The organism is Micromonospora sp. M61 (assembly GCF_018070245.1).
GTDB classification, from domain to species: Bacteria; Actinomycetota; Actinomycetes; order Mycobacteriales; family Micromonosporaceae; genus Micromonospora; species Micromonospora zamorensis.
Genome location: NZ_JAGPYA010000033.1, coordinates 1 through 56,970, shown reverse-complemented (window position 1 = coordinate 56,970; position 56,970 = coordinate 1). Strand labels below are relative to the sequence as shown.

Below are 56,970 nucleotides of genomic sequence, written 5' to 3'. Positions count from 1 at the left end.
GGCTCGACCGACTCCACGACGCCGGGACGCAGGACGCTGACGCCGGGGCGCAGCTGCCAGTACCCGTCGGTGAACTTCACTTCTCGGCTCCTGCCGTGATGCCGCGCGCCAGGGTGCGCTGGAAGATGAGGAAGAAGAGGATGGCCGGCACGAGGCTGATCAGCGCGCCGGCGTTGGTGGTCGGAGCGTCCATCAGCCGGTCGCCCTGCAACGACGCGAGCGCGACCGGGATGGTCTGCGTCTGGTTGTCGATCAGCATGACCAGCGGGATGAGGAACTCGTTCCAGGTCCAGATGAAGAAGAAGATGAGCAGCACCGCGAGGGTGGGCCGCAGGTTGGGGAAGACCACCCGCCACAGCACCGTCCACTTGCCGGCGCCGTCCAGCGCGGCGGCCTCCAGCAGTGAGCGCGGGAACGTGCCCATCACCGAGGCGAGCAGGTAGGTGCCGAACGCGCTCTGGATGACGGTGAAGATGATGATCACCGCGAGTCGGGTGTTGTAGAGCCCGACCTCCTTGGCCACGTAGTACAGCGGGTAGATCAGGGCCTCCTGCGGCAGCATGTTGGCCAGTAGGAACAACCCGACGATCCAGAGCCGACCGCGGACCCGACCGATGCCCAGGGCGTACGCGTTGAGCAGTGACACGGCGACGCCGAGCACCGCCACCGAACCGGCGATGAGCGCCGAGTTCCAGAGCTTGAGCGGGAAGTTCACCTCGGTCCAGTACGTGCGCAGACCCTTGGTGTAGAACTCGCTCGGCCAGCTCAGCGGCCCGCCCGACGAGTAGTCACCGGGCGACTTGAACGCGTTGAGCAGCATGAACGCGAACGGCACCAGCATGACCAGCGCGCCGAGGATGACCAGGGTGAGCACCACCCAGCGGCTGACGCCCCGGTGGTGGCGGTCGGGTACGGGCCGGCGGACCGGCGCGGCGGCTCCAGTGATCGTCACGGCCATCTCAGAACCCCCGGTCCCGGCGCTCGCTGCGGGCCTGCATCCAGATGAAGACCACGGCCACCACAACGATGATCAGCGTCAGCACCGTGGAGATCGCGGAGCCGTAGCCGACCTGCAGTTTCTTGAAGAACGTGTAGTAGGCGAAGTACGACGGGACGTTGGTGGCGTTGTCCGGACCACCCCGGGTCAGGGCGAAGATCGGCCCGAACACCTTCAGCGCGGCGATGGTGCAGGTCAGGGCCACCACGAAGGTTTCCGGCCGGATCTGCGGGAGGGTGATCGCCCGGAACCGGTGCAGCCAGTTCGCGCCGTCGACCTCGGCCGCCTCGTACAACTCGGGGTCGACCCGTTGAAGTGCCGCCATGAAGACGACCACCGGGTAGCCGATCTGCACCCAGATCATCACCGCCATCACGGCCGGCAGGGCCGTGCCCGGGTCGCCGAGCCAGTCGTGGCGGAGCGCGCCGAGACCCACCGCGTCGAGCAGGCTGTTGAACGCGCCGTCGGGGCGGAGGATCCAGCCCCAGACGATGCCGGCCACCACGACGGGCAGCACCTGCGGAAGGTAGAAGGCGGCCCGCAGCGCGGCGGCGGTGCGGGGCTTGAACCGCCGGCCGATGACGTCGAAGAGCACCGCGGCGAGCAGCAGCCCGAGCACTGTGGGCACCACCACCATCGCGACGATCATCCAGACGGTGTTGCGGAACGACGCCCAGAACACGTCGTCGTGCAGCAGTTGCTGGTAGTTGTCCAGGCCGACCCAGCGGGGGTCGCCGATGCCGGACCACTTGGTCAGCGACAGGTAGAGCGTGCCGACCAGCGGTGCACCGATGACCAGGAGGAAGAGCACCGCTCCGGGGAGCAGGTAGAGCCAGTACGCCGCGTTGCGGCCGCGGCGCATGCGGCCGGGTGGCGGTGGGGTCGGGGCCGCCGCCGGTTGGGTGGTGGCGAGGGTCTCGGAGACTGCCATGGAAGATCCTTCCCGGCGGGGCGGGCGGGCGCGTCGGTTGTGCCGGTCGCGCCCGCCGCTCGCCGTGTCACTTGCCGGTGATCTCCTTGACGCCATCGGCGTACGGCTTGGCGATCGTGTCGAGGACCTGGTCGGGCGACTTCGAGCCGTTGATCAGGCCCTGAAAGCCGGAGACCAGGACGTCGTAGTAGCCGGGGACCGGCCAGTCCGGGTAGAACGCGAGCCCGTCGGACTTGCTGACCGTGTTGAAGTCCTCGATCAGCTTGCGGTCCTTCGGGTCGGTGATCTTCGACGCGTCGGCGGCGACGGGAACACCACCGTTGTTGCCGATCAGGTCCTGGATCTCCGGACGCAGGGTGATGTCGATGAAGTCGTACGCCAGGCTCTTGGCCTTGCTGTTCTCCGGGACCACCCAGAGGTTGCCGGAGGAGCCGGCCTGAAGGGTGTTGCCGGGAAAGAGGAAGGTGTCCCAGTTGGCCTTCATCTCGGCCTTGAACCGGCCGTACCACCAGCTACCCGACACGATCATCGGAACCTTGCCGCCGATGAAGGCGGTGCCCATGTCCTCGGCCTTGAGGCTGGCCGAGTTCTTCGCGACGTAGCCCTTGCGCACCCAGTCGGCGAAGGTGTCCGCGCCGTACTTGAGCGGGTCGGCCTTGAAGTCGACCGGGTTCTTGTAGAGCTGGTAGTTGTCGACGAACTGCCGGTCGCCCTTGGACAGGGCGAGCTGGTAGAAGAGCTGCCCGGCCGGGTATTCGGCGCCGGCCATGCCCAGCGGGGTGACGCCCTTGCCGACGAAGGTGTCCATCGCGGCGGTCATCTCGGCCATGCTGGTCGGCACCTTGACGCCGTTGCTCTCGAACAGGTCCTTGTTGTAGTAGACCGTGACGTACTCGCCGTAGTTCGGCACGCCGAACCACTTGCCCGACCCCATCACGCCTTTGTCGCTGTAGCGGGCGGTGGTCTGCAGGCTGGGGCTGAGCTTGCCGGCCCAGCCGCGCTTGTCGGCCTCGGTGCTCAGATCGGTGAGCAGGCCCTGCGAGGAGAGCAGGCCGGCGGTCGCGTTGCCCTTGTTGTACTCCATGATGTCCGGGCCTTCGGACGAATTGATGATCATGCCCGCGTTCTGCTGGATCTGCTCGAACGCCTTGCGCTCGAAGCGCACCTCGACGCCCGGGTGCTCGGCCTTGAACAGCTCGATGGCCCGGTTCCAGCCGACCCCCATGGCGCTGTTCTCGCTCTCGTAGTGCCAGAGCTTGAGGGTCTTGGCGTCGCTGTCGTCCCCGTTGTCGTCACCGCCGCAGGCGGCCATGGCGGTCGTCGCGGTCGCCGCTATGGCGATCGCGGCGACGAGCCGGCGGAATCGCTGCATTACGATCCTCCTCGTCGAGTATCTAGCCGGTACTTCACTGGGCCCGTCGTCGCGTTGCAGCGCGGCGGCGGGCTGTTCCTACTGGTCAGCCCCCATGGGTTGGCGGCTTCGTGGTGCGGCGGTCGAGCCCCGGATCTCCAACGCGCACGGCAGCAGTTGCTGGTGACGGTGGTCGCCGGGGTCATCCAGGTGGCGCGTCAGCGCCTCGATCGCGATCCGACCGATCGCCGAGCCGGGTGAGGTCATCGCCGTCAGCGCCGGGGTGGCCAACTCGGCGACCTGCGGCGAGGTGACCATCGAGACGACGGAGACGTCGTCGGGCACCGACAGTCCGCGGCCGCTCAGCTCACCGAGGATGCCGAAGATCGCGGTCTCGTTCATGGCCAGCACGGCGGTCAGCTCCGGGGCCCGCGCGAACGCGGCGGCCAGGGCCGCGCGCCCGCCGGCGGCGCTGTCCTCGGCCGCGATCATGACCGGCTCCAGGCCGTGCCCGGTCATGGCCGCGGCAAAGGCGTCACGGGTACGCAGCGCGGGCCCGTAGCCGCTGGCCAGCGTCGCGGCCGAGTGGTTGACGTAGACGATCTGCCGGTGCCCGAGACCGACCAGGTGCGCGACGGCATCCCGGACGGTCTGGTCGAAGTCGATGTCGACGTACGAGAGCGTGCTGGTGTCACCGGTGCGGCCGATCAACACCAGTGGCACGCCGGCCTCCTGGAGCACTGTGACCCGCTCGTCGGCCAGCTGGACCTCCATCAGCACGACGCCGTCGAGCATCCGCTGGCTGGCCAGTCGTCGCAGGTCGCCGGGGTCACCCCCGCCGACCGGCGAGAGGACCAGGTGATAGCCGGCGGCGCTGGCCGCCGCGGCGGCACCGGTGACGAAGGCCGTTTCGGTGGCGCCGAGCCCGCGTTCGTCCATCGGCATCAGCAGGCCGAGGATCCGGCTGCGCCGGCTGGCCAGACCGCGGGCCATCGCGTTGGGCTGGTAGTCGAGCTCGGCCATCGCCGCGAGCACCTTGTTGCGGGTGGCCTGTGAGATCGGCCGGGTGCCGGTGAGCACGTACGAGACGGTGCTGACCGAGACCTGCGCGAGGCGGGCGACGTCGTGCATGGTGGCCATCGCGTTACCTCCTCCGGCCGGGGGTTGGGATCGCTCCCAATTCACCGTCGAAACGCTTCGACTAAGCGGTTCGACAGGACGCTAGGCCACCTGTTACGGCGACGTCAATAGCCGATGTCGAAAAGAAGTCAGGTGCCGCCCGGGGTGCCCGCAGCCGGCCGCGCGTCGCGCGATCCGGTGCGCAAGATCCGAGCAACATCAGGGATGTTGCTGCCTCGCGGGAGCCGCAGGCAGCTACATCCGGGAAGTTGCGCGGATCTTGGTGCGGGGTGCGGGGTGCGGGGTGCGGGGTTCGGGGTGCGGGGGGTGCGGTGCGGCGGCGGGGACGGCGCGGCGGGTCAGGTCAGGTCGTACATCGCGGCCGCGTTGTTCCAGCAGACCGCGCGCAACCAGTCGTCGCCCAGGTCGAGCCGGGCCAACCCGGTGAGCTGGTCGGCGTACGGGTAGGGGATGTTGGGGAAGTCGCTGCCCAGCAGCACCTTGCCGGACAGTCCCAACTCGCGCAGCCGGGGCAGCTCGTCGTCCGGGAAGGGGACGAACTGGTCGAAGAAGGGCGTGAAGGCCATCGTGGTGTCCAGCCGGACCCGCTCGTACGCCTCCGCGAGATCCAGGAACGCCCGATAGTCCGGGGCGCCGAGGTGTGCCACCACGGCGGTCAGCCGAGGATGGCGGGCCAGCAGCTCGCCGAACTGCTCCGGGCCGGTGTGCGCGGTGCCCACGGGTGCGTGCCCGGCGTGCACCACCACCGGCACACCCGCGTCGGACAGCATCCCCCACACCTGGTCCAGCGCCGGATCCGTCGGCGAGAAGCCGCCGACCTGGACGTGCACCTTGAACACGCGGGCCCCGTCGGCCAGCGCCGCCTCGACGTAACCGGGCGCGTCCGGTTCGGGGAAGAAGGTGGCCGAGGGCAGGCAGCCCGGGGTGACCCGGGCGAAGTCCAGCGACCACCGGTTGAGGTCCGCGGCCATGCCCGGCCGGTGGGCGTACGCCAGGGCGCTGAACGCCCGCACGCCCAGACGGTGCAGGTACGCGACCCGCTCGGCGTCGCTCCACCGGTACCGGATCGGCCACTCGGTGCCGACCAGTGGGCCGGCCGCGTCGAAGTACGCCCAGATCCTGCGCAGCAGGCGCGGCGGTAGGAAGTGCACGTGCACGTCGGCCAGGCCGGGCAGGCCCAGTCCGCGCCAGAATGCCGGCACCCGCGTGTCGGCGGCTGGCGGCGGCTCCGGCGCCGGATGGGTCATATCTCGATGTCGAACCGGCTCAGCACGGAGGGCGCGATCAGGCCGACGGTCGCGAGCGCCGAGACGGCGGTCAGGGCGATGCGCATCCCGACCACCTCGGCCTTGCTGCCGACCCGCAGGGCGATGCTGTTCGGCAGGCCGATCATCATCCACATCCGCCGTTTGATTGGGATCGGCCAGAGGATCGGCACGCCGGCTCGGGTGATCATGTCGCCGAGGATGTGCACGAAGCAGCCCACCCCCAGGGCCGTGCCGATCAGCGGATAGCCGCGACCGCCCGGCAGGTTGGCGAAGGTGAACCAGGCCGCCCCGGCCGACGCGAGGGTGATGATCACCCAGCCGGCGCGTTCCGCCCACTCGTCGAACAGCCCGCGCAGCGCCAGGCCGAACATGAAGAACAGGATGGTGATGACCGCCCACTTGCCGTACGCGGCGCAGAGCGCTGTGGTGCCCCAGCCGACCAGCACGGTGAACGGCAGGGTGTGGGTCAGCGTCCGGTGCCCGTTGTTGCGACGCGGGTCCCTGCTGAGCTTCGTGGCGTAGTAGACCCCGAGCGAGATCTTCTCCATCACCTCGGCGGCGAAGAGCGAGAAGACCCCGAAGGTGCGGGCCACGGTGGCCCCACCCTGGTTCCTGGTCACCTTGCCCGACATGTCGAGATCGGGAAAGAGCGCGCCGCCGGCACACACCGCGGTGCCCACCGCCAACGCGAGCGGCGACTGGTGGTAGTCGGCGAAATGGTCCAGTGCCCAGGACCCCGCCAACCACACCGCCGCGCCGGACAGCGCGTGCTGTGGTCCCATCATCTCGGCTCACCCTCCCCAGGGATCTTGAGCGCCCAAAACTACGCCACTGTAGTCAGCCTCGGCGTCGCAGGGGCATCACCCGGAAGGTCCACATCGGACGCTGTCAGAGAGCGGGGGTGAAGCTCTGCCGGATCATCGGCAAGTATGCCGCGTTGACCTGCCAGTCGAACTCTTTTGTCAACCACGAGACGGTGTAGGAACGCTCGGCCGAGGTGTTGGCCAGCAACCGGAAACTGTGCACCTGTTCGCCTGCGGCGTTCTCCCAGCCGCACTCCCAGACGGCGCCACCCTCGAAGATGTCCATCGCGGAGATGTCCACCTTGCGATAGCCGGGGAGCAGCCCGTCACCGGTGGTGAGTCGCGCCTCCTCGGCCTTCCAGTGCGCCACCGGGTCGGCCCGCACCGGCCCGGACTCGACGCTGAGCACCCGCGCCCCGCCCGTCTCCCGGAAGCAGGTCACCGACCCCTCCGTCCAGCGCGCCCAGCCCACCGGCGCGGCGATCCGGAAGCCGGTCGGGTCGTCGTGCCAGGTCCAGCCGTCGAGTAGCCGGTACCGTGCCTCGGTCGGCGGCGCGACCGACGCCACCGGAGTGGACGTCGGCGGCGGTGGCGGTGGTGTCGCGCAGGCGAACGCGGCCGGCCGGGCGCTCGACGCGCCCCCACCGGCACCGGACGGCGGCGTCCGCTCGTCGTTGCGGTAGACCAGACCCACGGTGACGCCGCCGGCGACGAGGAGAGCGGTGGCCGCGCCGCCGAGAGCGATCAGGCGTCGTCGGCGTCTGCGGGGGCGGCTCGCCGGCCGACCGGCCGACGTCGGCGGGTGGTCGGGCGCCCCGACCGTGTCCACCGGAGCCGGCGACCTGGTACGGCCCGCGTTCCGCAACGCCGCCACCGCCGAGGACATCGGCGGCGCGGCCGGCTGGTCGGGCTCCGCGGCCGCCTGCCGCAGCAGCGGCTCCGCCTCCGCGACGGTCAACCGCCGCCAGGGGTCGCGTTGCAGCAGGCCGAGGAGCACGGGGCGCAACGGCCCGGCCCGCCGCATCGGGTCCGGCGGCTCGGTGGCCAGCGCGCTGAGCGTCGCCATCGCGCTCGACCGGGCGTACGGGGACTGGCCCTCGACCGTCGCGTAGAGCGTCGCGCCCAGCGACCACAGGTCGGTGCGTGGATCCGACACCCCTTCGCGGGCCCGCTCGGGGGCGACGAACTGCGGTGAGCCGAGCACGGTGCCCGGACCGGTCATCGCACCCTCACCACCGTCAAAGGTGGCCAGCCCGAAGTCGGTGAGCACCACCCGGCCGTCGTCGGCCACCAGCACGTTGTGCGGCTTCACGTCGCGGTGCAGCACCCCGGCAGTGTGCGCGGCCCGCAACGCGGCCAGCACCGCCAACCCGACAAGAGCGGTGCGCTGCGGGCTCAGCGGCCCCTCGGCGCTGATGATCTGCTGCACCGACCGGGACTGCACGTACTCCATCACGATCCAGGGGCTCTCCCGGTCGTGCACGACGTCGTAGATGCGGACCACGTTGGGGTGGTTGAGCCGCGCGGCGGTGCGAGCCTCGCGCAGTGTCCGCAGTCGCAGCTCCTCGCGCTCGGCCTCGGCCAGCCAGGACGGCGGCACGACCTCCTTCACCGCCACGTCGCGATGCAGCATCTCATCGCGAGCAAGCCACACCCGGCCCATCCCGCCGGTGCCGACCAGGTCGAGCAGCCGGTACCGACCCGCGATCAGCAACTGCTGCACGGTCGCTCCCCCTTGGTCACCCCGGGTTACACGATAGCTACCGCGCCCGCTCTTTTCATCCGCTGAGCGGCCTCGATCCACGCCGGACGGTAGTCCGGATCATGACTATACGGTGCAGGTCAGGGGGGTGGTCGGAAACTGTTTCGCACTGCCGTCCAGTCCGCGCCGGCCCTGGTCCAGTCCCTGTCGTCGGTGATCCAGGCCAGCGTCCACCGGCCCGCGCCGACCACCTGCTGCCGGGCGTGCAGCCAGGCGCCGTACGGGGCCTGCCAGCGGCACTCCCACTCCGCCCCTCCGTCGGCAGCGGCGAGCCGGATCTCGTCGTACCCCGGCAGGGCACCGGCCTGGGCAGCCACGTCGCGGACCGTGCGGAGTCGGACCAGCGGGTCGCTGTCGTCGCCGCTGGCGACGCTGAAGGCCCGGCCGGACCTGGGGTCCTGGAAGCAGGCCACCGCGCCGTCGCGGGAGTAGTACCAGGTCGCCGGCACCGCAACCCGGAACCCGGTGGTGTCGGCGTGCCAGACCCAGCCGGGTGGCGGGCGGAACCGTTCGCCCGCTGCGGGGGCGCCGGCCAGCACGGGCGCACCGGCCGCCTTCGGACGGACACATGGGAAGGGTGGCGGAGGAATGCCCGGGCCTCCCGGCGGTGGGCCGGGGCGGTCGGGGTCGTAACCCGGGCCCGGCCCGCCCGGGCCGCCACCACCGTCCGGCGGCCGTGCGGTGGGCCGGCCGGCGGTGTCCCTGGGCTCGTCACCGGTGACGGCCATCGCGGTGCCCACGCCGGCGGCGGCGGCCACCACCAGAGCCACGGCGATCAACGCCGCCCGGCGGATGGTGCGCTGCCGGGCTGGCGGGCGGGAAGCCGGTGGGGCGGAGGCCGGTGGTGTGTCAGCCGGCGCGTTCAGGGCCCGGTCGCCCGGGTTCGCCGGCGGGTCGGGCTCGGGCAACGGGATCGTGAGGTCCTGGTCGTCCGGGTCATGCGCCTCGGGCCGGTCGCCCGAACCTGTCGACCCTTCGGCGGTCGGTTCGGTGCGCCCGGTCGCCGCGGCGGTGAGCAGCCGATGGGCCGCGTCGTGGTCGAGGCGGTCGCGCGGGCAGCGGCGCAGCAACCCGGCGAGGACCGGCGCGAGCTGCCCGGCGTGCGGAGCCGGGTCCGGCGGTCCGGCGGCCAGTGCGCTCAGGGTGGCCATGGCGGTGCTGCGGGCGTACGGGGAGCGGCCCTCCACCGCCGCGTGCAGGGTCGCACCGAGCGACCACAGGTCGGCAGCCACCGTGGACACTCCCTCGGCGGCTCGCTCCGGGGCAACGTACTGCGGGGAGCCGAGGACCATGCCGGGGCGGGTCATCGCACCGTCGCCGCCGTCGAAGGTGGCCAGCCCGAAGTCGGTGAGCATCACCCGCCCGTCGTGCGCCACGAGCACGTTCTGCGGTTTGATGTCGCGGTGCAGCACCCCGGCGGTGTGCGCGGCGTGCAGCGCGTCGAGCACGGCCAGGCCGATCCGGGCCGCGCGGGCCGGATCGAGCGGCCCCTCGGCGTCCACCACGTCCTGAAGGGTGCGGGACGGGACGTACTCCATCACGATCCATGGGCTGCCGTCGACCGCGACGACGTCGTAGAGCCGGACCACGGCGGGGTGGTTGAGTCGAGCTGCGGCGCGCGCCTCCCGCAGGGTGCGCGAGCGCAACTCGTCCCGTTCGCGATCGGCCAACCAGCTGGGCGGCACGATCTCCTTGACCGCGACCTCGCGATGCAGCATCTCGTCGCGGGCACGCCACACCCGGCCCATGCCCCCGCGACCCACCAGGTCGAGCAGCCGGTACCGATCCGCGATCAGCACCTGCGCACGCACCTCCTCAGCCGCTGTCCGGGCTACACCCTAACCAGCGGATCGGAAGTCACCAATCGGTCGTCCGCCTCGGCTCAGCAGGCGGCGTGGCCGTCGCGCGCCAGAAGGTTGCCCTCGGGGATGGCGATCCGGGTGCGCCCACCGGCCAGTTGGGCTGCCGCCCGACGGGCCTGCAACGGGCCGTGTTCCCTGCGTGCGGCGGCGTAGCTGGCGGCCGTACGGGCCGCGATGGTGGCCCACCCGTAGCGCTCGCCGACCATGGTGCGGGCCCGGCGGGCCACCCGCCGGGCGAAGACCTCGTCGCCGAGCAGTTGACCGACCGCTCCGGCGAGCGCGTCCGGGTCGCTGTGCGGGAACGTCACCCCGGTGACACCGGGCTCGACGATCTCAGCGAGACCGCCGGTGCGGGCCACCGCGAGGGGCGCCCCGGCGGCCGCCGCCTCCAGCGCCACCATGCCGAACGGCTCGTAGAGGCTGGGCACCACTGTCGCGTCGGTGGCACCGAGCATGGCCGGCAACTGGGTGGAGTCGAGGAAACCGGTGAACCGTACGGTCGAGCTGAGCGCCAGCCGTCGGGCCTCCGCCTCCAACTCGGCGCGGTACGGCCCGTCGCCGGCGATCACCACCCGCAGCCCTGGGTGCCGCTCGCGGAGCCGCGGCACCGCGTGCACCAGGTGCTGGACGCCCTTCTCGTAGACCAGCCGCCCGGCGTACCCGACCAACGGGCCGTCCCCGGCGAACCGTGCGCGGGCCGACGCGACCGCCCTCGGCCGGGCCCGCCAGGCCCTGTTGTCGACCCCGTTGGGCACCACGTCCACCTGCGCGGTCGGTACGTCGAACAGTGCGGTGACCTGGTCGCGCATGTACCCCGAGCAGGTGATCACCCGGATGGAGGAGCCGCTGAGCCAGTGCTCGACGCCGTGGATGGTGCGGTTCATCTCCTCCGGGAGCCAGCCCTGGTGTCGGCCGGCCTCGGTGGCGTGGATGGTGGTGACCAGCGGCAGGTCCAGGTGATCGGCCACTGTGATGGCGGTGTGGGCGACGAGCCAGTCGTGGGCGTGGATGACGTCGTAGGCGCCGGCTTCGGTGGCGCGCAGGGCGGTGCGGGTGAGGGTGTGGTTGAAGGCCATGGTCCAGGCCAGCAGTGAGCCGGTGGCGAGGGGGAAGGCGACCGGGTCTTCGGGGGCGCGCAGGATGCGCACGCCGTCGGCGTACTCCTCCAGGGGCGCGCCGTCGGCATGACGGGTGACGACGGTGACCTCGTGGCCGGCGGCGGCCAACGCCACCGACAACGCGTGCACGTGTCGGCCCAGGCCGCCGACGAGCACTGGCGGATACTCCCAGGAGAGCATCAGCACCCGCAGTTGCCGGGCGGCGTGGATGTCGATCACGTGGGCGTCGGGTGACATGCGGCCCCCTTTGAGTTGTCCCCGGGCGCGCGCCGACCGACACCGGAGTCGATGTCGCCGTCGCGTCTGGATCGGGGCCAATCCTGCCGGGATCGAGATAACCAGCGGAGACACCACCGTTGCGGTCGTGTAAAGCGCTACTGGCCCTTTCGGCGCACCCGCAGCAGCTCGGCCACCGACCACGCCTGGAATGGGCAGCCGGTCGCGGCGTGCGGCGCGAGGCCGTCGGCCGTCTCGCTTACCGAGCCTAGCCCATATTCGGTCAGATGGGCCTCAATGCCGATGAATACGTCATCGACCGACATCTTGCTCCGGCGGCACGCGTCCACGTACGGCCCGAGCAGCCACGGCCAGACCGTGCCCTGGTGGTAGCCACCGTCGCGCTCGGCCGGACCACCCCGGTGCCGGCCCACGAACTCCGCCGAATCCGGGGCGAGGCTGCGTGGCCCGAGCGGGGTGAGCAGACCGTTTCCGACGCGGCGGAGCGTCGCCTCGTCCGGCTCCATCGGTGCGTACGGCAACGACCAGGCCAGCAGTTGGTTGGGTCGCAACGCGTCGTCGTCGTGCAGGGCGGCCCCACCGAGCGGGTACGCCGGCGCGGGCGCGTCCAGCACGTCGTGCAGCCAGCCGGTCGGCGACGGGAAACGCTCCCGGAACGAGGCGGTCGCCTGCCCGTGCCGTCGCCACAGCTCGTCCGCGTCCTGCCCGGCCAACTCGCTCAGCTCCGCGAGCCCGGCCAACCCGTTGATCCACAACGCGTTGACCTCGACCGGCTTGCCGGTACGCGGGGTGACCGGCACCCCGTACACCCGGGCGTCCATCCAGGTGAGCGCGGTGCCGGGGGCGCCCTGGGCGAGCAGCCCGTCGGCCGGGTCGACGGAGATCCCGTACCGGGTGCCCGCCACGTGGGCGTCGATCACGGCACGCAGCGCGGGCAGCAACTCGTCACCGAGGTCGGTGTCACCGGTGACGGTGACGTGCCGGCTCACCGCGTGCAGGAACCACAGCGTGCCGTCGACGGTGTTGTATTCCACCCGACCGGTGTCGGCCGTGTTGGCCAGCATGCCCTCGGACAGCGTCGCCGCGTACGACCGCAGCAGCTCCCGGCCCTCGTCGGCGCGAGCCGTGCAGAGGAACAACCCCTCGTACGAGATCATCGTGTCCCGGGACCACGCCCCGAACCACGGGTAGCCGGCCACCACGTCGACGGCCCTGCCCCCGGGCCGCACCACAAATGCGTCCGCGGCCAGCGTGAGCGTCGCGTCGACCGGGTCTGCCGGCTTGGCAGCTGCCACCACCTGCCGGTTGCGCCGTCGGGCCGTCTCCACGATCTCGGCGGCCGGTGGCGGCTCCTCATCGAGTCGACCGGCCCAGGCCCGCACCGACACCGCGTCGCCGGGGCGTTCCAACTCGCCGACGAAGCGTCCCGCGTACCAGAGGTCCTCGTCCGCGTTCAGACCCCGGTTGGCCTCTTCGCGGTGGTGCACGCCCAGCCACCACTGCCCCTCGGGCGCCCAGCCCGGGCCGGCCAGCCGGTACGCGCCCTCGACCACCGCGCCGTCGGCCACCGCCTCGACCTGCGGGGTCGGGCCGTCGGCCCGCCGTTCGCCGTGCGCGTCCCGCCAGGTGCAGGCGGCCGACAGCTCCATCCGGACGGGCCCGCCGGCGACCAGCCGGTGCACCACCGCCACGCAGGAGCGGCCGGGCAGCATGGCCAGCTCCCGTTCGATCACCACCGCGCCGATCCGCCACCGCCACCGCGGCAGCCCGTCGACCAGGTCGAAGCGCTCCAGCAACTCGAAACCGCGCGGGTCCACGACGCCGGAGGACCACTCGTGCGCGCCGAGCCGTACCCGGGCGCCGGACGGCAGCGTGACCGCCGGGTCGAGACTGACCAGTCCCACCTGGCGGGAGGCCGGAGTTTCGCCGGGAACCACCAGCAGACCGTGGTAGCGGCGCGTCCGGAGCCCGCCGACGGTGCCCATCGCATAGCCGCCGAGGCCGTCGGGAACCAGCCACTCCCGGCTCGCGGCACTGCTCAGATCGCCGCAGACCTGTGGGCCGAAGTGCATGTCGATCAACTTTCCTCCATCGGCGGCGGGGTGTAACACGCCACGACGAGAATGGCCGCTGTGGTCAAGTACCGCGGCGACGTCAAAGATGTGCACGTGATCACTGACCGATCGTCCTCCGACGCCTCGCCACCCGACGCTGAGCGGCTCCGGCTCGCCCAGGCCGACTCGGGGGAGCAGGACTGGCGCGCATGGGGTCCCTATCTGTCCGAACGGGCGTGGGGGACGGTACGGGAGGACTACAGCGAGCACGGTACGGCCTGGGACTACTTCCCGCATGACCACGCGCGGTCCAGAGCTTACCGGTGGAATGAAGACGGGATGGCCGGCGTCTGCGACGAACGACAGACCTTCGCCTTCGCCCTCGCGCTCTGGAACGGCAAGGACCCGATCCTCAAGGAGCGGATGTTCGGCCTCGGCGGCGACGGCGGCAACCACGGCGAGGACGTCAAGGAGTACTGGTGGTACGAGGACTCCACGCCCACCCACTCCTGGATGCGCTGGCGCTACCACTACCCCCAGGCAGCCTTCCCGTACGACGAACTCGTCGCGGTGAACGCGTTGCGCGGCCGTGACGACACCGAGTACGAGCTGGTGGACACCGGGATCTTCGACGACGACCGGTACTGGGCGGTGACAGTCGACTACGCCAAGGCGTCCCCGACCGACCTCTGCATGGTGGTGACCGTCGCCAACCGGGGCGACCGGGCGGCGACCCTGCACGTGCTGCCCACCCTGTGGTTCCGCAACACCTGGGCCTGGGGCCTGCCCGGCGGCGACCGGATCCCGCGACTGACCGGCCAGGGCACCCGGCTCGTCGGCGAGCACCGGGTGCTCGGCCAACTGCTGCTGGAGGGCGACGGCGGGCCGGTGCCACTGCTCTGTGACAACGACACCAACGCCGAACGACTCTGGGGCCTGCCCGGCCGCTCGCCGTACCCGAAGGACGGCATCAACGACCACGTCGTCAACGGCGCGGCCACTGTCAACCCCGCGCGGGAGGGCACCAAGGGCGCGCTGCACTACGTGCTCGACGTGCCGGCCGGCGGGCAGCGCCAGATCCGGCTGCGGCTGACCCGCACCGCGTCACCACCGGCCGCCGCGCCGCCGCCCCCGGCCGACCTCAGCGACGGCTTCGAGGCCGTGGTCTGGGCGCGGCGGGCCGAGGCGAACCGGTTCTTCGCCGGGGTGATCCCGCCGGCCGCCACCGCCGACGAGGCGCTGGTGGCACGGCAGGCCATCGCCGGGCTGATGTGGGGCAAGCAGTTCTACCACTTCGACGTCAAACGCTGGCTCGACGGCGACCCGGGCTCGACACCGCCGCCGGCCGGTCGCCGGCACGGGCGTAACAGCGCCTGGTGGCACATGACCAGCTTCGACGTCATCTCCATGCCCGACCCCTGGGAATACCCGTGGTACGCGGCCTGGGACCTGGCCTTCCACTGCGTGAGCATCGCCCGGGTCGACCCGGGCTTCGCCAAGGAACAACTGCTGCTCCTGCTCCGCGAGTGGTACCTGCACCCCAACGGGCAGATCCCGGCGTACGAGTGGGCGTTCGGCGACGTGAACCCGCCGGTGCACGCATGGGCGGCGTTGAAGGTGTTCGAGATCGACGGCGGCCGGGACTACGACTTCCTGGCCCGGGTGATGCACAAGCTGCTGCTCAACTTCACCTGGTGGGTCAACCGCAAGGACACCGGCGGCAACAACGTCTTCGAGGGCGGCTTCCTCGGGCTGGACAACGTCGGCCCGTTCGACCGCTCGGCGGCGCTGCCGGTCGCCGGTGTGCTGGAGCAGTCCGACGGCACCGGCTGGATGGGCATGTACGCGCTCAACCTGCTGGACATGGCCATCGTCCTCGCCGAGCACGACCGGACCTGGGTGGACACCGCCACCAAGTTCTTCGAGCACTTCGCGTACATCGCCGCAGCCGCGTACGAGCAGGGGCTGTGGGACGACGAGGACGCCTTCTTCTACGACGTGCTGCGCCTCGCCGACGGCACGAAGGTGCCGTTGAAGGTCCGTTCGGTGGTCGGGCTGCTGCCGTTGGCCGCCACCACCCGGCTCACCGCGAAGACCCTGCACCGCCTGCCGGAGCTGGGTGCGCGGTTGCGCTGGTTTCTCACCAACCGCCCGGAGTACGCCCAGGTGATCGGCACCCGCAGGCTCGGCCCCGACGGCCGGCAGCAGCGGCTGCTGTCCATGGTGGGCCCGGAGCAGGTGGTCCGGCTGCTCGCCCGGATGCTGGACCCCGACGAGTTCCTCTCCGACTTCGGCCTGCGTACGCTGTCCCGCGCGCACCTGGACAAGCCGTTCTCGGTCAGCCTCGGTGGGCAGGAGTTCTCCGTCGGCTACGAACCGGCCGAGTCGACCAGCGGCCTGTTCGGCGGCAACTCGAACTGGCGTGGGCCGATCTGGATGCCGACGAACTTCCTGCTGATCAGCGCGTTGCGCGACTACGCCGCGTTCTTCGGCGACGACCTCCAGGTGGAGTACCCGACCCGCTCCGGGGTGAAGCGGACACTGGACGAGATCGCCGACGACCTCTCCGCCCGGCTGATCTCGCTCTTCACCCAGGACGACTGGGGGCGGCGGCCCATCTACGGCGCGTGCCAGCTCTTCCAGACCCACCCCGACTGGCGGGACCTGGTGGCGTTCCCCGAGTATTTCCACGGCGACAACGGGGCCGGTCTGGGCGCCTGGCACCAGACCGGATGGACAGCACTGGTCGCCGACCTGATCCTCACGCTCCGCCGCTGACCGTCAGCGTTAGCCGCCCCACGCCCGCCCCGCCCGCCCGCCCCGCCCGCCCGTCCGCCGCGCAACTTCGCTGATGTTGCTGTCTCGGAGCCGCCGAAGGCAGCAACATCAGGGAAAGTGCGCGAATCTTCAGGTGCATCCGAGCCCCGCCGCTCACGGCGCGAATATGCGCTTCCTTCACTATCGTCATCGGCTGTGGGGGAGTCGGTGAAACCGGTGGGTGAAGTCCACGTCCTCGGGCAGTCGCGGGCCTGGCCCGCCATCGCGATCCCGAGCGCGGCCCTGGTCGTGATGATCGTCGTCGGGGTGCTCTTCGACCTGGTCAACTGGACCGTCATGGCGTTTGGCGCCGCCTCGATCATCGTCGCCTTCACTCGTCGGCGAAACGCGGTGTTCGCTGACGATCTGGGGCTGCTGATCCGCGATCGCGGTGGCCTGCGCCGCTCGTACGCCTGGAATGAGATCGAGCGCATGGGCTGGATGGACGCCGGGATGTGGGGGAGCAGCCTGTCGGTCTACCCCCGAGGGGGTCCCTACGACGTGCCGGGGCCGAACGCGTCGATCAACGTGGGGCGCATCTGGCGGCCCAGGCGTCGGCACCTCGCGGACCCGCTGCCCACGTTGCTCGAAACCCACGGCATCAAGACACTGTTCGACCGCTGACCCCCGCGCACCCCGGCAGGCTCACCGGTAGCCGACGTGGATCGTCGGCTTGCCCTCCTTGGCGCGGGCTCCCACGTAGACGAACCCGGGGTCGAACAACGTCGGAGACAGGCTCTGCTCCTCGGAGGCCCATCTCGTGTGCCAGGTCCTCCGGTCTGCCCCACCGCGAACTCGCGTGCAGAACGCGAAAACGCGCTAGTCGTCCCTAGCAACCTGCCCGGCGTTCCATCGGTGGCGGCGGAATGCCGCGACTGCGACAGCCACCGCGACGAGCAGTGCGGTGGCGCCCTTCCAGGCACGCTCGAACCACGGTCGGTCGTCGCCGAACGCCGCCTCACCAGCTGTCATGAGCCAGAGGCCCACCCACGCCCACTGCCAGCCGCGTGGCCGGGAGAAATGTTTCGGTGAGTCGGAGCTTGCGCCGTACACAGCAACCGAGGCGCCGATGACGATGAGCAGCGGCGGCCCGAAGCGCGAGACGGCCTCCCACAGGGACACCGAGCGATCATGGCAGCCGTCCCATCAATCCACCAGGGCCGATTCTCGCTGAGGTCTGGGAGGAGCGGGCGCGGATCTGGCGGCCGGGAACGGGTCTCCCGGGTCAGGTCATTCCGTTAGAAGGGCTCGGGTCCGAGTCGGCCCCAGGCCACGAAGGCGGCCAGGGCGAGGTAGAACAGATTCAGCACGATGAACTTCGCCTCGTTGTGACGCAGGTGGGTGATCATCGCGCCGATCATCAGCAGCACCCAGCAGACGGCGGTCACCGGCACCAGCACCGGTGCGATGTCCAGCACGGCGGGCAGGGTCAGACCGACCGCGGCCAGGATTTCGAGGACTCCGAGGGTCTTGACGAAGCCGACACTCGCGGTCGCCGTCCACCCTCCGCCGTTGGCCCGGGCCAGCTTCTCCTTAGGTACGAACGTCTTGGTGATGCCGCCGGCCAGGGCGACTGCGGCCAACAGTCCGGCCGCGATCCACAGAGCCAGGTTCATGATCTTCCTTCCGGTTCGGGTCGAACACGAGACACCGCCGGCCCGCTCGTTGTGACGGCTCGACACGTGACGCGGCGCACGGCGCGGCGGTGTCACGCCAGGCGGGGGAGCGGTGTCCTGTGGGCGGCACAGCCGAGATCGACGAGACTGGAGGCGGCATGGAAGCCGGGGGAGAAGTCATGAGTGAGGGCGGCCCTGCTGTCGACGCGTTCGTCGCACACCGGAACCTGCTCTTCACTGTCGCCTACGAGATGCTCGGCTCGGCCGCCGACGCCGAGGACGTACTCCAGGAAACCTGGCTGCGGTGGGCGGACGCCGACCTCGCGATGGTGCGGGATCAGCGCGCCTACCTGGTCCGGATCACCACCCGCCAGTCGCTCAACCGGCTGCGGACGGTCGGCCGGCGCAGGGAGTCCTACGTCGGCTCGTGGTTGCCCGAGCCGCTGCTGACCACCCCCGATGTCGCCGACGACGTCGAACTGGCCGAGAGCGTCTCGATGGCCATGATGCTGGTGCTGGAGACGCTCGCTCCGATCGAGCGGGTGGTGTTCGTACTCCGTGAGGTCTTCGACCTGGCCTACGACGAGATCGCCCAAGCTGTCGACAAGAGCCCGGCCGCGGTCCGCCAGATCGCCCACCGGGCGCGGGCGCATGTCGCCGCGCGTCGACCCCGGGGAGTGGTTTCCGCGGCCGACACCCGGCGGGTGCTCGACGCGTTCCAGCGGGCGATCGAGACCGGCGACGTGCAGGGCCTGCTCGACGTCCTCGCGCCGGATGTCGTGCTCGTGGGCGACGGCGGCGGGATCAGACAGGCGCTGCTGCGGCCGGTCGCCGGGGCTGACAAGGTGGCCCGACTGTTGGCCAGCAGGCAGTTCCAGGTCGCTGCCCTGTCGCTGCACCCGGCCCAGGTGAATGGCTTCCCGGCGCTGGTATTCCGATCCGACGGCGAGATCGACACGGTAGTGGCACTGCGCATCGACGATGGCCTCGTCAGCGGGCTCTACGCCGTGCGTAACCCGGAGAAGTTGTCGCACATGCGGAGCGAGAACGCGCTGCGCCGGTGAGCCGCGGCCCTCGGCCCTCGGCCCTCGGCAACTAGAACGGAGGCGTGGGCGTCTCCGCTGGCTGTCGACGTGAGCGCCGTGTGTCCGCTGTGACGACGCCGAGCAGCACCACGGCGGCCGCGGCGCCGGCGGTGAGTGGTGCGAGGTGCACCGTCACCGGCACCAGCAGGCCGAGGGCCAGCAGGCCGGCTGTCCGGGAGCGGGAAACCCGGGCGAACACCTGGTACTCCAGGGCCGAGCGTCCGGCGAGGAAGAGCGCGGGGCCGCCGAGGATGGCGATGAGCCAGACCGCCGGGAGGTGCCCGAGCGGTTCGGTGATGAACAGTTCGAAGCCGACGCCGGTCAGCACTATCCCCGCGATCATGACCATGTGGGCGAACGCCATCTCGGTAGCGAGCCGTGCGGCGTTGCGGGAGCGGTCGATGGCCGCATCCAGCACCCCTCCCGCCGCATGGAAGTAGATCCGCCAGAGCAGGACGGTGCTCGCCAGCGCCAGGACGAATCCGCCCGTCTGGTCGGCGTGGAACTCGCTGCCGCTGAAGGCGAGCCCGATGACGAAGATCGCCTCGCCGAGCGCGATGAGGAGGAACTGCTGGTAGCGCTCGGCCAGGTGCTCGGCCGCGATCATCTGGACGCCGAGCCGTTGCGCGCCGAGCCGGGGGGTGGGCCACCCGAGCAACAGCCCGGTGTAGTCGATCAGCACAGCGGCGGTCCAGAGAGCCGCGCGAACCGTGCCGTCGTCGACCAGCCCGCCGACCACCTAGAGCGGTGCGCTCAAGCCGAACCAGAACAGGATCCGGATGGACTGTTGCGGATCCGGTCGGCCGTGCCCGGCGACGTGGAAGTAGACCACGCGGCCGATCTGGAGGGTCACGAAGGTGATGGCGAACAGTGCGGCCCGCGCGCCGAAGGCGTTGGGCACCGCGACGGCCATCGTCATGGAGCCGACCAACGTCATGACGATCACGGTCTGGACGACCGGCGCCTCCGGGTCCAGCCAACTGGTCGACCAGACCGTCACCGACCAGACCGCCCACAGCGCCAGGAACAGCAGCAGAGCCTGACCGAGGCCCGCGTAGACGCCGCGCTGGCCGTCGGTGAAGTCGGCGATCAGGCGAGCGGAGATCCGGGTGAGGGCGAAGACGAAGACCAGGTCGAGGAAGAGCTCCAGAAAGGTCGCCCGCTGCCGAGTGGCCCCGCTGCGCAGCAGCCCGTCGCTGGACTGCCTCCTCATCGGCCTGCCACGGGCCGGTGCCGTCGAACGACCACGTGCCCTCCCGTCCCGGTGATCTCCTCGCTCAACGAGCAAGGTGTCGGCTGTGGCACGCGGAGAATGGAGACCGGCCGCAGGGGCCTTCCATCCCCAACAGTCACCAATCCGTCACCGGACAGCTACGAGGGGTGTGCGCCCTTACGCTCGTGGGCGTGCCCGGACCTGCCGAGAAGGCCACCGAACAGGACCGGCGCGACCTCATCGTCGCGGTCGCGCGAGAGCTGGCCGAGGCGGAGGGCTGGGCGGGGGTGACCACCCGACGGCTGGCCGAGCGGGCCGAGATCGACGTCGGAGACCTCTACCGGCACTTCGCGGATCTGGAGGCGTTGCTCGCCGCCGTCGCCGTGTGCGCCTTCGCCGACCTGGCCGCCGACCTGGCGGAGGCGCACGCGGAAGCCGTCGACGGTCCCGAGGGGGCCTGGCCGGCGGTGGCGACCGCGTACCTCGACTTCGCGTACACGAATCCCGAGGTCTATGACGCGATGCTCGCGCTGACCCCCGACCTGGCCCTCGGCGTCGATGGCGTGCCGGCCGCGCCCAGGGCGGTCTTCGCCGAGCTGCGGGCGGCCCTGACCCCGCTGGCCGAGGGGCGTGACCCGGACGTGCTGGCCGAGATGGGCTGGAGCCTGCTGCACGGTGTGGTGATGCTGACCAGGGGTGGGCGGCTGCGCCCCGACGCGCAGGAGGAGCGGGAGACGATGATCGCGGAACGGTTGCTGCGGTGGCCCCGACCGGTCGGCGGAAAGTCGCTGGGTACGTCGGACGATCTGCCCTAAAGTCCCCGATCGTCGGAGGAGTTGATCACGAGGAGCTGGCGGCATGACGGTGGACGCGACGGGGCGGCGGCAGGCGAAGGTGCTGATCTTCGATGCGGACGACACATTATGGGAGAACAACGTCGTCTTCGAGCGGGTGATCGACGACTTCCTGGCCTGGCTGGACCACCCCACCCTGGACCGGGCCGAGTTGCGGGCCGTTCTCGACGACATCGAGCGGGCCAACGCGGTGGCGCACGGCTACGGCAGCAAGGTGTTCCTGCGCAGTCTGGCGGAGTGCCTGGAGCGGCTGCGCGAACGGCCCGCGACTGAGTTCGAGCGTCAGGAGATCGACCGACTGGCCGTGGCACTCGTCGAACACCGGGTTGAGCTGATGCCCGGTGTGGCCGAGGCGCTCGACGAACTGGCCGTCCGCCACGAGCTGCTGCTGCTGACCAAGGGGGATCAGGCGGAGCAGCAGCGCAAGCTCGACGCCTGTGGCCTGCTGCACCACTTCCGGGCCGCGCACATCGTCGCCGAGAAGAACGTCGAGACCTACCGGTGGCTGGTGCGAGAGCACGGCTTCGACCCGTCCGGTGCCTGGATGATCGGCAACTCCCCGAAGTCGGACATCCTGCCGGCACGGGCTGCCGGGCTGAACGCGGTGTTCATCCCGAACGAGAACACCTGGGTGCTGGAGGACGACGAACTGGACCCGACCGACACCGGCGTCCTACGGCTGGCCTCGTTCCGCGACCTGCTGCGGCACTTCTGACCCCACCGAAACCGAACAGCGCCCGCGATCATGATCGTGTTACGCCCACATGCCGGTTTTTCACCCTGGGGTAAGTCACGCCCCGGGCCGTACGGCTCGGCTTGTCCGGCCGTCGTGGCCCCGCCTAGCCTGGGCCGGCGTTCACGACCCTTCGAGGTGTGTCGGGGCGCACCGGCGTTCGGCGGGTGGGCACCGTGGAGCTGAGTGCAGAGCGGCCGGCTGTCCCCGTTGCCGCGCGTGGCCCCGTGCCACGCCCGAGCGGCGGGGCGCCGTAGCTGTTCGCTCCTCTGCCGGACAGCCGGGGGTCAGGGCCGGGTAGTTGCGGACCCGGTCCTGATCCGGCCCACGAATCGGTGCCGGAGCTCATCGGTCAGGCGGACCCAACCGCACCGTTGTGGAATGAGGGGTTCGCGTCGCGGCGCACCAGCTCAGGAAACCTCGCCTCCCCGGACGATCGCCACCGCCACTTTGCAGAACTCGTCCATGTCCGGGTTGAACCCGGCCGCGATGTCGGGATGCAACCCGGAGCGGGTCTCCTCCAACAGTCGCTGGCAGACCTGCTCGACCGGCTCACCGGCGTAACCGCTGCGGATCCGGTCGGTGGCCGCCTGAAGCGCCGAGGTCAGCTGGTCCTCCAGCGGGCCCCGCAGCTTCTGCTGCACAGGGTCGAGCCCGCGGGGGTCGAGCGTGACATGTGGCTCCGACATCGGTGCTCCCTTCGTCGGCGTCCGCGGTACCCCACCACGGACGTCGGTCAAACCCCGGTCGGTACGGCGGCGACCCGCACCTGGTACGAAAAGTCCTCCGCCGGCTCCTCGTGGTACGACAATCGGCGGATCTGCCGGTCGTCGGTGTAGAGGGCGACGTCCACCAGGACGCCGAGGTGGGTGAGGCCGATGGACGACACCCGCTTCTTGTCCTGCAGGACCGCGCAGACGCCGCCGAGCAGGGTGCTGGCGTCGGCCGTACGGTGCCCGGGCGGGCAGCGCAGGACCAGGTCCACCTCGATCGGCCCGGGCAACGGCGTCCAGCCGGTGCGCTGGGCCGCAGTGAGAGCGGCCTGGAGCAGGGTGCGAACCCTCGTCGCCTGCCGATGCCCGGCGGCGAAGATGGACAACGCTTCGGTCTTGACCGGTGGCAGGCCGCTCACCTCGAACGTCAGGGCGAGAGCGCGGGTGTCCTGCACGACGGCACCTCCTCGTTGGGACGATCCTGCCGAACCGGGGCAGCGGCGGTGGGACGTTCCCGCGATTACCAACCGATCGGGCAGGCTGGGGGTCGGCCGGAGGCGTGTCGACGGCGGCGGCGAACGCGCTGACTGCGGCGCTAGGAAAACGCTAGCTGACGTCGCCCGCGCTCGGTAGTCGGTCGTTCACCCGGTTGGCCGCGGCGTGAAGGCACAGAACTCGTTGCCCTCCGGGTCGGCCAGCACCCACCACCAGTGGGCCTTGTCGACCGGCTCCCGCAGCACTGTCGCACCCGCGGCGAGCAGCGCGGTCGGCTCCGGGTCGACCAGGTCGACGTCCCAGTGCAGCCGGTTCTTGACCGTCTTCGGCTCGGGCACCCCGGCGAACACCCAGTAGTCCCAGGGGAACCCGGACGCGCCGACCACCCCCGCGTGGGTCCCCTCGTCCTCGACGGTGCCGCCGACCACCCCGGCCCACCAGGTCGCCTGCGCGACCGGGTCGATCGAGTCGACGACCAGCTCGAACGGGCCCGGCCGGGCGCCGTCGCGAGCCGGGAACGCACAGAACGGGTTGCCCTCCGGGTCTTCCAGCACCCACCAGGTCACCTCGCCGCTCGGCTCGCGGACCAGTCGGGCGCCGTCCGCGAGCAGCGCCGCCGGGTCCGCGTCGGCCAACCGCAGATCCAGGTGTACGCGGGTCTTGCCGACCCTCGGCTCGGGCACCCGGTTCACCCAGATCGACTCGGCGTTCGAGCGCGCCGAGCGCGGGTCCACCCGGGTGTCGCCGTCGCCAGCATCGGCCACGTCACCGTCGAGCATCCGGGCCCAGAAGGCGCCCAGGGCGAGCGGGTCGGCGGCGTCCAGACAGAGGTCCTTGAAGCGCGCGATCATTTCTGTGTGGCTCAGTGCTGCTTGGCGTAGTGGATGAACGCCTTCCAGGCCGTCGGATCGACGTGCAGGGTGCCGCCGTCGCGGTCCTTGGTGTCGCGCACCAGCACCACGCTCGGCAGGTTGTCGGCGACCTCGACGCAGGACCCGCCGTTGCCGCCGGACCGGGTCGACTTCCGCCACTGTGGGGTCAGCATGCCCATGACTTCGCCACTCCCTTGATCAGCTCGGTTGACTGCCGGCGGGGGAGCGCCTCGTTCCGCACGATCTCCCACGTCTTCGCCAGCTTAGCGACGTCGGTCGGTGCATCGACGAACTGCGCCGTGAGCTGGTTGTCGGCGTGAGCAACCCGCTCACCGTCGGGCATCTCGGCGATGATGAACTGACCGGCGAGCCCCAGGTACATCCCAGCATCCACCGGCACGATGTGCACCTGGATATGCTCCGCCGTCACCAACTGGACCAGGTGCTCGCACTGCTCGACCATGAGACCCGGCTGGTCGAGCACCGGCCGGCGCAGCACCGCCTCGTCCAGCACGGCGATGAGCTGTGGCGGGCGTGGGCGTTGCAGGATCGCCTGGCGCTCCAGCCGGGAGGCGACGATCCGGTCCACATCCTCGGCGTCGAACCGGCCACCGGCCGGCGTCGCACGGGCGTACCGCTCGGTCTGGTGCAGGCCCGGCACGTACGCCAGCTCGAACCAGCGCAGCGTGGTCGCCTCCCGTTCGAACTCGATCCACTCGCGCAGCCAGGCCGGCTCGGCGTCGAGCCGGGCCAACCCGTCCAGCATGCGGAGGAAGCGTCCGCCGGTCTGGTGGTGGGTGTCGACCGCCCGCATGTACTCCTTCGTGGGCGGTCGCCCGCCGGTCTCCACCGAGCTGACGTGCGAACCCGAATAACCGATGCCCCTGCCGAAGTCGTCCTGACTGAGCCCGAACCCCGTCCGGAACAGACGCAGTTCCTCCAGTACGTAGTCGGTGACGGTCCCGCCCTGCCAACCGGCCAAGCTCCCTCTGCTGACGGAGTACCGGGCCAACCGGACCGCACTGCTGATCTACCTCGGCACTCTGATGCACGAGGCGACGAACCAGCTCACCCAACTCCACCCGGATCATCCACCGACCAGGATGACCGAGCGCTTCCTCTCCTGGGCCAGGGCCCGGGGCTGACGCTCGGCCCGCTGTTGTTCATCCCGGAAAGTGGATCAGAGGCACCCCGTCGGAGTATCCGGGCCCCTCGCCGGTGAGCACCGCGGCATCGTGGGTCAGGCCCGCAACGGCGGCCGCTGCAAGGTCGAAACGGCGGGTCCTGCGCTGCCAGAAGGTCAGCTCCGGTAGATCCTCCGCCCGCTCGGGCAGCAACGCGCAGGAAGTCAGGGCCAGCAGCTTGTGCAGCAGGGCCAGGTCCTTGCCGGTCGCCATGGTCAACGCCTCGGTCGCTGCGACCACCGGCACCCCGAACCGCACGCCGTCCTCAATCACCTCGTGGACGGGCTCGCCCACGTGCACCGTCCGGAGGACGGCGTATCCCAGCAGGGCCGACCGGTCCAGGATGAGCCGGACAGGTGGTGTTGTCTCTGATGTCATGCGGCGTCGGCGCGGGGCGCAGTGTCGTCGCCGTTCATCTCGGCCTCCATGGCGGCGCGGATCTTGGCGCGCTCCGCCTCGAACCGCTCCGAGGACCATTCGGCCTCGACGCCCAGGCGGCGGGCCCGAGACTCCGCGACACCCTGCTCAGTGACGTGAATGCCGGCGGCGAGCAACAACTCCTTGTGCTGCTCCACCCGCCTGCGCCGACGCACCGACTCGGTGACGTAGGCACTGGCCATGCGGTTGCCCTGGCTCTCCAGGATCTGACTCACGTCCGGGGGAACGGAGATCGTGAAGCGGCGCTGAGGCTCTGTCATACGCGCAGCATACACCTGTCATACTCTTGCGCCTTCTGCCGTCAGGCAGGCCCGCCGTCTCAGCGTGTGATCGACTCGCCTTTCTGAAAGGCGGGGTTCTCTGGCGCGCTGATAGCGCGACTTTCAGGAAGGCGAGTTGATCGTGCGCTGGTAGGGCGATCAGTCCAGGAAGCCGAGTCGATCACGCCCGGCGGTCCGTTCAGGGCGGCCGAGTCGATCATGAGCGGTGTCGGGGCGCAGGGCATACAGGGCCGGTCGCTGTGCGCACTCTCGGTGTGACAGCCAGGTTTCGCGACTCCGCAGGTGGGGCAGAGTAGCCGCACGGAGCATCCGGGTCGGGGTGTTTCCGCAGCTCCCTGGCCCGGAATCGTCTCGCCGTGCGCCGGGGCACGGATGGCCCCTCCCCGGTTTTCGCCGAAGAGAGGGGGAGGGCGATGACGGACCCCGAAACGGCTCGACACCGACGCCGGCCGATTGTTCGGCTTGGGGCGGCGGCTGCCACGCTGGCGCTGGTCGCACCGCTGGCCGCGTGCGGCGCCGACGACGCTGGTGGCCCACCGACGCTCAACCTGTACTACCCGCCGGAGCAGAACCTGCAGAAGGTCGTCGACGACTGCAACGCGCAGGCCCAGGGGCGCTACGAGATCGCTTACCGGGTGCTGCCCCGGCAGGCCGATGACCAGCGGGTGCAGATGGTGCGCCGGCTGGCCGCCGAGGACAGCGGCATGGACCTGCTCGGCCTGGACGTCACCTGGACCCAGGAGTTCGCCAGCGCCGACTGGATCCGCGAGTGGACCGGCCAGGACAAGGCCGAGGTCGAGCAGGGCACCCTCGCCGGGCCGTTGGACACCGCCCGCTACGAGGACAAGCTGTACGCGGCACCGAAGAACACCAACGTGCAGTTGCTCTGGTACCGCAAGGACCTCGTGCCGCAGCCGCCGACCACCTGGGACCAGATGATCAGCGCGGCCCAGCAGCTCAAGGACCAGGACAAGCCGTACCGGGTGCTCACCATGGGCGCCCAGTACGAGGGTCTTGTCGTCCTCTACAACACCCTGGCCGAGAGTGCCGGCGGAAAGATCCTCAGCGACGACGGTAAGCAGGCCGTGATGGACGACGGCACGGTGCGGGCGTTGGAGCAGTTGAAGAAGTTCGCCACGTCGGGCGTGACCTCGCCGTCGTTCAGCAACGCCACCGAGGACCCGGTCCGGTTGGAGTTCCAGTCCGGTTCGGGCGCGTTCCAGGTGAACTGGCCGTTCGTCTACCCGGCCTTGCAGGAGGCCAACCCGGAGCTGGCCAAGCAGGTCGGCTGGGCGCGGATCCCCGGCATCGACGAGGGCACCCCCAGCAAGGTCACCATCGGTGGGGTCAACCTGGCGGTCAGCTCCTACTCCAAGCACCCGGAGATGTCCTTCGAGGCGGCGCGGTGCATCCGCAGCGCCGAGCACCAGAAGTTCTCCGCCATCAACGACGGCGTGCCCCCCACTATCGAAGCCGTCTACGACGAGCCGGAGATGACCGAGGCGTACCCGATGAAGGACACCATCCTGGAGGAGCTGAAGGACCCGGCCACCCGGCCGTTGACCCCCGCCTACCAGAGCATCTCCACAGTGATGTCGGCGATCCTTTCGCCGCCGTCGGCGATCAACGCGCAGAAGACCGCCGACGAGCTGCGCGGCGCCATCGCCGATGCCCTCCAGTCGAAGGGGGTACTGCCGTGAGCATCAACGCCACGCCGACGGGCGCCGATGTCGCCGCCGCCGAGACCAGCGAATCCACTGGCCAGCGCGCCATTGTGCCCACCCAGCGGGGTGGCCGTGGCAAGGGGCCGTTGAGTGAGAACAAGAAAGCCGAACGCCGGTTGGGTCTGCTTCTCTGCGCACCCGCCGCGTTGGTCATGGTCCTGGTGACCGCGTACCCGATCATCTATTCGGTCTGGTTGTCGTTGCAGCGTTTCGACCTGCGCTTTCCCGACCAGCGCGAGTTCATCGGGCTGGACAACTACGTCACTGTGCTCACCAACGAGTTCTGGTGGACGGCGTTCGGGGTGACGGCGTTGATCACGGTGGTCACCGTGGCCGTCGAGCTGGTGCTCGGCATGGGCCTGGCGATCATCATGCACCGCACCCTGATCGGGCGCGGCCTGGTCCGGACCTCGGCGCTCATTCCCTACGGGATCGTCACCGTGGTCGCCGCGTTCTCCTGGCGGTACGCCTGGACGCCTGAGACCGGCTACCTGGCGAACCTGTTCAGCGACGGCGCACCGCTCACCGAGCGGGCCAGCTCCTTGGCGATCATCATGCTGGCAGAGATCTGGAAGACCACCCCGTTCATGGCGCTGCTGCTGATGGCCGGGCTGGCGCTGGTGCCGGAGGACCTGCTCAAGGCCGCCTCGACCGACGGCGCGACCGCCTGGCAGAAGTTCACCAAGGTCATGTTGCCGGTGATGAAGCCGGCGATCCTGGTCGCGCTGCTGTTCCGCACCCTGGACGCGTTCCGGGTCTTCGACAACATCTTCGTGCTGACCGCCGGCGGCAACGAGACGTCCTCGGTGTCGATGCTCGCCTACAACAACCTGATCCGGGGTCTCAACCTCGGCATCGGCTCGACGATGTCGGTGCTGATCTTCATCACCGTGGCGATCATCGCCTTCGTCTTCGTGAAGCTGTTCGGCACCGCTGCCCCGGGCAGCGACGACGGGGAGAGGCGCTGACATGGCCACCGGTACCGAAACCACCACCCGGGCGAAGCTGCGCTGGGGGCTGCTGGACGTCCTGGTGGTCGTCTTCGCGCTCGTCCCGGTGCTGTGGATCGCGTCGTTGTCGTTCAAGACGCCGGCCACCCTCACCGACGGGAAGTTCATCCCCCGGGAGTGGACGCTGGACAACTACAAGACCATCTTCGACACCGACCAGTTCGTCCGGGCCCTGGTCAACTCCATCGGCATCGCGCTGATCGCCACGCTGATCGCGGTGGTGCTCGGGGCGATGGCCGCGTACGCGATCAGCCGACTGGACTTCCCGGGCAAGAAGCTGCTGGTCGGCGTCTCCCTGCTGATCGCGATGTTCCCGCAGGTGTCGCTGGTGTCGCCGCTGTTCGAGATCGAGCGGCAACTCGGCCTCTTCGACACCTGGCCCGGGCTGATCCTGCCGTACATCACCTTCGCGCTGCCGCTGGCGATCTACACGCTGTCGGCGTTCTTCAAGCAGATCCCGTGGGACCTGGAGAAGGCCGCGAAGATGGACGGCGCCACGCAGGGGCAGGCGTTCCGGCGGGTGATCGCGCCGCTGGCCGCGCCCGGGTTGTTCACCACGGCGATTCTGGTCTTCATCTTCTGCTGGAACGACTTCCTGTTCGCCATCACGCTGACCTCCACCGAACGCGCCCGTACGGTGCCGGTCGCCCTGTCGTTCTTCACCGGCGAGTCGCAGTTCGAGGACCCCACCGGGGCGATCTGCGCCGCCGCCGTGGTGATCACCGTTCCGATCATCCTGTTCGTTCTCTTCTTCCAGCGCCGCATCGTGTCCGGTCTGACCTCCGGCGCAGTCAAGGGATAGGTGAGTAGTCATGGCTGACATCGTGCTGGACAAGGTGAGCAAGAGTTTCCCGGACGGGACCGTCGCCGTGCAGGACGTCGACTTGGAGATCGCCGACGGCGAGTTCGTGATCCTGGTCGGCCCCTCGGGCTGCGGAAAGTCCACCACCCTCAACATGATCGCCGGGTTGGAGGACATCAGCTCCGGTGAGCTGCGCATCGCCGGGCAGCGGGTCAACGACAAGGCGCCCCGGGACCGGGACATCGCCATGGTGTTCCAGTCGTACGCGCTGTACCCGAACATGACAGTGCGGGAGAACATGGCGTTCCCGTTGCGGCTGGCGAAGATGGACAAGGAAACCATCAACCGGAAGGTCGACGAGGCGGCGAAGGTGCTGGAGCTGACCTCCCTGCTGGACCGCAAGCCGGCCAACCTCTCCGGCGGTCAGCGCCAGCGGGTCGCGATGGGTCGCGCGATCGTCCGGCAGCCCAAGGCGTTCCTGATGGACGAGCCGCTGTCCAACCTCGACGCCAAGCTGCGGGTGCAGATGCGCACTGTGGTGTCCCGGTTGCAGAAGCAGCTCGGCACCACCACCGTCTACGTCACCCACGACCAGACCGAGGCGATGACCCTCGGCGACCGCGTGGTGATCATGCGCGGTGGCGCGGTGCAGCAGGTCGGGCCACCGCAGGAGCTGTACGACCACCCGCGCAACCTGTTCGTCGCCGGGTTCATCGGCTCGCCGTCGATGAACTTCCTGCACGCCGCCGTGCAGGACGGCAGCCTGCACACCGCCCTGGGTGACGTGCCGATCGGCGACCGGATCCGTCGGGAACTGGAGTCGGCCGACGCGCCCCGCGAGCTGATCCTCGGCATCCGCCCCGAGCACTTCGAGGACGCCGAGCTGGTCGACGACGACACCCGTCGCCGGGGCATGGAGTTCGAGGCGCCGGTGGACATCGTCGAGTCGATGGGTTCGGACAAGTACGTCTACTTCACCGTGGAGGGCGAGAAGGCCAGCGCCGCCGAGTTGGAGGAGTTGGCCGCCGACGCCGGCGCCGCCGACTTCGCCGGAGGTGGCGGCAACCTGGTGACCCGGCTGTCCGCGGAGTCGGCGGTCGCCGAGGGGCAGTCGCGACGGGTCTGGTTCAACCTGGAGAAGATCCACCTGTTCGATCCGGCCACCGGGCGCAACCTGACCCTGCGCGACGGTCGGGCGGCGGGGGCGCTCGACGACTGACAGCGTCCAGCGAGGTGGGCCGGCGGGTTCGCCCGCCGGCCCTCGCCGTGTCCTGCGCCGCGTGCCCGGTCGTGGCAAGGTGGTCGGAGGTCGCGTCGTGAGGCGGGGGGCGGGATGAACCGACGACTGGCCGCGCTGGCGAACGCGCACGGCGTGTCCACCTGGTACGAGGACTGGCGGCACCGCCGTGTCGAGGTCGCACCGGAGACCGTGGTGGGCGTGCTCGGGCTGCTCGGTGTGGACGCCACCAGCCCGGCCGCCATCGCCGACGCGCTCACCGCCGCCCGTGCCGTCGACCGGGGCGCACTGCCGGAGACGGTGGTGCTCGCCCACGGCACGACCCGGGCACTGCCCGGCCCGGGTGTCGTCACCCTTGAGGACGGCGGCCGCCGCGCGGTCGACAGCGAGCTGCCGGGGGACCTGCCGTTGGGCTGGCACCGGTTGGCCTGCGCCGGCCGCGAGGCGACGCTGGTGGTGGTGCCCCGTCGGCTGCCGGTGCCGCCACACACCTGGGGTTGGATGCTCCAGCTTTACGCGCTCACCTCGGAACGCTCGTGGGGCATGGGCGACCTCGGCGATCTCGCCGAGTTCACCGGTTGGGCCGGTGACACGGGCGCGGGGCTGGTGCTGCTCAACCCCCTGCACGCGGTCGGGCCGGCGCACCCGGTCGCCGCCTCGCCCTATTCGCCCGCCAGCCGACGCTTCGTCAACCCGCTGTACCTGCGGGTCAGCGACACGGCCGCGTACCGTGCGGCGGACCCGGCCACCCGGGCGGTGGTCGACGCCCTGCGCCCCGACCGTGGGGATCTGATCGACTACGACCAGGTGTGGGCCGCCAAGCGGCATGCCCTGGAGCTGCTGCACCCGTACGCCCAGCCGGTCGACCTTGCCGCGGACCCGGCGCTCGCCAGCTTCGCCACCTGGTGTGCGCTCGCCGAGCGGCACGGCAACGACTGGCGTGCCTGGCCGGAGGACCTGCACCACCCGGACGCCCCGGCGGTCGCCGAGCAGCGTCGGCAGCTCGCCGACCGGGTGGCCTTCCACGCCTGGTTGCAGCACCTGTGCGACGAGCAACTGGACGCCGTGACGGCGGCGGCCCGGGCGGCCGGAATGCCGGTCGGCGTGGTGCACGACCTGGCCGTCGGCATCGACCCCGGAGGCGCGGACGGCTGGCAGCTCGCCGACGTGCTGGCCCAGGGTGTGCGGGTCGGCGCGCCGCCGGACGACTTCAACCAGCTCGGCCAGGACTGGGGGCTGGCCGCCTGGCGTCCCGACCGGCTCGCCGCCACCGGGTACGCGGCCTACCGGGACATGCTGCGCCGGACCCTGCGACACGCGGGTGGTCTGCGGGTCGACCACGTCGCCGGCCTGTGGCGGCTGTGGTGGGTGCCGCCGGGCGCCGGCGCGGCCGAGGGCACCTACGTGCGCTACGACGCCGAGGCGATGCTCGGCATCCTCGCGCTGGAGGCGCACCGGGCCGGCGCGGTGGTGGTCGGGGAGGATCTCGGCACCGTCCAACCCGCGGTGACCCGTGGGCTGCGCGGGCGCAACATGCTCGGCTCGACAGTGCTGTGGTTCGCTCGCGACGACGAAGGCGGGTTCGTCCCGCCGGCCCGTTGGCCGCGCAACGCCCTCGCCACGATCTCCACACACGACCTGCCCACCGCGCCGGGTTTCCTGACCGGCGAGCACGTCCGGGTGCGCGACGAGTTGAAGCTGCTCGGCACCGACGTGGCGGTGGAGCAGGCCCGGGCCGCCACCGACCGGGAGCGGCTGCTGGACATGCTGCGTGCCGAGAGCCTGCTGCCCGACCCGGCGCCGACCGCCGAGCCAGCGTCGCCCGGTGCGGCTCCGACACCCGACGACGGCGAGGTGGTGGTGGCGATGCATGCCGCGCTCGCGGCCAGCCCGACCCGGTTGCTCGGCGTCTCCCTCTACGACGTGCTTGGCGAGGTGCGCCAACCCAACATGCCGGGCACTGTGGACGAGTATCCGAACTGGCGGCTGCCACTGCCGAAAACCGTGGCGGAGATCCGCTCGGATCCTCGGGTGACCCGGATCGTCGACCTGCTCAGCACCGCCCGCCCACGACGGGCCAACAGGTCCCCGACCGAGGATTGACGCGGCGCGGTCAGGTCAGCCAGTCGAAGCGGGGAGGCAGCCCGAGGAAGTCCGCGTACCGTCCGAGCGCCTGCTCCACCCGAGCCCGCGCGGCGGCGTCGAGCGTCGTCAGCGGCTGGACCGTCACGGTGACCGCTGCGCGGCCGACTTTGCGCTTCCACACGCCCACCACCCGCCCGGAGCGGACCACTGTGGCCTGGAAGATGCCGTTGTTGCCGGGCACCACGGCTGCCTGGTGCGCGGGGTCGAGCATCAACGAGCGGTCCCGGTAGCCGAGCAGGTATTCGTCGAAGCCCGGCAGCACGATCATGTCGTCCAGCGGGGGAGGCGCGGTGTCGGCCAGCGCCGCGTCGACGTGCATCGGCTCGCCGTCGACCCGTACCGTGCTCAGCAGGTCATCGGCGGCGGCCAGGCCGCACCGCGCGTCGGTCAGGGTGAGGCCGGTCCAGCCGGCGAACTCGCGGGCGGTGACAGGCCCGTGCCCGCGGACGTAGCGGTGGGCGAGCAGGGCCAGCGCCTCGTCCCGTTCCAGGTGGCGTGACTCGGGCGCCCACTCGTCCAGCAGCGCGAAGGTCTGTTCGGTGCCCAGGTTCGGTGCCACGCAGGTCACCCCGCGGACACTCGCGTACCACAGCAGGTGGTATCCGCGCTGGCCGTCGGTCCCGATGCCGGCGGCGCGCAGGGCGGCGAGGCACTGCGCGCGGGTGAGCCGGCCGCCACCGGCCAGGGCGCTGCCGAGGACATCCACCGCCCGGTCCGCGTCGGTCTCGGTGAGCCCGAGCTGCGCGCGCCGGGTCGCCGCGCCAGCCAGCGAGCGTACGCCGGTCAGCTCCAGCATCCAGCGGGCGTCGGCGGGAGGGACGAGGTGAACGGTGCCCCGCATCGGCCAGGTGCGCAGTGCCTCGCGTCGCTCCAGCGCCGCCTGCACGTCGACGACGCTCTGCCCGGGCAGCCGCGCGCCCAACGACCACAGACCGCTCGCCAGATCCTGCGCCTGCATCGCGCCGAACCACTGGACCACCCCGGCGACGTCGCCGGGCCTGATGCTCGGGTGCGGGCGTAGCAGCAGACTCGTCATCCGCAGATCAAGCGCCTCGGACGCCGTCAGCTCCCTGGTCATCGGACTCCCTTCCCCGCAGGTGGTTGCGCCAGGTTAGGGCACCCGACCGACAGTGGGCCTGCGGCGATGGCCCCGCTGGGCTGGCATAACGGCCCAGGCAGTGGGAAGGCGGTCACCCGGAAGTGCGCGCGCCGCGCGTACGGAAGGGAGTCCCATGACTGCCGCAAGCGAACCGGCCGGGTCGCGGACCCACCGGGCGCCCACCACCGCCGCCAAGACCAGCGCGGCCGCCGCCTTCGCACTGGTCTTCGGGGTGGCCGGCCTGCTCAGCGTGCTGACCGCCATCCTCGCCTGGATCGGGCTGGTGCTCGGCATCATCGGCATCATCCTCGGCATCGTCGGGCTGAAGATGGCCCGCCGGCCAGGGGTGACCGGTCGGGGCGTCGCCATCGGCGGCCTCGTGTTGAGCATCCTGGCCGTGCTGATCGGCCTGGGCCTGGCCGCGGGCATCACCACCTTCGTCAACAACGACAGCGCGGTGAATCGCCTCCAAGAGCAGGTCGACGACCTACGCGACAAGCTCGACTGACCCGCCCGCTTCGGCGGGCACGCACCGGTGAGCGTGATGACTGTGAGGCATTTGATGACTCAGAGGTATCGCGCTCACCGGTGCGGGCCGGGCAGCCGGTCCCAGTAGGGTGGGCGTCGTGCTCCGCCAGGTCACCGCGATCCGCTACGTCACCCCGCTGCGCGAGGGTGGGTCGCTGCCTGGCGTCGTTGAGGCCGACGACCTGGGCACGTACGTGGCGAAGTTCCGAGGCGCCGGCCAGGGGCCCAAGGCGCTGATCGCCGAGGTGATCTGCGGTGAGCTGGCCCGCCGCTTGGAGCTGCGGGTGCCCCCGCTGGTGGTGCTCGACATCGACCCGGTCATCGGTCGGGCCGAGCCCGACCAGGAGGTGCAGGAGCTGCTGCGCAACAGCGGCGGCGCCAACCTGGGGATGGACTTCCTGCCGGGAGCGCTCGGCTTCGACCCGATGGCGCATCCCGTCGACGCGGCGCTGGCCTCCCGGGTGCTCTGGTTCGACGCGTACGTGGAGAACGTCGACCGGAGTTGGCGTAACCCGAACCTGCTGGTCTGGCACCGGGAGCTGTGGTTGATCGACCACGGGGCCTCGCTGTACTTCCACCACAACTGGCCCCGGGCCCAGGCGGCAGTGCACCGCGCCTACCGAGCTGAGGACCACGTGCTCGCCCCGTACGCGTCACTGTTGGCCGAGGCCGACGCCGAGCTGGCCCCCCGGGTCACCCCGGAGCTGCTCACCGAAGTGCTCGCCCTGGTGCCAGCGGACTGGCTGACCGCTGCCGATTTCGAGACGGCCGACGCCGCACGGGCCGCGTACCTGGAGCACCTGTCCCGCCGCGTCGCCCGCACGGCCGACTGGCTGCCGCAGGGGAGCGCCGCATGAGGCATCCCTTCGAGTACGCGCTGATCCGGCTGGTGCCCCGCATCGAGCGCGGCGAGCAGATCAACGTCGGGCTGTTGCTCTACTGCCAGCAACGTGACTTCCTGGCGGCGCGCACGCACCTCGACGCCGACCGGGTCCGCGCACTGGCACCCGACGTGGACCTGCCGGCGGTGGCCGCGGTGCTCGACTCCCTGAACCGGACGTGCGCCGGCGACGGGCCGGCGACCCGGATGCGACTCGGCGAGCGGTTCCACTGGCTGGCGGCTCCGCGCAGCACGATGATCCAGACCGGGCCGGTGCACACCGGGCTCACCGCTGACCCGGCGGCCGAGCTGGACCGGCTGATGGCGGCCCTGGTCCACTGAGCGCGTCCGCCATCCGGTGTGAGCACGCTGGACGGCCCCTGATCGCGCTACGCCAGCGTCGTTGGTGGCGGAGCGCGATCCCCCGTTCAGGTGCCCGGTGCGGGGCGGCGGCTGGTTCCCGCCGGCACCGATGGCATCAGGATCGTCGTCGATGCGGGGCGCAGGGCGAAAACCACCGGGAAGTTGCGGAAAAATTGAGCCCCGCCGATCGGCGGGTGGGATCGTCCGGGCGCCGCCGTTAGAGATCGCGCGCGACGGGTAGTCGCGAGAGCTGACCCGAGACGAGATAGGGGAACATCTGATGGCTGCCCAGACCAAGGTAGCGGTGATCTACTACAGCGCCACCGGCATTACGTACCAGATGGCTCAGGCGGCCTGCGAGGCCGCCGGGGAGGCCGGCGCCGAGGTGCGCCTGCGCAAGGTGCGTGAGCTGGCGCCGGACGAGGCGATCCGCTCCAACTCCGGCTGGCAGGCGCACCGTCTGGAGACCCAGGACGTGCCCGAGGCGATGGTCGACGACCTGTCCTGGGCCGACGTGGTGATCATGGGGGCGCCCACCCGGTACGGCATGGTCGCGGCCCAGCTCAAGCAGTTCATCGACACCACTGGCCCGCTGTGGGCGCAGGGCGCGCTGGCCAACAAGGTCTACTCCGCCTTCACCTCCACGGCGACCTCGCACGGCGGGCAGGAGACCACGCTGACCTCGCTCTTCAACGTCTTCTACCACTGGGGCGGTGTGGTGGTCACCCCCGGCTACACCGACACCAGCCAGTTCATCGCCGGCAACCCGTACGGCGCTTCGCACACGAGCAACAACGGGGAGATCGCCCCGGACGCCGTGGCACTCGGCGCCTGTGCGCTGACCGCGCGGCGTGCGGTGCTGCTGGGCACCGCGCTGAAGGCGGGCATGGCCGGCTGACGGCGGAAACGACCGGTGGCGCGGGCGGGGGCTCTCGGCCCGTCCGTGCCACCGGTCGTTCCAGCCCTACCCTCCGGTGGAGCGACTATGCGCGCCCGCCGGTGGTGGACAGCTCGTCGGCGCGCGGCGCCGGCAGCAGGTCGGTCAGCAACTCGGTCAGCACGGCGAGCCCGTCCGGGCTGAGCACCGACTCGGGGTGAAACTGCACCCCGGCGAAGCCACGTCCCCGGAGGGCGTGCACGGCCCCGTCACCCGGATCCCGGGCCAACTCCACCGGCCCGTACGCCGTGTCCAGCCGGTCCGCCTCCGCGCGGGCGGTGAACGTCGAGTAGAACCCCACCCGCCGGGTTGTGCCGAACAGCGGCACCTCCCGCTGCAACCCCTGGTAGGGCGCGTCCCTGCGGTGCAGCGGCAGCCCCAACTGACCGGCCAGCACCTGGTGGCCGAGGCAGACGGCGAGGGTGGGTCGGCCGGTCGCCAGCAGCCCGCCCAGCAGCTCCCGCAGCGCCACCATCTTCGGCTCGTCGGTGCTGCCCGGGTCACCCGGCCCGGGACCGGCCACCACCAGGTCGTACCCGTCGACCGAGCCGCTCGCGTGCCACGGTCGGGTGGTCACCGCGAGACCCAACGCGCCCAGCTGGTGGGCCAGCATGCCGGTGAAGGTGTCCTCGGCGTCCACGATCAACGCCTGACGGCCCACCAACCCGGGCAGCCCGGGTGCGTCCGGTGCCCGCTGGTCCAACCAGAACCGCGCCAGCGGTGCGTTGCGCATGGCCAGCGCGTCGCGTACCGCGGGGTCGTCGGCCAGTCGCGCGACCGGCTCGCTCCCACGGTCGGGCGCCGCCGGCCCGAGGCCGAGGGCGGCCAGCACACCGGCGGCCTTGGCGTGCGTCTCGGCCACCTCGCCGGCTGCCGTCGAGTGCCGGACCAGGGTGGCACCCACCGGGACCCGCAGCCGGCCGGTGGGGGAGATCTCCGCGGTGCGGATCAGGATCGGGGCGTCGAGCGTCTGTCGGCCGGCCTCGTCGTGGCCGAGCAGGGCCAGCACGCCGGAGTAGTAGCCGCGGCCCCGGCGCTCGTGTCGGGCGATCACCCGGCAGGCGTTCTCCATCGGGCTGCCCGTCACGGTGGGGGCGAACATCGTCTCGCGCAGCACCTCCCGCACGTCCCGGGTGCCCCGCCCGGCGAGCAGGTACTCGGTGTGCGCCAGGTGCGACATCTCCTTCAGGTACGGGCCGATCACCTGGCCGCCGTGCTCGGCGACGGTGGCCATCATCTTCAGCTCCTCGTCGAGCACCATGTACAGCTCCTCGACCTCCTTCGGGTCGTCGAGGAACCGCAGCAGCGCCTCCCGGTCCGGGGTGTCACCCGCGCGCCGGAAGGTGCCGCTGATCGGGTTCATCATGACCAGGCCGTCGTCGACGCTGACGTGTCGTTCCGGGCTCGCGCCGACCATCGTCCGGGTGCCGGTGTGCACCACGAACGTCCAGTACGCGCCGCGCTCGGCGACCAGCAACCGGCGCAGCGCGGCCAGCGCCGCCATCAGCGGTGGGCCCTGAACGGTGGCGTGCATGGTGCGGTGGATGACGAAGTTGGCGCCCTCGCCGCGGCCGATCTCCTCGGCGAGCACCCGGTGCACGGTCCGTGCGTACTCCTCGTCGGTGATGTCGAAGGCCGCGTCGATCGTGCGGACCTGCTCGTCGGGCAGGATTGCCAGGGCGTCGGCCAGGGCGATCCGTCGATGGTCGCGGACCTGCAGGCATTCCAGCGGGGCGCCGTCATCGACGCAGGCGAAGCCGCGTTCGGAGATCTGCCGGAACGGCACCAGGGCCAGCGTCTGCGCACCGGGTGCGCCCGGCGTCAGCGGGATGTCAGCGAGCCGTTCGACAGTGTCGACCGGGCCGGTGAACAGCTCCAGCTCGTCCGCGCCCTCACGGCGTAGCAGGGCGAAGGGACCAGGGTCGACACCGCTGGCGATGGCGGCGATCAGGTCGGTCAGGTGGGTCATCGGGGTCTCCGTCGGGCTGGGCGCCGCCGTTGAGGCGGCCATCCGGCCGGGAGATCCGGCGGCCGCCTGGAGGGCGGCCGCGTGGATGAAGCTACGCGCGGAGGGTGGCCGCCGGGTCGGCGGGCCACCAACTGGTCAGATGCGCGAGCATGTGATCCACCCTACGCGCCCGTTGCCCTGTTCGCACCGGGTAACTTGACCGGCGATGAACATTCTCGCGCTCGATCTGGGTACCTCCTCCGTCCGGGGGTTGGTGCTGGACGGGGACACCCAGCCGCTGCCCGGTGCCCTGGCCCGGCGCAAGGTCGACCTCGCCATCGGCGACGACGGCACCGGCACGCTGTCCGGTCCCGACTATCTCGCCTCCCTGGTCGAGTGCCTGGACGAGTTGGCCGACGCGGGGCACCTGCACGACGTCGGTCTGGTGGCGGTCTCCGCGCAGTGGCACTCGGTGCTCCCGCTGGACCGAGCCGGTGCCCCGATGGGCCCGGTGGTCACCTGGCTGGACACCCGGCCCGCGCCCGTCGGCGGCACGGCGGGGCCGGCCGACCCGGACGGCTTCCACCAACGCACCGGCTGCTGGTGGCACCGCTCGTACTGGTCGATGCGGTTGCCCTGGTTGCGGGAGCAGTCCGGCAGCCCGATCGCCCGGTTCGTCGGTCTGCCCGAGTACGTGCTGGGTGAACTGCTCGACTCGGCGCCCATGTCGATCTCCCAGGCCTCCGGGACCGGCCTGCTGGACCTGCGCACCCTGCGCTGGGACGAGGAGGCGCTGACGCTGGCCGGGGCGCGACCGCAGGACCTGCCGCCCCTCGGGGAACTGAACTGGCACGGCCGGCTGCGGGCCGACCTGGCCGGCCGCTGGCCGCAGCTGGCACAGGCCCGGTGGTCACCGCCGGTCGGCGACGGCGGCGCGTCGAACGTCGGTTCGGGTTGCGTCGACCCGAGCCGGGCCGCCGTCACCGTGGGCACCTCCGCGGCCGTACGGCTGATGCAGCGGATCCCGGCCGGCGAACCGATGCCCCGGCTCCCCGAACGGCTGTGGCGTTACCGGGTCGACCACGACCACGTGGTGACCGGCGCGGCGTACGCCTGCGGAGGAAACCTGTTCGCCTGGGCGGACCGGGAGCTGCGGTTGCCCCGGGGCGCGGAGCTGGACGCGGCGTTGGCGCTGGTGCCGACGGGCGGTGGCCGACCGGCCGACCCCCGCTTCGGTGGCGACCGGGCGCCCGGCCTGGCGCCGGCGGGCAGCGGCGAACTGCGTGGCCTCAGCTTCAGCACCACCTCGGTGGACATCCTGGCCGGGCTGATGCAGGGGCTGTGTGACCTGGTCACAGAGGATCTCGCCGTGCTGGAGTCCACCATCGACAAACCGGTCGGTGTGGTGCTGGGTGGGGGTGCCGTGGCGGCGTCGGTGTGGTGGCGGCAGGCCTTCGCCGCCGCGCTCGCACCGCGGCCGGTGTCGCACCAACGCAACCCGGAGATCGGCGCCACCGGCGCGGCACTGGTGGCACTTGGCCGGTTCGGTGACGCGATCGGCCTCGCCGACATCGGCCGGACGGACGAGCTGGTCCTGCCGACCACGGCAGGACGGTCCCACCCGCAGTATCCTTCCTGAACCTCCGCGTTGCCCGGGCCGTTGACAGCGCTCCCGAGCCTGGTTGGATGGACGGCGCTCCCCGGACCGCGGTGGACGCGGTAGGACGGAGGAGGCAGGGTGGCGGTAGGTCCCGAGCCGGCGAACGGCGCGGTGTCGAACCATCGCCGGCGACGCTTCGACGTCCGAGTGGTGCCGCACCGGCGGCGCTCGCCGTTCCGCCTGCGGGACTGGCGGATGAGCACCAAGCTCGCCACCGTGCTGGTGGTGCCCTCGATGGCGTTCCTGCTGCTCGCCGGTGTGCAGACCAGCGCGCTGGTGGGGCGGACGACGGTGTTGAACGACTTCTCCAGCCAGGTCGGCATCGGCCGGCAGATCACCGCCGCCGTGCACCAGCTCCAGCAGGAGCGCGACCGCTCGGCGGGTGAGTTGGGCGAGCTGCGCAGGGGCGGCGAGCGGGAGACCACGGCGACCGACCTGAAGCCGTTGCAGACCGCCACCGACCGGGCTGTCGCGGACCTGCGCCGGGCCGCCGAGCCGCTGGCCGACGCCGACGCGTCCTGGCGGGTGGCCTTCTCCGAGGCGCTGGAGGCGTACGACCAGGTGGTCGACATCCGTCCGGCCATCCCGCCGGCGGTGCTCAGCAGCGAGACCATCCTGAGCAACTACCACCGGGCCATCGGCGCGCTGATCGACCTGCTCGCCGAGCCGACCCCTGGTCAGGACCAGCCGGCGTTGAACGACGCGGTGCTGCGCTACGTCCAACTGGCCCGGGTCAAGGAGCTCTCCTCCCGGGTGCGGGGCCAGCTCTACGCCGCCGCCCGCGCCGGCGGGTACGGCACCGAGGACCGGGTGCTCCTCACCGATCTGCGCGCCCAGCAGCTGACCGCGCTCGGCGCGTTCCGGGTGGCCGCGACGTCCGACCAGATCCGCCGGTACGACGAGACGTCGGTGGCCCCGATGTTCGTGGTCGCCACCCGGCTGGAGGAGCGCAGCCTGCCAGCCGGCGACAAGGCGCCGGAGGTGCTGCCGTCGGAGCAGTGGTGGGGGGCCAGCCAGCAGCGGCAGGAGCTGCTGCGCCAGTTTGAGGCGGGTGTGCTCGACGACGCCGTGCGGCAGGCTGACGACGCCAGCGACGGGCAGTTGCGGGCCACCCTGCTGGTCGTCGGCGGGATCGTCGCGGTCCTGCTGGTCGCTCTGTTGATCTCGTTGCTGGTCGGTCGTTCGGTCGCCCGGTCGATGCGGTTGCTGCGGAGCCAGGCGCTCCAGATCGCCCAGGTCGAGCTGCCGGAGGCGCTGGACCGTCTGAAGACCGTCCGAGGCGGGGTGCCGGACATCGATGTCGCGCCGGCGGTGGTCCGCTCGCTCGACGAGATCGGCGAGCTGGCCGAGGCGTTCGTGGCGGTGCACCGCAGTGCCGTCACTGTCGCCGTCGAGCAGGCGCTCATGCGGCGCAACGTCAACGCGATGTTCGTCAACCTGGCCCGCCGGAGCCAGGTCCTGGTGGAGCGCCAACTGGAGCTGCTGGACGACCTGGAACGCGAGGAGAGCGACCCGGACCAGCTGGAGAACCTGTTCAAGCTCGATCACCTGGCCGCTCGTATGCGTCGTAACGACGAGAGCCTGCTGGTGCTCGCCGGCACGGACTCCACCCGTCGGTGGAACCGGCCGGTCGGTCTCGGTGCTGTGCTGCTGGCCGCCGCGGCGGAGATCGAGCAGTACCAGCGGGTCCGGATCGAGGCGGTGGCCGACGTGCACATGGTCGGGCACGCCGTCGGCGAACTGGTGCACCTGCTGGCCGAGCTGCTGGAGAACGCCACCGCCTTCTCGCGCCCGGACACCAGCGTGGTGGTGACCGCCCGGGTCGACTCCGGGGGTGCGCTGATCGAGATCGCCGACCGTGGCCTGGGTATGAGCCCGACGGCGTTGGCCGAGGCGAACGCCGTGCTGGCCACCCCGCCGGCCGCGGACGTCGCGGCGGTGGAGCGGATGGGTCTCTTCGTCGTCAGCCACCTGGCGTCCCGGCTGGGCGTAAGGGTGCGGTTGGACGACCACCAGGGCGGCCTGGTCGCCCGGCTCGCGTTGCCCGCGGTGTTGCTGGCCCCGGCAGGCTCGGTGGAGCTGGATCCGCCGGCGCCGGCCCGGATGCTGGCGACGAGCGCCGCCCGGGGAGTGGCCCGGCAGCCCGGGGCTGTGCGGGAGGCCGTCGCCTCCGGGCCGCGCGTCGAGGCACGGGATCTGCCGGTGGCCGGTCGGCCACCGGGTGTCGCCGTGCCGCGCCAGGGCCGTCCGGTGCCGGTGCGCGCCGAGGACGTGTTGACCCCGGCCGGCGCTCGCGACAACGGCGGGGGCTGGTGGTCGCGGCAGGATCCGTCCGCGCCGGTCGTGCCCGCGCAGCCGGTGCCACCGGCGATCCCGGTCACCGCCGGTACGAATGAGCGAGGGCTGCCGATGCGGGTGCCGATGGCACAGTTGAGCGCGGTCACCCGCTCGGCACAACCGACGTCGGCACCGACCCGCACCGACCCGGACCCGGAGGCGGTCGGCGGCATGCTCTCCCGGCTCTACAGCGGAGTGCGGCGCGCCGAGGCCGAGGACACCACCGAGATACCCGTGCCACCGTCCGGGGGGCACGACGAAGGGGGACGACGACAGTGACGACGTTGAGCCAGGAGGCGCGTGACCTGAGCTGGCTGGTGAGCGCGTTCGCGGAGCGGGTGCCGGGCGTGGCGCACGCGGTGGTGGTCTCCTCCGACGGGCTGCTCGTGGCGATCTCCGACCACCTGCCCCGCGACAACGCGGACAAGCTGGCCGCGGTGACCTCCGGGCTGATGAGCATCACCGCGGGCGCGGCCCAGATGTTCGACGGCGACATCGTCAAGCAGACGGTGGTCGAGATGGGCCGCGGCTACTTCCTGGTGATGCAGGTACGCGACGGTTCGATCCTGGCCACGCTGGCCGCCGGTGACGCGGACATCGGTGTGGTGGGTTACGAGATGGCCCGGCTGGCCAAGCAGGCGGGGGAGATGCTCACCCCGGCGCTGCGGGCGGAGTTGCAGCAGGCGCTGCCCCGCTGACCGACCCCGGCGCTGGGTCCCGGACGGTCACCGGCTCACCGGAGCCGAGCCGTCCGGGCCCGGCTGCCCGGGAGGCGGCCGCTCAGAAGCCGCCGTCAGCGATCACGGAGCGGTACCAGGTGGCGCTGCTCTTGAGCACCCGCCGCTGGGTCGGGTAGTCCACGTAGACCAGCCCCCACCGCTGGTCGTACCCCTCGTTCCACTCGAAGTTGTCCAGCAGTGACCAGACGTGGAAGCTCTCCAGCGGCACGCCGGCGGCGATGGCCCGGTGTGCGGCGGCGAGGTGGTCCCGGAGGAAGTTGATCCGACCGGCGTCGTGGACGGTGCCGTCCACCGCCAGTGTGTCCGGTGTGGGCAGCCCGTTCTCGGTGACGGTGAGCGGGATCGGGCCGTAGTCGCGGGTGACCCGGGTCAGGATGTCGTACATGCCGTCGGGGTAGATCTGCTGCCACTCGGCTTCGGAGGTCGCCCAGCGGTGCTCGGTGCCGCCGTCGGCGGTGACGTAGATGGGCGTGTAGTACTGCACGGCCAGCAGGTCGATCGGTGCGGAGATGATCGCCAGGTCGCCGTCGCGGATGCCCTGGACCATCCGGCTCTGCGGGCCCAGGTCGGCCAGCACGTCCTCCGGGTAGCTGCCCTTGAACAGGGAGTCGAGGTAGAGGCGGTTCTCGTAGCCGTCGTAGAGGCGGGAGGCGGCTGCGGCCTGCGGCGAGTCGTCAGCGGGGTAGCAGGGGTGCAGGTTGAGCGCGGGGCCGATCCGGCTGGCGCTGCCGGTGGCGCGCAGCGCGCTGACCGCGAGCCCGTGCGCGAGCTGCAGGTGGTGGGCGACCAGGTAGGCCGCGTCCGGGTCCTGCCGGCCGGGGGCGTGGTGGCCGACGAGGTAGCCGTTCTGCACCACGGTCTTGGGCTCGTTGATGGTGAGCCAGGCCGGCACCCGGTCGCCGAGGGCCTCGAAGACCGCGTCGGCGTAGTCGGCGAAGCGGAGGGCGGTCTCGCGCGACTCCCACCCGTCGGCGTCCTGCAGGGCCTGCGGGAGGTCCCAGTGGAACAGGGTGGCCATCGGGGTGATGCCGCGCTCGTGGAGGCCGTCGACGAGGCGGCGGTAGAAGTCGAGCCCGCGCTGGTTGGGTGCGCCGGTGCCATCGGGCTGGATCCGTGGCCAGGAGATGGAGAAGCGGTAGCTGCGCAGCCCGAGGTCGCGCATGAGGTCGAGGTCCTCGGCGTACCGGTGGTAGTGGTCGGCGGCCACGTCGCCGGTGTCGCCGTTACGGGTGCGCCCTGGGACGCGGCTGAAGGTGTCCCAGACCGACTCGCCGCGCCCATCCTCCTTGGCAGCGCCCTCGATCTGGTACGCGGAGGTGGCCGCCCCCCAGCCGAAGTTGTCCGGGAAGCGCAGCGGGCCGGCGGGCCCAGTAGGTATCGACATGGATTCTCCTCATGGATACGGGGCCACCGCCGAAGGTTCGGGAGCGCTCCCATGATAGGGCAGGCGCGGCCGGCCGGTCATCCGGCCGTCGAGGCGGCCGGTGCTGGCGTGGTGGAGGCGGGTCTGGCCCCGAGCAGCGAACGAGGCCGTCCGGGCGGCGCAACGCGCCTGTCCCGTCGGCCTCTTTTCCTATCGTGTACGGGGGTTTAGTGTGGGGACGGGGGAGGGCAACCCCCGTCCCCACCGTAACTGCACACACACGGGCGAGATTTGGGTCCTGCCGTGCGTGTCGCGCGGGAGCCGGGCCACGCGAGTGGCTCTGGTTCCACCTCCCTCCATGTGGCGGGACGATGGCTGACGACGGCGTCCGGGCTGGCCCGTCGTCGGCCCTCGGTTCTGGTTCACCGAGCCCGTCAGAGACGGCCCCGGTGATCTTCTACTTGGAACCTTGTCGATGGAAGCGCTCCCATCGACCGATGTTGCGACTGTAACGCCCGTCACGCCTTTGTGAAAGACCCAAAACGAGATCGAAACAAGGAGCTGATCCGCCGCCGCGCGCGCTTGTTGTGGGAGCGCTTCCATGGCACACTGTCGATTCGACGCGACAGGAGCCACATCGCGTGAGTGCGGGTCCACCGAGGGCAGCCGGCAGCACCACCTCCGGTCACGGTCACCCGAGCGCAGCCGGCGGGACCCCCTCCCGTGCGGGCCGCACCGCCCTACCCCGGCCGGGCCCGGGGAAGACCACCTTCCCGGCGCCTCGAATCCCCCGCGGACCACCACCCTCGCGGGCAGGCGCCTCGCCGGGGACCATCCCGGCCTGGTCCGAGGAGACACCGCGCACATGAGACAACTGGCAATACGCCGGCGCGTGGCGCTCGCCGCCGCCGCGCTGCTCGCCATCGGCGGGGTGACCCTGCCTGCCGGCGCCGCACAGGCCGCACCCGCCTGCGACGTGGTCTACGCGACCAACGACTGGAACACCGGCTTCACCGCGAACGTCACCATCAAGAACCTGGGTGACCCGGTGAGCAACTGGACGCTCAAGTGGACCTTCCCGACCAGCGGTCAGCGGGTCACCCAGGGCTGGTCGGCCAAGTTCAGCCAGACCGGCAGCGAGGTCACCGCGACCAACGAGTCGTACAACGGCAACCTCGCCACCGGGGCCTCCACCACCATCGGCTTCAACGGCTCCCACTCGGGCAGCAACCCGAAGCCCACCTCGTTCACCCTGAACGGGACCCCCTGCAACGGCACCCCGGCCAACCAGCCGCCGACGGTCTCGCTCGGCCTGCCGACCGGGCCCTTCACCGCTCCGGCCGACGTGCCGCTGACCGCCACCGCCAGCGACCCGGACGGGACGATCAGCAAGGTCGAGTTCTACCGCAACGGCCTGCTGATCAACACCGACACCTCCGCCCCGTACGCGTACACCCAGGAGGACCTGCCGGCTGGCAGCTACACCGTCCAGGCCAAGGCGTACGACAACGCCAACGGCATCGGGGTCGACGAGAAGGCGTTCACCGTCGGTGCCGCAACCGGCCCGACGCTGGTCGCCACGCCGTCCGCGGTGAGCGTCGCCGAGGGTGGCACCGCCACCTTCAACCTGAAGCTCAGCGCCGCGCCGACGGCCAATGTGCCGGTCACCCTCACCCGCAGCGGCGACACCGATGTCACGGTCTCGCCGGCCACCGCCACGCTGACCCCGAGCAACTGGAGCACCGGGGTCACCGTCACGGTCGCGGCGGCGGAGGACGCCGACACCGCCGGCGGTGCCGCCACCATCACCGCCTCCGCCACCGGGCTCGCCTCGCTGGCGGTCACCGCCACCGAGATCGACAACGACACCCCCGGCGGCGACAACACCTACATCGCGAAGTTCCTCGACCAGTACGGCAAGATCAAGAACTCGGGTTACTTCAGCCCCGAGGGCGTGCCGTACCACTCGGTGGAGACGCTGATCGTCGAGGCGCCCGACCACGGGCACGAGACCACCTCGGAGGCGTTCAGCTTCTGGCTCTGGCTGGAGGCCTACTACGGCAAGGTCACCCAGAACTGGGCGCCGTTCAACAACGCCTGGACGGTGATGGAAAAATACATCATCCCCACGCACGCCGACCAGCCGACCGCCGGCTCCGCCGGCACCCCGCAGTACGCCGCGGAGTACAACCTGCCCAGCCAGTACCCGTCGGCGCTGAACCCGAACGTCCCGGTCGGACAGGACCCGCTCCGCTCGGAGTTGCAGTCCACCTACGGCACCGGCGACATCTACGGCATGCACTGGCTGATGGACGTCGACAACACCTACGGCTTCGGCCGCTGCGGTGACGGCACCACCAAGCCGGCCTACATCAACACCTTCCAGCGGGGCACCCAGGAGTCGGTGTGGGAAACCGTCCCGCAGCCCTCCTGCGACACCTTCAAGCACGGCGGTCAGTACGGCTACCTCGACCTGTTCGTCAAGGACACCGGCGCCCCCGCCAAGCAGTGGAAGTACACCAACGCCCCGGACGCCGACGCCCGCGCCGTGCAGGCCGCGTACTGGGCGCTGACCTGGGCCAAGGAGCAGAACAAGCAGGCCGACGTAGCGGCCACCATCGCGAAGGCCGCCAAGATGGGTGACTACCTGCGGTACGCGATGTTCGACAAGTACTTCAAGAAGATCGGCAACTGCGTCGGGGCCAGCACCTGCCCCGCCGGCAGCGGCAAGGACTCGGCGCACTACCTGCTGTCCTGGTACTACGCCTGGGGCGGCGCGTACGACGCCAGCCAGAACTGGTCCTGGCGGATCGGCTCCAGCCACAACCACTTCGGCTACCAGAACCCGTTCGCGGCCTGGGCGCTGACCAACACCCCGGAGCTCAAGCCGCAGTCCGCGACCGCGGTCGCCGACTGGACCAAGAGCTTCGAACGGCAGCTGGAGTTCTACACCTGGTTGCAGTCCGCCGAGGGCGGCATCGCCGGTGGCGCCACCAACAGCTGGGACGGCAGCTACGCCCAGCCGCCGGCCGGCACCAGCACCTTCTACGGCATGTTCTACGACGTCGACCCGGTCTACAACGACCCGCCGTCGAACCAGTGGTTCGGTATGCAGGCCTGGTCGATGCAGCGCATCGCCGAGCTGTACCAGCAGACCGGCAACGCGAAGGCCAAGGCGCTGCTGGACAAGTGGGTGCCCTGGGCGATCGCCAACACCACCCTCGGCACCAACTGGTCGATCCCGTCGGACATGGCGTGGACCGGTCAGCCGACCACCTGGAACCCGTCCAGCCCGCAGCCCAACACCGGCCTGCACGTCGAGGTCATCAGCAAGGGTCAGGACGTCGGTGTCACCGCCGCCTACGCCCGGATCCTGATCGCGTACGCGGCCAAGTCCGGCAACGTGGCGGCGAAGGACACCGCCAAGGGGCTGCTCGACGCACTGTCGGCCGCCAGCGACGCCAAGGGTGTCTCCACCACCGAGAAGCGTGGCGACTACCGGCGCTTCGACGACGTCTACAACGCGTCCACCGGGCAGGGCCTCTACGTCCCGCCGGGCTGGACCGGGAAGATGCCGAACGGCGACACCATCGCCGCCGGCAAGAGCTTCCTCGACATCCGGTCCTTCTACAAGAACGACCCGGACTGGCCCAAGGTGCAGGCGTACCTGGACGGTGGCGCGGAGCCGAGCTTCAACTACCACCGGTTCTGGGCACAGGCTGACGTCGCCATGGCGTACGCCGACTACGGCAGCCTGTTCCCGAACGGCTGAGGCGACCCGGGGTGGGTGGCGTGGACCGCCCACCCCGGGATCCGCCCGGGTCCGGGGAACGCCGGACCCGGGCCGGCGGACGGCCTGACACCCACGGTCAGGCCGGGGTGGGCCAGCCATCTGGCCGACGCAGCGGATCGGCTGGCCCACCCCACCGCCCGGACTGGAGCCAGCCGCGAAAAAGCCCAGAAATTCGGGCCGTGACGGGATCACGCCGAAGCACACGACGGAGTAACGTACGTCACCGGAGAGGCCGCTCCCCCCGTGGCGGCCTCTCCACTTTTTTGCCCCGCCACCGCCCACTTCAGACCGTCGCCAACCGATCCCCTTCGGGTCAGCGGGGCGGTGCGACCGGGTCCACGGTGACCGGATGACGCAGACCTGGGTGCCCGGCCGGCAGCGACCGCCGCAGCACCACCCAGCTCAACGCCAGCGCCGCGGCGACCAGCGGCCAGGTCAGGGCCACCCGGGTCACCACCAGCGCGAGCACCTGCCCGCCCAGGTAGAGCGGCACGAACACCGCGACCCGCAACACGTAGGTCGCCGTCCACACCCAACTGGCCCGGCCGTACCCGCGCAGCAGCGCCGGGTCCCGCCGCCACCGGGCGCGCTGGCCCAGCACCGCCCCGACCAGCACACCGAGCAGCGGCCAGCGCACCACGATGCTGACCGCCCACGCCAACGCGCTGGCGGCGTTGGATAGCACCTGGAGAAGGAAGAAGTTCTCGGCCCGGCCGGTGCGCACCGCGATCAACGCCGCGACACAGACCGCCAGCAACCCGATCAGCACCGAGCGCGGGCGGTCACCGCGACGCAGCCGTACGCCGGCCACCACCGCGCCCACGGCGAGCGCCGCGCCGACCCCACCCCACAGCGACTCGCCACCCAGCAGCCAGCCCACCGCGAACGCCAGCGGCGGGAGCGTGGCGTCGATGGCGCCGCGTCGCCCGCCCAGCAGATCCGTCAGCGACTCCGACCGGGCCGGCCCAGGGTCGGCATCCGTCCGCTGGTCCGGGCCGGGTACGGCCCGGCCGCTGTCGCCCTCCGGTGCACCGCCCACCACCGCCTCCTCGTCTCAGGCACAACCTAACCGGCGGCGGTCGGCGGGCCACCGGTCGGTCGGCCACGACCGGCCGCTACGGTGTGCGGATGCGCGCGACGGCACGGGGTTGGACCGCGGTCTGGTTGGTCGTACTGGCCCTCGTCCAGGCGGCCGCCTTCCTCGCCGTCTGGCGGGTGGCCGTGCACACCGAGATCGGTCAGTGGGTGGACACTGTCGCGCTGACCGGCAACCGGATCGGGCAGGACACCATCGACGGACCCGTCAACCGGATCCTCAACGCGATGTCGGTGGTCTCCCTGGTCGCCGCCACCGCGATGATCGGGTTCATCGCGCTGATCCGGGGGCGGATCGCCCTCGCCATCACCGCGACCCTGCTGATCGCCGGGGCGAACGTCTCAACCCAACTGCTGAAGCACGGGCTGAGCCGGCCCGACTTCGGCCTCGACCCAGAGCGCGCCGCGGTGGGCAACAGCCTGCCCAGCGGGCACACCACGGTGGCCGCCTCGGTAGCGATCGCGCTGATGCTCGTCCTGCCCCGCAAGGTGCGAGCGGTCGGCGCCTTCATCGCTGCCGGCTACGCCGCCATCGCCGGGGTCGCCACCCTCTCCGCCGGTTGGCACCGGCCCAGCGACGCCGTCGCCGCGTACCTCGTGGTGGGTGTCTGGGCGGCCCTGGCAGGGCTGGTCCTGCTCGTCTTCCAGCGGGAGCAGGCCGAGGTCGCGCCCGGCGACGCGCACCGGGTCGCCGCGCTGGTGCTCGGGGTGGGCGGTGTGCTCGCCCTGGTCGCCTGTGGGCTGGCCCTGGCCTGGCTGATCGAGCTGCGGGACACCGGACCGGACGAGCTGAGCCGGCGCCCATTGTTCATCGGGTACGCGGGCAGCGCGGCCGGGATTGCCGGCACGATGGCGGTGGTGATGGCGCTGGCGCTCACCGTCGTGCACCGGCTGGTGCCTCGGGTCAAGGGCTGAGCCGGCCGATGGACCCGGTTCGCGCGGCGTTCTCCGCCGAGTGCGCGCGGCTCACCGAGATCCTGGCCGAGCTGGTCGACGCCGACCTCGACCGTCCCACCGACTGCCCGCCGTGGACCGTCCGGGAACTGATCGCGCACGTACACACCGGCGTCGGCCGGCTGACCGGCATGCTCGCCGCACCGGCGCCGCCGCGCGCCGAGGTGGACGCCGCCGGCTACTTCGGTGGGGCGAAGTTCACCCCGCAGGTGGACGCCGACCGGATCGACGGCGGGCGACGCGACGCCGCGCAGGTGGACCGCGCGGGGCTGGCGAGCGCGTTCGACCGAGCCTGGCGTGCCACCGACGCGGCGGTCGCCGCCGCACCGCCCGACCGGGTGGTGCGAACCCGCCACGGCGACGCGATGCGCCTCACCGAGTTCCTACGGACCCGGGTCGTCGAGGTGGGCGTGCACGGTCTGGACCTGGCCGCGGCGCTGGGCCGGCCGCCGTGGCTCACCCCACCAGCAGCCGCGGTGATCGCCGACCTGCTCACCGGCGGACGCCCGGTGCCGGCCGAACTGGGTTGGGACCGGTTGACCCTGATCCGCAAGACCACCGGCCGGGTGGCGCTGACCGCACCGGAACGGGCCGCGGTCGACGCGGCAGGCTTCCGCTGGCTCGCCTTCGGTCGCTGACCCGGTCAGCTCGCGGAGCGGGGCGCGGGGACGTGCGGGGCGACGCCGCGCAGGTGCGTCAGGACGACCGGGTCGATCCGCCCCGGCACCAGCCGCTCCTCCAGGTTCTCCAGCCCCGCCCAGGAGATCAACGCCGCCTCCGTCCCGTCGTCGGTCACCGGGTGGCCCAGCGCCGTGAGCAACGCCGCGACCTCCTCGGCCACCGCGCCGCTGAGGTCGAGCAGGGTGGCCGGGTCCGGACGGCTGAACAGCATGGTGTGCACGGCGAGCAGTCGACCCAGCTCGGCGACCGGATCAGGGTGGTCGTCCACGCGAAGGTCGACCACCACGTCGCTGGTGCCGCCGTACCCGCCGCCTCGCTCGACCACCAGCAGGCCGGCGCTCTGCCTGCCCCGCCGGTCGCCGCCGGCCTGGTCGCCGGCCCGCAACGCGGCCACCAACCGCTCGGCGAACGGCAGCGTCGACCCGGCCAGCCAGGCGTCGCCGAGCGCGTCGACGACCTCCGGGCCGGTGAGCACGTTGCCCTGCGCGGCCCAGCCGTCGCCGGTGCGCCCGCCGGCCCACGGATGGCAGGCCGGCCCGGTCCAACTCGCGCCCGCACCGCTGGCCCCCACGACGCCGAGCTGGCGGTGTTCCCGCTCCGGATCGGCGGCGACCAGCCCGGCCACGACGTCGGCGGCGTCCACACCGGTACGCAGCAGGGTGAGGCCCTGCGGGCGGTACGCCAGGTTGACGTGCGCCTGGGTGGCCAATGCGCCCACCTCGGCGGCGGCGGCCGGCACCAGCGCCCCGGCGGCGAGGAACTTGCTGGCGACGGCGACGCCGTGCAGGCGGCCGTCGGCGGAACGGGCGACGAGCGAGAAGGTCACCCGCCGAGACTATCCGGCCTCGGCGGCTTGACATCCCCGTGTGTCGATGGGTCAGAACGGTGGTGCGGCGGCCTCCGGCGGGGCGCCTCGTGCCCGGAGGGCGTCGATCACCGCGACCGTCGCCAACACCACCACCCCGACCGCCGTGGCGATCACACCGGGCAGGTGCAGCAGAGGCACCGACGCCGCCACCAGCACAGTGAGGGCGATCCACCGGGACGGGGAGACCCGCCCGAACACCTCGTACTCCAGGCGGGCCCGGCCGGCCAGGAACAGCGCCGGCCCACCGAGCACCATGGCCAGCCACGCTCCCGGAATCCGCTCCAACGGATGCTCGATGATCAGTTCGTAGCCGATCGCGGTGGCGGCCAGACCGATCACCATCATCAGGTGGGTGTCTGCCGCCGAGCGGCCGATGTTGGCGGGGTGCCGGGACTTCACCACCGCCTCGCCCAGGATCCGCCCCGCACGCTGGACGTAGATCCGCCACAGCAGGATCGAGGTCGCCAGCGCCAGTGCGAACGCCCACACGTGTCCCGCCTCGTACGACCCCGCGCTGTACGCGAAACCCGCCACCAGGATGGTCTCGCCCAGCGCGACGAGGAAGAACTGCTGGTACCGCTCGGCCAGGTGTTCCCCGGCGATCTCCCACTTGGAGACCGTCGAGCGGCCCAGCCCCGGCACGGGCCAGCCACAGCGGGCGGCCACGTACTCGATGACGAGCGCCGCCGACCAGAGCACCACCTGCGCGTTGGTGGTCAACATCGCACCACCGATCCAGAACACCCCGCTGAACGCGAACACGACCGCCATGCGCACCTTCAAGCGGCGGTACGGGTGCGCTCCCAACGCGATCGACAGGATCAACGGCCGGGTCACCTGCGCGATCACGTACGCCACCGCGAACATCAGCGCCGTCTCGCTGAACGCCCGGGGAATCGCCACCCCCATCACCATGCTGCACACCAACGCGGTGATCACCACGGTCTGCAGGGGCACCTTGTACGGGTCGTAGCGGCTGGTCGTCCACGCGGTGCCCTGCCAGACCGCCCAGAGCGCGAGAAGCAACAGCAGTGTCTTGCCGCCGCCGGTGACCGTGCCCCAGCCGTGCTCCCGACCCGGATCCTGGGTCAGGTCCTCGAACGCGCGTGCCGAGATCCGGGTGAGTGCGAAGACATACACCAGGTCGAAGAAGAGTTCCAGGAAGGTGGCCCGGCCGGGATTGGTCGCCGCAGGGACCGGCTCCAGGCGTCCCGCCGCCCTGGAACCCATGGTCAGCGGCCTGCGCCGTTGGTTCGGTCCACCTCGAAGTCGTAGCACCATCGGCGGTGGGCACGGCCGGGAACCGGCGATTCTGCCCAGTACGGGGATCTTGCTCGCGTGCCCCGTCAACGGGCACGATCGACCGGTGACGAATCGATGGGGCATGACGGTGCCGCTGGGCGGCATTCCGCTGGCCGACCACGCTGCGGTCTACGCGACGCTCGACCGGGCCGGGTTCACCGACGTCTGGTCGTCCGAGGTCGCCGGGGCCGACGCGTTCACCCCGCTTGCCCTCGCCGCCGCCTGGCAACCTCGGCTGCGGCTCGGCACCGCCATCACGCCGGTCTTCACCCGGGGCCCCGGGCTGCTGGCGATGAGCGCGGCGGCGTTGGCCGAGGCCGCGCCGGGTCGGTTCTCGCTCGGCATCGGCGCGTCCTCGCCGGTGCTCGTACGGGACTGGAACGCGGTGCGGTTCGACGAGCCGTTCCGGCGCACCCGCGACGTTCTGCGTTTCCTGCGCGCCGCGCTGCGCGGCGAGACCGTCGACGAGGTCTACGAGACGTTCACCGTGCGCCGCTTCACGCTGGAACGACCGCCTGCCGTGCCGCCGCCGATCCTGCTCGCCGCGCTGCGCCCGGGGATGCTGCGGCTGGCCGGCGCGGAGGCCGACGGGGTCATCCTCAACTGGCTCAGCGCCGACGACGTGCCGCGTGCCCTCGCCGAGCTGGGCGAGCGGCGCCCCGGCTTCGAGGTCGCCGCCCGGATCTTCGTCTGCCCCACCGAGGACGCCACGTACGCCCGCGCGCTGGGCCGCCGGCTGATCACCAGCTACCTGACCGTTCCCGCATACGCCGAGTTCCACCGCTGGCTCGGCCGCGACGAGGCGCTCGCGCCGATGTGGGAGGCCTGGGCCGCCGGTGACCGGCGTGGCGCCAGCGCGGCGGTGCCGGACGACGTGGTCGACGCCCTGGTGCTGCACGGCTCGCCGGAGCGCTGCCGCGCCCAGGTGCGCCGCTACGCCGACGCGGGCGTGGACGTACCGATCTTCGCGCTGCTGCCCACCCCCGAGGTGACCGCCGGCGGCGCGAGCGCGCTGACCACCCTCATCGCCCAGCTGGGCACCGACCCCGTAGGAGCGTCCGCGTGAACCTCACCAACCGGATCGTGGTGGTCACCGGCGGCGCCGGCGGAATCGGGGCCGCGCTGTCGCGCCGATTCGCCGCGGAGGGGGCCGCCGCCGTGGTGGTCGCCGACCTGGACGCCGATGCCGCGGACGCGGTGGCTGAGGCCATCGGCCCGATCGCGCACCCCATCGCCCTCGACGTCACCGACGAGGAGCAGGTACGCGAGCTGGTCGCCGACACCGAGGAGCGCTACGGCCGGATCGACCTGTTCTGCGCCAACGCGGGGGTGACCACCGGCGGGGGAGTGGAGGTCGACGACGCAGGCTGGGACCGTGCGTGGCGTGTCAACGTGCTCGCCCACGTCTACTCGGCCCGTGCGGTGCTGCCCGGGATGCTCGCCCGGGGCGGTGGGCATCTGATGCACACCTGCTCGGCGGCGGGCGTGCTGACGGCGGTGGGCGACGCCGCGTACACCGCGACGAAGCACGCCTCGGTGGGGTTCGCGGAGTGGCTGGCCATCACCTACCGGGACCGCGGCATCCGGGTCAGCGCGCTCTGCCCGCAGGGCGTGGACACCCCGATGCTCGCCGGAGGGATCGTCGAGGGCCACCTCGGCGCCCGGGTGATCGCCGCGTCCGGTGCGGTGCTCACCCCGGACCAGGTCGCCGACGCGGCCATCGCCGGGTTGGCCGAGGAACGTTTCCTGATCCTGCCGCACCCGGAGGTCGCCGACTATGCCCGCCGTCGCGCCGAGGACCCGGACGGTTGGCAGGCCGGCATGCGCAAACTCATCCGCCGCCTGACGGCCTGAAGGCTTGAGGGCTTGGCCGCCTGACGGCTTGGCCGCCGTCAGCGCGGTGGGACGCGTCCGGCGGCCAGGAGGTGCGCGCTCGATCCGAGCAGCGTCGGCTCGGTGCTGTAGAGCCGGGCGAGATCCAACGCCGCGGCGAAGACCGCGTCCTGTGCCGGCCCGCCGGCCGCCGCCTCCGCCGCGGGCCACGCCGGGCCCTCCACCCCGTGTACGACGACATCGGTCAGCCCTGCCGCCGCGCACTCGTCGGTGATCTCCTCGAGCCGGTGGAAGTAGGCATGGGTGAAGCCGATCCGTGGATCGTTGGTGCCGTCGGTCAGCAGGGCCCTGGCCTCGTCGAGCAGTCGCTCGTCGAGGCGTCCGGTGGCGGCGAAGTCCAGCGGGCCGGCGAAACGGGAGATGACAGCGGCCACGACGTGACCACCGGGGCGCGTGACCCGGACGGCCTCCCGCAGCGCCCGTAGCCGGTCGGCGCGGCGCACCAGGTGGTAGAGGGGCCCCAGGAGCAGCGCCGCGTCGTATTCGCCGTCGGCGTCGGGGAGCGCACGCGCGTCGGCGACCCGCGCCTCGATGGGAGGCTGCCCACTGCGCGCCTGCTCCACGTGGCTCGGCACGAGGTCGACGAGGCGGACCTCGTAGCCGTCGACGGTGAGGGCCCTCGCGTACTCGCCGGTGCCCCCACCGATGTCGAGGACACGGGCACCCGGGCCGGGCAGGAGGTCCCGCAGGAGCTGCATCGTGCGGGTCCACTCCAGTCGTGCCTGCGGGCGGGCGGACAGCCGCTGGTCCTCGCGGTAGCGCAGGGTGTAGTAGTCGACGATCTCGCTCGTGTGCTGGTCCACCCCCTGATGCTCATCGTTGCGCGGACGAACCGCCAGCGGGTTTTGGCTCCAGCGCCATGGTTCATCCCCCGGCTGCGGGAGCGCATTCACCTCCGCCGGGGAAGAGGAGTGCGTCCATCGCCACCGATCATCGGTTCATGGATGTCAGTGGCTGGTCGTCAGGTTTCGGTTTTCGCGGGGACCGGTACGGCCACGAGCACGGAGTGCCGACCGCCGGGGCGGCCGACCCGACCAGACGGTGGGCGGCGGCCTGCGTCGTCGGTGCGATGGCCCGCCGTTCGGTGTGAGCCGCCGGCCGGACCAACCATGGCCCACGCCTCGACGACCTCGACCTTCGACGATCGGAGCGCTCATGAAACACGCTGACCCTGGCCCTGAATGGGCTGCCGCCCCCTCACCCTGGGCGGTCTGGGCCGCCTACGCCGTTTCGCTCTGCGTCCTGCCGTCGGCGATCTGGCGACTGTCCCTCGTGTTCATCGACGATTCGGCCACCACCTGGTACATGGTCTTCCTGTCCGTCCTGTCGATGGGGTTGGCCCTGTCGACACTCGGGCTGGTGTACCGCTGGGGGCAACAGGTGCCGCACTGGGTGCCGCTGCTCGGGAGGCGTTTGATCCCGGCCCGCCCGGTCGTGCTCGTCGCGCTGATCGGCGGCTCGCTGCTCGTCGCCGTCTGCCTGTATCTGTTGCTGAACAGCATGTTCCATGTCGTGGACCGCGGCTGGGTGGGGATAGGGCGCGACGAACCGGCACATCCGGCTCCGGGCTGGGAGGTGCTGCGCTACTACGCCCCGTTGGTCGCCTGGGGTCCCCTCGTCATAGCCGTGGCCGTCGACTACGGCCGCCGCGCCCTGCGCCGATCCCCCAACCCGCCACCGACGATCAAGAGGTTCGCGTCAGGAACGGGCCCCGAAATGACGCAAACCTCTTGATCACCGGGGGAGGCCGGGGCCGGGGCCGGGGCCGGCCGGGGGAGGGGTGGGGG

The 56,970-nt window shown here is 71.3% G+C and carries 52 protein-coding genes and 1 pseudogene (1 of these 53 only partly in view); 25 read left to right on the top strand and 28 right to left on the bottom strand.

The genetic code is table 11. The annotated features are described in order from the left end of the window. From yicI to KBX34_RS19810, 11 genes are all read right to left on the bottom strand, one after another. Positions 1-80 carry the beginning of an alpha-xylosidase gene (gene yicI, locus KBX34_RS19860; protein WP_210926241.1) on the bottom strand. 2,152 nt of this gene lie to the left of the window's left edge, so the window shows 80 of its 2,232 coding nt (coding positions 1-80); it begins with the start codon at positions 78-80; its stop codon lies off the left edge, out of view. Continuing rightward, positions 77-958, bottom strand: a complete 882-nt coding sequence (locus KBX34_RS19855; protein ID WP_210926239.1) for a carbohydrate ABC transporter permease — start codon at positions 956-958, stop codon at positions 77-79. Before KBX34_RS19855 ends, yicI begins: the two co-directional genes overlap by 4 nt. Position 959: 1 nt before the next feature. Beyond that, positions 960-1,928: a carbohydrate ABC transporter permease gene (locus KBX34_RS19850; protein WP_210926237.1), complete on the bottom strand. Its 969-nt coding sequence runs from the start codon at positions 1,926-1,928 to the stop codon at positions 960-962. Between the two features lie 67 nt (positions 1,929-1,995). Then, on the bottom strand, positions 1,996-3,300 hold the full coding sequence (locus tag KBX34_RS19845) for an ABC transporter substrate-binding protein (RefSeq protein ID WP_210926235.1): 1,305 nt from the start codon (positions 3,298-3,300) through the stop codon (positions 1,996-1,998). Positions 3,301-3,378: 78 nt separating this feature from the next. Continuing rightward, entirely contained in the window at positions 3,379-4,419 is a 1,041-nt protein-coding gene (locus tag KBX34_RS19840) for a LacI family DNA-binding transcriptional regulator (protein ID WP_210926233.1), read from the bottom strand. 338 nt (positions 4,420-4,757) lie between these two features. Then, positions 4,758-5,666, bottom strand: a complete 909-nt coding sequence (locus KBX34_RS19835; protein ID WP_210926232.1) for an amidohydrolase family protein — start codon at positions 5,664-5,666, stop codon at positions 4,758-4,760. Beyond that, the gene (locus KBX34_RS19830) at positions 5,663-6,472 is read right to left on the bottom strand and encodes a metal-dependent hydrolase (protein WP_210926230.1); all 810 of its coding nucleotides are present in this window, start codon (positions 6,470-6,472) and stop codon (positions 5,663-5,665) included. Before KBX34_RS19830 ends, KBX34_RS19835 begins: the two co-directional genes overlap by 4 nt. 103 nt (positions 6,473-6,575) lie before the next feature. Continuing rightward, on the bottom strand, positions 6,576-8,213 hold the full coding sequence (locus KBX34_RS33720) for a serine/threonine-protein kinase (RefSeq protein ID WP_307871445.1): 1,638 nt from the start codon (positions 8,211-8,213) through the stop codon (positions 6,576-6,578). A gap of 119 nt (positions 8,214-8,332) precedes the next feature. Next, positions 8,333-10,051: a serine/threonine-protein kinase gene (locus KBX34_RS19820; RefSeq protein WP_307871444.1), complete on the bottom strand. Its 1,719-nt coding sequence runs from the start codon at positions 10,049-10,051 to the stop codon at positions 8,333-8,335. An 83-nt stretch (positions 10,052-10,134) separates the two neighbouring features. Next, the gene (locus tag KBX34_RS19815; RefSeq protein WP_172862068.1) at positions 10,135-11,469 is read right to left on the bottom strand and encodes a glycosyltransferase family 4 protein; all 1,335 of its coding nucleotides are present in this window, start codon (positions 11,467-11,469) and stop codon (positions 10,135-10,137) included. A 137-nt stretch (positions 11,470-11,606) separates the two neighbouring features. After that, entirely contained in the window at positions 11,607-13,550 is a 1,944-nt protein-coding gene (locus KBX34_RS19810; RefSeq protein WP_210926229.1) for an amylo-alpha-1,6-glucosidase, read from the bottom strand. Positions 13,551-13,592: 42 nt separating this feature from the next. Between KBX34_RS19810 and KBX34_RS19805 the strand changes: the two genes are divergently transcribed. Both KBX34_RS19805 and KBX34_RS19800 read left to right on the top strand, forming a co-directional pair. Then, complete coding sequence (locus KBX34_RS19805; protein WP_210926228.1) at positions 13,593-16,301, top strand: glucosidase; 2,709 nt, start codon at positions 13,593-13,595, stop codon at positions 16,299-16,301. 216 nt (positions 16,302-16,517) lie between these two features. After that, a complete protein-coding gene (locus KBX34_RS19800; protein ID WP_141910354.1) occupies positions 16,518-16,964 on the top strand; it encodes a hypothetical protein in 447 nt (148 codons plus the stop codon). A 195-nt stretch (positions 16,965-17,159) separates the two neighbouring features. On the opposite strand, the gene KBX34_RS19795 is transcribed toward KBX34_RS19800, so the two are convergent. Beyond that, complete coding sequence (locus KBX34_RS19795) at positions 17,160-17,462, bottom strand: hypothetical protein (RefSeq protein ID WP_088949133.1); 303 nt, start codon at positions 17,460-17,462, stop codon at positions 17,160-17,162. Positions 17,463-17,578: 116 nt separating this feature from the next. After that, positions 17,579-17,956, bottom strand: a complete 378-nt coding sequence (locus tag KBX34_RS19790; protein WP_210926227.1) for a DoxX family protein — start codon at positions 17,954-17,956, stop codon at positions 17,579-17,581. 179 nt (positions 17,957-18,135) lie between these two features. Between KBX34_RS19790 and KBX34_RS19785 the strand changes: the two genes are divergently transcribed. After that, on the top strand, positions 18,136-19,020 hold the full coding sequence (locus KBX34_RS19785; RefSeq protein WP_210926226.1) for an RNA polymerase sigma-70 factor: 885 nt from the start codon (positions 18,136-18,138) through the stop codon (positions 19,018-19,020). 31 nt (positions 19,021-19,051) lie between these two features. On the opposite strand, the pseudogene KBX34_RS33715 reads toward KBX34_RS19785, so the two are convergent. Then, positions 19,052-20,254, bottom strand: a pseudogene (locus tag KBX34_RS33715) (low temperature requirement protein A). 191 nt (positions 20,255-20,445) lie between these two features. On the opposite strand from KBX34_RS33715, the gene KBX34_RS19770 reads away from it, so the two are divergent. After that, positions 20,446-21,069 carry a TetR/AcrR family transcriptional regulator gene (locus KBX34_RS19770; protein WP_307871442.1) on the top strand — a complete coding sequence of 208 codons (624 nt, stop codon included), beginning with the start codon at positions 20,446-20,448 and terminating at the stop codon, positions 21,067-21,069. A 43-nt stretch (positions 21,070-21,112) separates the two neighbouring features. Further along, a complete protein-coding gene (locus KBX34_RS19765; protein WP_210795615.1) occupies positions 21,113-21,823 on the top strand; it encodes an HAD family hydrolase in 711 nt (236 codons plus the stop codon). Positions 21,824-22,251: 428 nt separating this feature from the next. On the opposite strand, the gene KBX34_RS19760 is transcribed toward KBX34_RS19765, so the two are convergent. The 5 genes from KBX34_RS19760 to KBX34_RS19740 all read right to left on the bottom strand — a co-directional run bounded on the left by KBX34_RS19760 (position 22,252) and on the right by KBX34_RS19740 (position 24,903). After that, the gene (locus KBX34_RS19760; RefSeq protein ID WP_210795617.1) at positions 22,252-22,530 is read right to left on the bottom strand and encodes a hypothetical protein; all 279 of its coding nucleotides are present in this window, start codon (positions 22,528-22,530) and stop codon (positions 22,252-22,254) included. Between the two features lie 47 nt (positions 22,531-22,577). Then, positions 22,578-23,009 carry a hypothetical protein gene (locus KBX34_RS19755; protein WP_088949126.1) on the bottom strand — a complete coding sequence of 144 codons (432 nt, stop codon included), beginning with the start codon at positions 23,007-23,009 and terminating at the stop codon, positions 22,578-22,580. A 186-nt stretch (positions 23,010-23,195) separates the two neighbouring features. Beyond that, positions 23,196-23,900 (bottom strand): VOC family protein, encoded by a 705-nt coding sequence (locus tag KBX34_RS19750; protein ID WP_210926221.1) that lies wholly within the window; start codon positions 23,898-23,900, stop codon positions 23,196-23,198. An 11-nt stretch (positions 23,901-23,911) separates the two neighbouring features. Then, positions 23,912-24,094, bottom strand: a complete 183-nt coding sequence (locus tag KBX34_RS19745; RefSeq protein WP_210926254.1) for a DUF397 domain-containing protein — start codon at positions 24,092-24,094, stop codon at positions 23,912-23,914. Next, positions 24,088-24,903, bottom strand: a complete 816-nt coding sequence (locus tag KBX34_RS19740; protein WP_210926219.1) for a helix-turn-helix transcriptional regulator — start codon at positions 24,901-24,903, stop codon at positions 24,088-24,090. Before KBX34_RS19740 ends, KBX34_RS19745 begins: the two co-directional genes overlap by 7 nt. Here KBX34_RS19740 and KBX34_RS19735 point away from each other — a divergent pair. Further along, positions 24,875-25,066: a flavin reductase gene (locus KBX34_RS19735; RefSeq protein ID WP_210926217.1), complete on the top strand. Its 192-nt coding sequence runs from the start codon at positions 24,875-24,877 to the stop codon at positions 25,064-25,066. The two genes, KBX34_RS19740 and KBX34_RS19735, sit on opposite strands and share 29 nt — an antisense overlap. 18 nt (positions 25,067-25,084) lie before the next feature. On the opposite strand, the gene KBX34_RS19730 is transcribed toward KBX34_RS19735, so the two are convergent. Further along, entirely contained in the window at positions 25,085-25,483 is a 399-nt protein-coding gene (locus KBX34_RS19730) for a hypothetical protein (protein ID WP_210795623.1), read from the bottom strand. Next, the gene (locus KBX34_RS19725; RefSeq protein ID WP_141910344.1) at positions 25,480-25,803 is read right to left on the bottom strand and encodes a hypothetical protein; all 324 of its coding nucleotides are present in this window, start codon (positions 25,801-25,803) and stop codon (positions 25,480-25,482) included. Before KBX34_RS19725 ends, KBX34_RS19730 begins: the two co-directional genes overlap by 4 nt. A 434-nt stretch (positions 25,804-26,237) precedes the next feature. Here KBX34_RS19725 and KBX34_RS19720 point away from each other — a divergent pair, with 434 nt between their 5' ends. The 5 genes from KBX34_RS19720 (at position 26,238) to malQ (ending at position 32,700) form a co-directional block, all read left to right on the top strand. Continuing rightward, positions 26,238-27,524, top strand: a complete 1,287-nt coding sequence (locus tag KBX34_RS19720) for an ABC transporter substrate-binding protein (protein WP_210926215.1) — start codon at positions 26,238-26,240, stop codon at positions 27,522-27,524. Beyond that, positions 27,521-28,516: a sugar ABC transporter permease gene (locus tag KBX34_RS19715; RefSeq protein ID WP_307871441.1), complete on the top strand. Its 996-nt coding sequence runs from the start codon at positions 27,521-27,523 to the stop codon at positions 28,514-28,516. Before KBX34_RS19720 ends, KBX34_RS19715 begins: the two co-directional genes overlap by 4 nt. A gap of 1 nt (position 28,517) precedes the next feature. Beyond that, the gene (locus KBX34_RS19710) at positions 28,518-29,360 is read left to right on the top strand and encodes a carbohydrate ABC transporter permease (protein ID WP_099855591.1); all 843 of its coding nucleotides are present in this window, start codon (positions 28,518-28,520) and stop codon (positions 29,358-29,360) included. 10 nt (positions 29,361-29,370) lie between these two features. After that, the gene (locus tag KBX34_RS19705) at positions 29,371-30,579 is read left to right on the top strand and encodes an ABC transporter ATP-binding protein (protein WP_088949121.1); all 1,209 of its coding nucleotides are present in this window, start codon (positions 29,371-29,373) and stop codon (positions 30,577-30,579) included. Positions 30,580-30,693: 114 nt separating this feature from the next. Continuing rightward, a complete protein-coding gene (malQ, locus tag KBX34_RS19700; protein ID WP_210926213.1) occupies positions 30,694-32,700 on the top strand; it encodes a 4-alpha-glucanotransferase in 2,007 nt (668 codons plus the stop codon). 10 nt (positions 32,701-32,710) lie between these two features. On the opposite strand, the gene KBX34_RS19695 is transcribed toward malQ, so the two are convergent. Next, positions 32,711-33,820, bottom strand: coding sequence for a winged helix DNA-binding domain-containing protein (locus KBX34_RS19695; protein WP_210926212.1), 1,110 nt, complete (start codon positions 33,818-33,820; stop codon positions 32,711-32,713). A 154-nt stretch (positions 33,821-33,974) separates the two neighbouring features. Between KBX34_RS19695 and KBX34_RS19690 the strand changes: the two genes are divergently transcribed. The 4 genes from KBX34_RS19690 (at position 33,975) to wrbA (ending at position 36,510) form a co-directional block, all read left to right on the top strand. Continuing rightward, positions 33,975-34,349, top strand: a complete 375-nt coding sequence (locus KBX34_RS19690; protein WP_210926210.1) for a hypothetical protein — start codon at positions 33,975-33,977, stop codon at positions 34,347-34,349. A gap of 118 nt (positions 34,350-34,467) precedes the next feature. Further along, entirely contained in the window at positions 34,468-35,226 is a 759-nt protein-coding gene (locus KBX34_RS19685; protein ID WP_141910337.1) for a HipA family kinase, read from the top strand. Continuing rightward, a complete protein-coding gene (locus KBX34_RS19680) occupies positions 35,223-35,591 on the top strand; it encodes a DUF3037 domain-containing protein (RefSeq protein ID WP_141910336.1) in 369 nt (122 codons plus the stop codon). Before KBX34_RS19685 ends, KBX34_RS19680 begins: the two co-directional genes overlap by 4 nt. Before the next feature lie 301 nt (positions 35,592-35,892). Then, positions 35,893-36,510 (top strand): NAD(P)H:quinone oxidoreductase, encoded by a 618-nt coding sequence (gene wrbA, locus KBX34_RS19675; RefSeq protein WP_088949114.1) that lies wholly within the window; start codon positions 35,893-35,895, stop codon positions 36,508-36,510. 85 nt (positions 36,511-36,595) lie between these two features. On the opposite strand, the gene KBX34_RS19670 is transcribed toward wrbA, so the two are convergent. Further along, on the bottom strand, positions 36,596-38,518 hold the full coding sequence (locus KBX34_RS19670; RefSeq protein WP_210795635.1) for an anthranilate synthase family protein: 1,923 nt from the start codon (positions 38,516-38,518) through the stop codon (positions 36,596-36,598). 205 nt (positions 38,519-38,723) lie between these two features. On the opposite strand from KBX34_RS19670, the gene KBX34_RS19665 reads away from it, so the two are divergent. From KBX34_RS19665 to KBX34_RS19655, 3 genes are all read left to right on the top strand, one after another. After that, positions 38,724-40,136: an FGGY family carbohydrate kinase gene (locus KBX34_RS19665; protein ID WP_088949112.1), complete on the top strand. Its 1,413-nt coding sequence runs from the start codon at positions 38,724-38,726 to the stop codon at positions 40,134-40,136. 99 nt (positions 40,137-40,235) lie between these two features. Next, on the top strand, positions 40,236-42,773 hold the full coding sequence (locus KBX34_RS19660) for a nitrate- and nitrite sensing domain-containing protein (RefSeq protein ID WP_210926208.1): 2,538 nt from the start codon (positions 40,236-40,238) through the stop codon (positions 42,771-42,773). A 5-nt stretch (positions 42,774-42,778) separates the two neighbouring features. Beyond that, entirely contained in the window at positions 42,779-43,192 is a 414-nt protein-coding gene (locus tag KBX34_RS19655) for a roadblock/LC7 domain-containing protein (RefSeq protein ID WP_199177284.1), read from the top strand. Between the two features lie 82 nt (positions 43,193-43,274). On the opposite strand, the gene KBX34_RS19650 is transcribed toward KBX34_RS19655, so the two are convergent. Beyond that, positions 43,275-44,618, bottom strand: coding sequence for a GH1 family beta-glucosidase (locus tag KBX34_RS19650; RefSeq protein WP_088949110.1), 1,344 nt, complete (start codon positions 44,616-44,618; stop codon positions 43,275-43,277). Positions 44,619-45,462: 844 nt separating this feature from the next. On the opposite strand from KBX34_RS19650, the gene KBX34_RS19645 reads away from it, so the two are divergent. Next, a complete protein-coding gene (locus tag KBX34_RS19645; RefSeq protein ID WP_210926206.1) occupies positions 45,463-48,369 on the top strand; it encodes a glycoside hydrolase family 48 protein in 2,907 nt (968 codons plus the stop codon). 334 nt (positions 48,370-48,703) lie between these two features. Here KBX34_RS19645 and KBX34_RS19640 read toward each other — a convergent pair whose 3' ends face one another. Beyond that, positions 48,704-49,327: a DUF3159 domain-containing protein gene (locus tag KBX34_RS19640; protein ID WP_374223705.1), complete on the bottom strand. Its 624-nt coding sequence runs from the start codon at positions 49,325-49,327 to the stop codon at positions 48,704-48,706. A 185-nt stretch (positions 49,328-49,512) separates the two neighbouring features. On the opposite strand from KBX34_RS19640, the gene KBX34_RS19635 reads away from it, so the two are divergent. Next, a complete protein-coding gene (locus tag KBX34_RS19635; RefSeq protein WP_210795645.1) occupies positions 49,513-50,400 on the top strand; it encodes a phosphatase PAP2 family protein in 888 nt (295 codons plus the stop codon). Between the two features lie 8 nt (positions 50,401-50,408). Continuing rightward, a complete protein-coding gene (locus KBX34_RS19630; RefSeq protein ID WP_210926202.1) occupies positions 50,409-51,077 on the top strand; it encodes a maleylpyruvate isomerase N-terminal domain-containing protein in 669 nt (222 codons plus the stop codon). Between the two features lie 5 nt (positions 51,078-51,082). Here KBX34_RS19630 and KBX34_RS19625 read toward each other — a convergent pair whose 3' ends face one another. Together KBX34_RS19625 and KBX34_RS19620 are read right to left on the bottom strand one after the other, a co-directional pair. After that, positions 51,083-51,946, bottom strand: a complete 864-nt coding sequence (locus KBX34_RS19625; protein WP_210926200.1) for a DUF1028 domain-containing protein — start codon at positions 51,944-51,946, stop codon at positions 51,083-51,085. 51 nt (positions 51,947-51,997) lie between these two features. Next, entirely contained in the window at positions 51,998-53,218 is a 1,221-nt protein-coding gene (locus KBX34_RS19620; protein WP_210926198.1) for a low temperature requirement protein A, read from the bottom strand. Positions 53,219-53,372: 154 nt separating this feature from the next. On the opposite strand from KBX34_RS19620, the gene KBX34_RS19615 reads away from it, so the two are divergent. After that, positions 53,373-54,356: an LLM class F420-dependent oxidoreductase gene (locus KBX34_RS19615; RefSeq protein ID WP_088949105.1), complete on the top strand. Its 984-nt coding sequence runs from the start codon at positions 53,373-53,375 to the stop codon at positions 54,354-54,356. Then, positions 54,353-55,144, top strand: a complete 792-nt coding sequence (locus KBX34_RS19610) for an SDR family oxidoreductase (protein ID WP_210926197.1) — start codon at positions 54,353-54,355, stop codon at positions 55,142-55,144. The genes KBX34_RS19615 and KBX34_RS19610 overlap by 4 nt, the downstream gene beginning before the upstream one ends. A gap of 38 nt (positions 55,145-55,182) precedes the next feature. Here KBX34_RS19610 and KBX34_RS19605 read toward each other — a convergent pair whose 3' ends face one another. After that, on the bottom strand, positions 55,183-55,986 hold the full coding sequence (locus tag KBX34_RS19605) for a class I SAM-dependent methyltransferase (protein ID WP_210926195.1): 804 nt from the start codon (positions 55,984-55,986) through the stop codon (positions 55,183-55,185). A gap of 137 nt (positions 55,987-56,123) precedes the next feature. Here KBX34_RS19605 and KBX34_RS19600 point away from each other — a divergent pair, with 137 nt between their 5' ends. After that, entirely contained in the window at positions 56,124-56,273 is a 150-nt protein-coding gene (locus KBX34_RS19600; protein ID WP_210795652.1) for a hypothetical protein, read from the top strand. 182 nt (positions 56,274-56,455) lie between these two features. Then, positions 56,456-56,917: a hypothetical protein gene (locus KBX34_RS19595; protein ID WP_210926193.1), complete on the top strand. Its 462-nt coding sequence runs from the start codon at positions 56,456-56,458 to the stop codon at positions 56,915-56,917. The last annotated feature ends 53 nt before the right edge of the window (positions 56,918-56,970 follow it).

What these genes read in the sequence shown, in the direction of transcription:
- KBX34_RS19855 (WP_210926239.1), bottom strand. Translation starts at nt 958, where the DNA reads ATGGCCGTGACGATCACTGGAGCCGCCGCGCCGGTCCGCCGGCCCGTA.
- KBX34_RS19850 (WP_210926237.1), bottom strand. Translation starts at nt 1,928, where the DNA reads ATGGCAGTCTCCGAGACCCTCGCCACCACCCAACCGGCGGCGGCCCCG.
- KBX34_RS19845 (WP_210926235.1), bottom strand. Translation starts at nt 3,300, where the DNA reads ATGCAGCGATTCCGCCGGCTCGTCGCCGCGATCGCCATAGCGGCGACC.
- KBX34_RS19840 (WP_210926233.1), bottom strand. Translation starts at nt 4,419, where the DNA reads ATGGCCACCATGCACGACGTCGCCCGCCTCGCGCAGGTCTCGGTCAGC.
- KBX34_RS19835 (WP_210926232.1), bottom strand. Translation starts at nt 5,666, where the DNA reads ATGACCCATCCGGCGCCGGAGCCGCCGCCAGCCGCCGACACGCGGGTG.
- KBX34_RS19830 (WP_210926230.1), bottom strand. Translation starts at nt 6,472, where the DNA reads ATGATGGGACCACAGCACGCGCTGTCCGGCGCGGCGGTGTGGTTGGCG.
- KBX34_RS19815 (WP_172862068.1), bottom strand. Translation starts at nt 11,469, where the DNA reads ATGTCACCCGACGCCCACGTGATCGACATCCACGCCGCCCGGCAACTG.
- KBX34_RS19805 (WP_210926228.1), top strand. Translation starts at nt 13,593, where the DNA reads ATGGCCGCTGTGGTCAAGTACCGCGGCGACGTCAAAGATGTGCACGTG.
- KBX34_RS19790 (WP_210926227.1), bottom strand. Translation starts at nt 17,956, where the DNA reads ATGAACCTGGCTCTGTGGATCGCGGCCGGACTGTTGGCCGCAGTCGCC.
- KBX34_RS19785 (WP_210926226.1), top strand. Translation starts at nt 18,136, where the DNA reads ATGAGTGAGGGCGGCCCTGCTGTCGACGCGTTCGTCGCACACCGGAAC.
- KBX34_RS19765 (WP_210795615.1), top strand. Translation starts at nt 21,113, where the DNA reads ATGACGGTGGACGCGACGGGGCGGCGGCAGGCGAAGGTGCTGATCTTC.
- KBX34_RS19760 (WP_210795617.1), bottom strand. Translation starts at nt 22,530, where the DNA reads ATGTCGGAGCCACATGTCACGCTCGACCCCCGCGGGCTCGACCCTGTG.
- KBX34_RS19750 (WP_210926221.1), bottom strand. Translation starts at nt 23,900, where the DNA reads ATGATCGCGCGCTTCAAGGACCTCTGTCTGGACGCCGCCGACCCGCTC.
- KBX34_RS19745 (WP_210926254.1), bottom strand. Translation starts at nt 24,094, where the DNA reads ATGCTGACCCCACAGTGGCGGAAGTCGACCCGGTCCGGCGGCAACGGC.
- KBX34_RS19730 (WP_210795623.1), bottom strand. Translation starts at nt 25,483, where the DNA reads ATGACATCAGAGACAACACCACCTGTCCGGCTCATCCTGGACCGGTCG.
- KBX34_RS19725 (WP_141910344.1), bottom strand. Translation starts at nt 25,803, where the DNA reads ATGACAGAGCCTCAGCGCCGCTTCACGATCTCCGTTCCCCCGGACGTG.
- KBX34_RS19720 (WP_210926215.1), top strand. Translation starts at nt 26,238, where the DNA reads ATGACGGACCCCGAAACGGCTCGACACCGACGCCGGCCGATTGTTCGG.
- KBX34_RS19710 (WP_099855591.1), top strand. Translation starts at nt 28,518, where the DNA reads ATGGCCACCGGTACCGAAACCACCACCCGGGCGAAGCTGCGCTGGGGG.
- KBX34_RS19705 (WP_088949121.1), top strand. Translation starts at nt 29,371, where the DNA reads ATGGCTGACATCGTGCTGGACAAGGTGAGCAAGAGTTTCCCGGACGGG.
- malQ (WP_210926213.1), top strand. Translation starts at nt 30,694, where the DNA reads ATGAACCGACGACTGGCCGCGCTGGCGAACGCGCACGGCGTGTCCACC.
- KBX34_RS19695 (WP_210926212.1), bottom strand. Translation starts at nt 33,820, where the DNA reads ATGACCAGGGAGCTGACGGCGTCCGAGGCGCTTGATCTGCGGATGACG.
- KBX34_RS19690 (WP_210926210.1), top strand. Translation starts at nt 33,975, where the DNA reads ATGACTGCCGCAAGCGAACCGGCCGGGTCGCGGACCCACCGGGCGCCC.
- KBX34_RS19680 (WP_141910336.1), top strand. Translation starts at nt 35,223, where the DNA reads ATGAGGCATCCCTTCGAGTACGCGCTGATCCGGCTGGTGCCCCGCATC.
- wrbA (WP_088949114.1), top strand. Translation starts at nt 35,893, where the DNA reads ATGGCTGCCCAGACCAAGGTAGCGGTGATCTACTACAGCGCCACCGGC.
- KBX34_RS19670 (WP_210795635.1), bottom strand. Translation starts at nt 38,518, where the DNA reads ATGACCCACCTGACCGACCTGATCGCCGCCATCGCCAGCGGTGTCGAC.
- KBX34_RS19665 (WP_088949112.1), top strand. Translation starts at nt 38,724, where the DNA reads ATGAACATTCTCGCGCTCGATCTGGGTACCTCCTCCGTCCGGGGGTTG.
- KBX34_RS19650 (WP_088949110.1), bottom strand. Translation starts at nt 44,618, where the DNA reads ATGTCGATACCTACTGGGCCCGCCGGCCCGCTGCGCTTCCCGGACAAC.
- KBX34_RS19645 (WP_210926206.1), top strand. Translation starts at nt 45,463, where the DNA reads ATGAGACAACTGGCAATACGCCGGCGCGTGGCGCTCGCCGCCGCCGCG.
- KBX34_RS19630 (WP_210926202.1), top strand. Translation starts at nt 50,409, where the DNA reads ATGGACCCGGTTCGCGCGGCGTTCTCCGCCGAGTGCGCGCGGCTCACC.
- KBX34_RS19620 (WP_210926198.1), bottom strand. Translation starts at nt 53,218, where the DNA reads ATGGGTTCCAGGGCGGCGGGACGCCTGGAGCCGGTCCCTGCGGCGACC.
- KBX34_RS19615 (WP_088949105.1), top strand. Translation starts at nt 53,373, where the DNA reads ATGACGGTGCCGCTGGGCGGCATTCCGCTGGCCGACCACGCTGCGGTC.
- KBX34_RS19600 (WP_210795652.1), top strand. Translation starts at nt 56,124, where the DNA reads ATGGATGTCAGTGGCTGGTCGTCAGGTTTCGGTTTTCGCGGGGACCGG.